The organism is Pseudomonas sp. TS_SC_3, from assembly GCF_056156225.1.
Genome location: NZ_CM149586.1, coordinates 348,058 through 402,566, shown reverse-complemented (window position 1 = coordinate 402,566; position 54,509 = coordinate 348,058). Strand labels below are relative to the sequence as shown.

Here is a 54,509-nt window from a genome sequence, read left to right as displayed (position 1 = left end):
CCGATCTGCATCGCCATCAAAGGCGATACCCAGATCAGCCTGCTGCGCCAATACCTCAGCCTGCAGCGCCTCGACGTGGGTCGAGCCGCAGTTGTCATTGATATTCAAGCCATTGGGCTGCGCAGACAAAACAGTCACATGAGCGCCCAACTCACGAAATACGCTAGGTGCCACCTTGTATGCCGCACCATGCGCGCAGTCGACGACAATCTTCAGCCCTGCAAAGTCGGTACTGCTCGGCACACTGCTCTTACAGAATTCGATATAGCGCCCGGCGGCATCGTTGATTCGCGAGACCTTGCCCAGCTGCTCGGAATCCACCACCGTCATCGGCTGATCCAGCAGCTCCTCGATCATCAACTCGATTTCGTCCGGTAGCTTGGTGCCCTGACCGGAGAAGAACTTGATGCCGTTGTCGTGATGCGGATTGTGCGAAGCACTGATAACGATCCCGGCCTCGGCATGGAACGTACGGGTCAGGTAGGCGATTGCTGGCGTCGGCATCGGGCCGAGCAACATCACATCGGCGCCGGCCGCAGACAACCCAGCCTCCAGGGCAGATTCGAACATATAGCCGGAAATGCGCGTGTCTTTGCCAATCAGAATGCGGCACTTGCCCTGCTTGCGAAACGCCATCCCGGCCGCCCAGCCGAGTTTGAGCATGAATTCCGGGGTAATCGGGAAGTCACCGACACGCCCACGAATACCGTCAGTACCAAAATATTTTCTACCCATCCCGCAATTCCTTCTAACTTATTCGGCCGCTTCAACAGCAGCGATCATCCGTACCACATCAACTGTTTGCGCCACATCGTGCACTCGCAGAATGTGCGCGCCTTTGCTCAGCGCCAACGCAGCCAAGGCCAGGCTGCCATACAGGCGCTCACCCACTTCATGCCCTAGCACCTTGCCGATCATACTCTTGCGCGACACCCCGACCAGCAAAGGCCGACCCAGCGCATGCAGCGCCTGCAGATGCTTGAACAGCGAGAGATTGTGCTCCAGGGTTTTCGCAAAGCCGAAACCTGGATCAAGAATGACTCGCTCAGCAGCAATCCCAGCCGCCGCGCAAGCCGCCATTCGCTCAAGTAGAAACCCGCGCACTTCAGCGACTACATCAAGGTATTGGGGATTCTGCTGCATGGTGGTCGGCTCACCACGCATGTGCATCAGACACACTGGCAAGCCACTATCAGCGGCCGCATCCAGCGCGCCATCGCGCTGCAGCGAACGCACGTCATTGACCAGCCCCGCACCCAGCCGCGCTGTTTCGCGGATAACTGCGGGGGTTGAAGTGTCGACTGAAATGATCACGTCCAGTTCGCGGGCAATAGCCTCGACAATGGGTGCAACGCGCTCAAGCTCCTCGACCGGAGAAACTGCGCGAGCACCAGGACGTGTCGATTCCCCCCCCACATCGATTAACGTCGCACCCGCCTGCAGCATCGCCTCGGCATGCCGCAAGGCCGCGTCACGCTGACCGTAGCGACCACCATCAGAGAAGGAGTCAGGCGTTACGTTGAGAATGCCCATCACATGCGGACGGCTTAAATCAAGAAACCGGCTGCCACAGGGCAGCCGGTCAAAGGGAGACAACACAGACATGGGTAACCTTAAACTTCCGCGGCAGGACCACCGATGGGCTTGTCCACAGACTCGGCGACTTCTACTGGCGCACTGGGGGTGCCACCACTATCGTCCTTACCCTGCCAGCCCTTAGGCTCACGTGGCGCAAGACCGTTCATGATGTCTTCGATCTGCTCAGCGTCGATGGTTTCATACTTCATCAGCGCTTCGGCCATTGCATCAAGCTTGTCACGGTTTTCTTGGAGCAGGCGCTTGGCAGTGCCGTAGCACTCATCAATGATGCTGCGTATCTCTTGGTCAATCAGCTTAGCGGTATCAGCCGAAACATTACTTTGGTTGCTACCCATACTGCGACCCAGGAAGACTTCACCTTCTTCTTCCGCATACATCATCGGACCCAACTTTTCCGACAAGCCCCACTTGGTGACCATGTTCTTGGCCAACTGGGTGGCACGCATGATGTCGTTGGACGCACCGGTAGTGACGCCATCGAAGCCCAGCGTCATTTCCTCAGCAATCCGACCGCCGAACAACGAGCAGATCTGACTGGTCAGCGCACGCTTGCTCAGGCTGTAACGGTCTTCCTCAGGCAAGAACATGGTTACGCCCAGCGCCCGACCGCGAGGAATGATCGACACTTTATAAACCGGGTCATGCTCAGGCACCAAACGCCCGACAATCGCGTGACCCGCTTCGTGGAATGCGGTGTTGAGCTTCTCTTTGTCGGACATGACCATGGTTTTGCGCTCGGCACCCATCATGATCTTATCTTTGGCCAGCTCGAACTCTTTCATCTCAACCACACGCTTACCTGAACGCGCAGCAAACAGCGATGCTTCGTTAACTAGGTTGGCCAAGTCAGCACCGGAAAAGCCCGGTGTACCGCGAGCAATCACGGCAGGCGCAACATCCTCGCCCATTGGCACTTTGCGCATATGCACTTTGAGAATCTGCTCGCGACCACGAATGTCTGGCAAACCAACTACAACCTGGCGGTCGAAACGACCAGGGCGAAGCAAAGCAGGGTCGAGCACGTCAGGACGGTTGGTGGCGGCAATGACGATGATGCCATCGTTCATTTCGAAGCCATCCATTTCCACCAGTAACTGGTTGAGCGTTTGCTCGCGCTCGTCGTGACCGCCACCCATACCGGCGCCACGATGGCGACCGACGGCGTCAATCTCGTCGATAAAGATAATGCACGGCGCGTGCTTTTTGGCCTGTTCGAACATGTCACGCACACGAGACGCACCGACACCCACAAACATTTCCACGAAGTCTGAACCAGAAATCGTGAAGAACGGCACCTTGGCTTCGCCAGCAACCGCTTTGGCCAGCAAGGTTTTACCGGTACCCGGCGAGCCAACCATCAGCACGCCACGCGGAATACGCCCACCGAGACGCTGGAACTTGCCCGGATCACGCAGGAACTCGACCAGCTCGCTGACTTCTTCTTTAGCTTCATCGCAACCGGCGACGTCAGCAAAAGTTGTTTTGACCTGATCCTCCGACAGCAGGCGCGCCTTGCTCTTACCGAAACTCATCGGCCCGCCTTTGCCACCTGCGCCACCTTGCATCTGGCGCATGAAGAACATGAACACAGCGATGATCACCAGAATCGGGAAGCTGGCAACCAATAGCTGAGTCCAGATGCTCTGCTGCTCAGGCTGCTTACCGACGATCTCGACATTGTTGTCCATCAGGTCTTTGATCAGACCATTGTCCTGAATCGCCGGACGCACTGTTTCGAAGGATGAGCCATCGCTACGCATACCGCTGATGATGAAACCATCAACCGTAACTTGCTTAACGCCGCCATCCTGAACCTGCTGGATGAACTGCGAGTAGTTGAGCTTGTTCGTCTCGCTCGGGCTGGAGAAATTGTTCATCACCGTCACCAAGACGGCGGCGATGATCAGCCACAGGACCAGATTCTTTGCCATGTCGTTCAATTAGCTACCCTCTGAAGCAGGCCCCTTGCTGAAGCGCGCTTCGCATGACGACCAGTTATGTACCGATCTAACTTACTACACAACGCCCACCCCTGGCAGGCGCCGTCTGTAACCCTTTATTTACTTCCAGCCCGCTAGGACCTCACAACTAACAACAACCCGCAAACAGCATCAAAGCCCGCGATAACCGCGCGCCAGCATGTATTGCTCGCGCGAGCGACCACGAGAGGACAACGGCTTACGCATCTGCACCTTGTCGAACAGCTGGCGCATTTGCTTGTGGTACTCATCAAAGCCTTCGCCTTGGAAGATCTTGATCAGGAAATCACCACCCGGACGCAGGACCCGAGTCGACAAATCCAGCGCCAACTCACACAGGTACATCGCGCGCGGCTGATCAGACTCCCTCACTCCACTCATATTGGGGGCCATATCGGAAATCACAAGGTCTACCGGTTGTTCACCGATGGCATCAAGGATCTGCGCAAACACCGCATCATCGGTAAAGTCACCACGGATAAAGGTCACATCTGGAATGCTGTCCATCTCCAGAATGTCTGAGGCAATCAACCGCCCCTTATCACCAATCACCCGACTGGTGACCTGTGACCAGCCGCCTGGCGCGGCACCAAGGTCAACCACAGTGATGCCGGGCCTGAGAATGCGATCTTTCTCCTGAATCTCCAGCAGCTTGTAGCTGGCGCGCGAACGATAGCCATCCTTCTGCGCCATTTTGACGTAAGGATCGTTGAAGTGCTCTTTCAGCCAACCTTGACTGGTCTTGGAACGGGCCACGCAATACCTCGAATGTGCAACGCATGAATATCTGGGCGGCGCCGAAGGCGCTCGGGTAAACTAAATGCCGTTTTTTACCAGATTAAATGCAGGAATCAGATTATGCCGCTCACTCAAGAGCAGAAGAAACAATTCAAATCTATCGGCCATCACCTGAAGCCTGTATTGATCGTGGCTGACAATGGTTTGACCGAAGGTGTACAAGCTGAGCTGGAGCGCGCATTGAGCGACCACGAGTTGATTAAAGTACAACTTCGCATCACTGAACGCGAAAGCCGCCTAGCCGCTATCAATGAGCTTTGCAAAACCGGCAAGGCTGATTTGGTTCAGGTCATTGGCAAAATGGCGCTGATCTACCGCAAGAACCCAAAGGTGAACAAGAATCTGTCCAACGTTCACCGTCACCACGGTTGATACAGCTGCTGTTGTAAGGCGCACCAGCGCCTTACAACAGACAAGCCCCACACCTATTGGCTGCCTAGGGCTTGCGCCCGAGCTTTTGCGGAACTGGCTGCAAAACCAGCAACAAACCGCAAAACGCCATCACCAGATAACTGAACATCAACCACAGTTCAGCCCCTACCAGCAGTTGGCGCACGGCAAAATAACTGCCGGCCATCATCACCACAACCAACAGCAGCTGCCCACGGGTATCACGCCATAGGCTTGCCAGGCGTTCAGCACGAATTAGCACCAGCACCTGAACCCCAGCGCAAACCGCCGCCAGGCCAACCAATAATGGTCGCAGGGTATTGCCGATTTCTTCGACCAGCAACGAGGCCAGACCGATCTTGGCGATGGCCGGTATCAGCAGAAAATGCAGCAACCAGAGGCCACCTACCCAAAGCGTCTGGGCCAGCAGCCAGCTGATTGCACCCGCATCGCGCGCGCCAGGCTTAGAGATGACGAACCTCGACGATCTCATACTCCAGCGCACCGCTCGGCGTCTGCACCACAACTACATCACCTTCGCTTTTGCCGATCAGGGCGCGAGCAATGGGCGAGCCGACAGAAATTTTGCGCTGCTTGATGTCCGCCTCGTCTTCACCGACGATTTGGTAAGTCACGCTCTCATCCGTCTCGCAGTTGGCGATTTCCACGGTCGTGCCGAAAATCACCTTGCCGGTATGCTCAATCGTGGTGACGTCAATAATCACCGCATTCTGCAAGCGCCCTTCAATGTCACGCACACGCGCCTCGACCATACCTTGCTGCTCACGCGCAGCATGGTATTCGGCGTTTTCCTTGAGGTCACCGAGCTCGCGCGCAGTGCCAATATCCTGGCTGAGTTTGGGGCGCACCACTTTAGTCAGGTGCGCCAGTTCTTCTTCCAGGGCGCGAGCGCCCTGGACAGTCATCGGATATTTAGTCATGCCTTGATTCCTGCATGCAGATCCTGCAGCCGGCGCACGGTCTTCTCGGGACCAAATTTCAGCGCCTCACAAATCGCCTGACCCGCCGCGATGGTGGTGGTGCAGTAGATCTTGTGCTGCAGAGCGTTACGACGAATGGAGTAGGAGTCAGCGATGGACTGGCGGCCTTCAGTGGTGTTGATGATCAACGTGACTTCGTCATTTTTGATCATATCGACCACATGCGGACGCCCTTCAGTGACCTTGTTCACGCGACGCACTGGTAAACCAGCCGCCTCGATCACTTTGGCGGTGCCGGCAGTGGCGACGACTTCGAAGCCCAGCGCGACCAGATCACGCGCAACTTTCACGGCTTCAGGCTTGTCGTCTTCACGTACGCTGATAAAGGCGCACCCGGTGTTAGGCAGAATTTCACTGGCGCCCAACTGAGCCTTAGCGAAGGCTTCACCGAAGGTATCACCCACGCCCATCACTTCGCCGGTGGACTTCATTTCTGGGCCGAGAATCGGGTCGACGCCAGGAAACTTGGCAAACGGGAACACGGCTTCTTTCACACTGAAATACGGCGGGATGATTTCTTTGGCGTACCCCGCTTCAGCCAGGGATTTACCCGCCATAACGCGGGCAGCCACTTTCGCCAGAGACACACCCACGCACTTGGAGACGAACGGCACGGTACGCGAAGCGCGCGGGTTCACTTCGATGACGAAGATATCCTCACCCTGCACGGCCATCTGCACGTTCATCAGGCCGACAACACCCAGCTCCAAGGCCATTTTCTTGACCTGCTCGCGGATCTCATCCTGGATGTGCATCGGCAACGAGTAAGGCGGCAACGAGCACGCCGAGTCGCCGGAGTGCACGCCAGCCTGCTCAATGTGCTGCATGATCGCACCGATCACTACAGTCTCACCGTCACACACCGCATCCACATCCACCTCAATGGCGCAGTTGAGGAAGCGGTCGAGCAATACGGGGCTGTCGTTGGAAACCTTCACTGCTTCACGCATGTAACGCTTGAGTTCGTCTTCCTGGTAGACGATTTCCATCGCCCGGCCGCCCAGTACATAGGACGGACGCACCACCATCGGGTAACCGATGCTTTTCGACAGCGCCAGCGCTTCATCTTCACTGCGCGCAGTGGCGTTGGCCGGCTGACGCAGGTTTAGGCGCTGCACCATCTGCTGGAAGCGCTCACGGTCTTCGGCGCGGTCGATGGCATCCGGGCTGGTACCGATGATCGGCACACCAGCTTCTTCCAAGGCGCGGCAAATTTTCAGCGGAGTCTGCCCGCCGTACTGCACGATCACACCTTTCGGCTGCTCGACGCGGACGATTTCCAGCACGTCTTCCAGGGTCACCGGCTCGAAGTACAGACGATCAGAGATGTCGTAGTCGGTTGATACGGTTTCCGGGTTGCAGTTGACCATGATGGTCTCGTAACCGTCTTCACGCAGCGCCAGGGCTGCGTGCACGCAGCAATAGTCGAACTCGATACCTTGACCAATGCGGTTAGGGCCGCCACCGAGGATCATGATCTTGTCGCGCGTCGACGGATTGGCTTCGCACTCTTCCTCGTAGGTCGAGTACATGTAAGCCGTATCAGTGGCGAACTCGGCGGCGCAGGTGTCGACGCGCTTGTACACCGGCAGCACTTTCAACTTATGGCGCTGGCTGCGCAGGGTTTTCTCGGTCACACCCAGCAGCTTGGCCAGGCGAATATCGGAGAAACCTTTGCGCTTGAGTTTGTACATCGCATCACGGTCGATGCTCGATAGCGCCAACGTCTTGATGCGTTCTTCGTCCTTGATCAGATCTTCGATCTGCACCAGGAACCATTCATCGATATTGGTCAGTTCAAACACTTCGGCAACGGTCTTACCGGCACGGAACGCATCGCCGATGTACCAAATGCGGTCAGCGCTGGGCACGGTCAGCTCGCGGCGCAGAGTGCTCTCGGCTTCTGGATCAGCCAGATCAAGCTTCTCATCAAACCCAGACACACCCACTTCCAGACCGCGCAGGGCTTTCTGCAGGGATTCCTGGAAGGTGCGCCCAATGGCCATGACTTCACCGACAGATTTCATCTGGGTGGTCAGGCGGGCGTCGGCCTTGGGGAACTTCTCGAAGGCAAAACGCGGGATCTTGGTGACGACGTAGTCGATCGCCGGCTCAAACGAGGCCGGAGTGCGGCCGCCGGTGATGTCGTTGCTCAGCTCGTCAAGGGTGTAACCCACGGCCAGCTTCGCGGCGATCTTGGCGATCGGGAAGCCGGTGGCCTTGGAGGCCAGCGCCGAGGAACGCGACACGCGCGGGTTCATCTCGATCACCACCATGCGGCCGGTGTTCGGGCAGATACCGAACTGTACGTTGGAGCCGCCGGTTTCCACGCCGATCTCACGTAGCACTGCGAGCGATGCGTTACGCAGAATCTGGTATTCCTTATCGGTCAGGGTTTGCGCCGGAGCCACGGTGATCGAGTCGCCGGTGTGCACGCCCATCGGGTCGAAGTTTTCGATGGCGCAGACGATGATGCAGTTGTCCTTTTTGTCGCGGACAACTTCCATTTCGTATTCTTTCCAGCCGATCAGCGATTCATCGATCAGCAACTCGCTGGTTGGCGACAGATCGATACCGCGGGCGCAGATTTCTTCGAACTCTTCACGGTTGTAAGCAATACCGCCACCGGTGCCGCCCATGGTGAAGGACGGGCGGATGATGCACGGGAAGCCAACCTTCTCCAGCACGCCGTAGGCTTCTTCCATGTTGTGCGCGATGCCGGAAACCGGGCACGCCAGACCGATGTCTTTCATCGCCTTATCGAAGCGCGAGCGGTCTTCGGCCTTGTCGATGGTGTCGGCGTTGGCACCGATCATCTCGACGCCGAACTTTTCCAGGATGCCGTGCTTCTCCAGGTCCAGCGCGCAGTTCAGCGCGGTCTGGCCACCCATGGTTGGCAACAGCGCGTCTGGGCGCTCCTTCTCGATGATCTTGGCCACGGTGGACCACTTGATCGGCTCGATGTAGGTGGCGTCGGCCATGGCCGGGTCGGTCATGATGGTGGCGGGGTTGGAGTTCACCAGAATGACGCGGTAGCCCTCTTCTTTCAGCGCTTTACACGCCTGGGCACCGGAATAGTCGAACTCGCAAGCCTGGCCGATAACAATCGGACCAGCGCCGAGGATCAGGATGCTTTTAATGTCTGTACGCTTTGGCATGTTCTCTCTCTCGAATCCTTGGGTCAGTCGGCTGGCTTAACGGCGCTTGGCCATGGCTTCGATAAAACGGTCGAACAGCGGCGCCACATCGGCTGGGCCGGGGCTCGCTTCGGGGTGACCCTGGAAGCTGAAGGCGTCCTTGTCAGTACGCTCGATACCCTGCAGGGAACCGTCGAACAGCGACTTGTGAATAGCGCGCACGTTGCTTGGCAGGCTGCTTTCATCCACGGCGAAACCGTGGTTCTGGCTGGTGATCATCACCACGCCGGTTTTCAGGTCCTGCACCGGGTGGTTGGCACCGTGGTGGCCGTGGCCCATTTTCAGGGTCTTGGCACCGGAGGCCAGGGCCAGCAGCTGGTGACCAAGACAGATGCCGAATACCGGGATATCGGTTTCTAGCATGTCCTTGATTGCCGCGATGGCGTAGTCGCAAGGCTCGGGATCGCCTGGGCCATTGGACAGGAACACGCCATCGGGATTCAGCGCCAGCACATCAGCGGCTGGAGTCTGCGCAGGCACAACCGTCACGCGGCAACCGCGCTCGACCAGCATGCGCAGGATGTTCCACTTAACGCCGTAGTCGTAGGCAACCACGTGGTACTTCAAGTCACTGCCTGGGATTTCCGGATGGCTGTCATCCTGCAGGTTCCACACATTAGAGCGCCATTCGTAGCGCTCGGTGCAGCTGACCACTTTGGCCAGGTCCATGCCCTTAAGGCCGGGGAAGCTGCGCGCCAGCTCCAGCGCCTTATCTTCGGTGGCGTCGTCACCCACCAGGATGCAGCCGTTCTGCGAGCCTTTCTCACGCAGGATGCGGGTCAGGCGGCGGGTGTCGATACCGGCGATGGCGACGGTGCCGTTGTCCTTGAGGTATTCATCCAGCGGCTGCTTGTTACGCCAGTTGCTAGAGGTCAGCGGCAAGTCACGGATAATCAGACCTGCGGCCCATACGCGATTGGATTCGGCGTCTTCCGGCGTGGTGCCGGTGTTGCCGATGTGCGGATAGGTCAGGGTTACGATCTGCTGGGCGTAGGAAGGATCGGTAAGAATTTCCTGATAACCGGTCATGGCGGTGTTAAAAACCACCTCTCCAATAGTCTGGCCGTCGGCACCGATGGCCTCGCCGCGAAAAATGCTGCCATCAGCAAGAGCCAAAATGGCAGGTTTAAGGGCTGGCTTACTCAAGAAAACCTCCGAAAATCAAAACGTGAAGCAAACGCAGATTGTAAAAAAGCGGGATGACGTATCAACCGTCACCCCGCTTTTTTATCTAATTCATTCTGCGCAACTTTAGTGGACACACTAAAGCAGAAAGCTTACAGGAAAGTGTCTTTTTGGTCCACCGCCAGTTGCGACTATGACCCAAGTAAAAACCATTCCTGCGGCACAATGCCTCAGTTGAGACCCAGAACGTCCTGCATGTCGTATAGCCCTGGCTCGCGCTTATCCAGCCACAACGCAGCGCGCACAGCGCCTTTGGCGAAGGTCATGCGGCTCGACGCTTTGTGGGTGATTTCCACACGCTCACCATCAGCGGCGAACAGTACGGTGTGATCACCGACCACATCACCGGCGCGCACCGTGGCAAAACCAATAGTGTCGCGATCGCGAGCGCCGGTCTGCCCTTCGCGCCCATAGACGGCGACCTTCTGCAGATCACGCCCTAGTGCATTGGCCACCACTTCACCCATGCGCAAGGCGGTGCCAGACGGCGCATCGACCTTGTGCCGGTGATGGGCTTCGATGATTTCGATATCGACATCATCACCCAGCACCCGCGCCGCGGTATCGAGCAACTTAAGACACAGATTGACACCGACACTGAAGTTGGCGGCAAACACGATGGAAATCTGTTTGCCGGCTTCAGCCAGCAGCTGCTTTTCCTCTGGGGAAAAACCGGTAGTGCCGATCACCATCGATTTACGGGCCTGGCGGCAGATTTCCAAGTTTTTTAGGGTGACCGAGGGATGGGTGAAATCGATCAGTACATCGAACTGATCAAGCACCGCATTCAGATCACCGGACAGATTGACGCCCATCTTGCCTTGCGCCACCAGCTCACCGACATCCGCACCCACCAAGCTGCTGTCCGCACGATCAATCGCCGCACTCAGGCTTGCGCCATCGACCAATTGCACGGCTTCGATCAGGGTCTTACCCATGCGCCCGGCGGCGCCCATCACAGCAATACGTTGCATAGCTATCAGCTCCAAGCTGTCGCCCCAGGCTGCAGCCGCCACTTAGCGACGGCGCAGCCTGTCAGCGGGATTTACAAATCGCCAAAAAAGCGTTTAACGCCTTCGAACCAGCCATTGGCCTTCGGCGAATGCGAGCTGTCGCCTTCCAGGGTTTTGCGGAACTCATCGAGCAGTTCACGCTGACGCTTGTCCAAGTTGACCGGCGTTTCCACCGCCACCTTGCACATCAGATCGCCCGCGCCGCCGCCACGCACCGGCGCCACGCCTTTGCCACGCAAACGGAACATCTTGCCGGTCTGCGTACCTTCCGGGATCTTCAGCTTGACTCGACCATCCAGGGTCGGCACTTCCAACTCGCCACCTAGGGCCGCATCGGCAAAGCTGATCGGCACTTCGCAGTACAAATGTTTGCCGTCGCGCTGGAAGATCGCGTGCTCGCGCACGTTCACCACCACGTACAAGTCGCCCGCCGGGCCACCCATGGCACCCGCTTCGCCTTCGCCGGACAGACGGATACGGTCGCCGGTGTCGACACCCGCCGGCACTTTCACCGACAAGGTCTTGCGCTCTTCGACACGACCCTGACCGTGGCAGGAGCCACAAGGATCAGTGATCATCTTGCCGCTGCCGTGACAGCGCGGGCAGGTCTGCTGCACCGAGAAGAAGCCCTGCTGCATGCGCACCTGACCGATACCGCCACAGGTGGTGCAGGTCACCGGCGTGGTGCCCTTCTTCGCGCCCGAGCCATCGCAGGGTTTGCAATTAACCAGCGTCGGTACGCGAATGGTCACTGTTGTGCCACGCACCGCTTCTTCCAGGTCCAGCTCTAGGGTGTAGCGCAGATCACTGCCGCGCTGCGCGCCACCTCGCTGACCGCCGCGACCACCACCGCCGCCGCCAAAGAAATCACTGAACACATCGCCGAAAATATCGGAGAAGTTTGCCCCGCCTGGGCCGCCACCACCGCCGCCCATCTGCGGGTCAACGCCGGCATGCCCGTACTGATCGTAAGCCGAACGCTTGGCTGCATCGGAAAGCACCTCGTAAGCCTCATTGGCTTCCTTGAACTTCTCTTCCGAGGCTTTATCGTCTGGGTTACGGTCGGGGTGATACTTCATGGCCAGACGGCGGTAAGCTTTTTTCAGCTCCGCTTCACTGGCACCGCGCTCGACACCGAGCACTTCGTAAAAATCGCGTTTAGCCATAAGTCTTCAACACCTTTAAATCGTCTACTCCAGACACGCCAACGCGGGAGCAAGCTCCCGCGCGGCGGATCATGCCGGACGCGACTCGCGTCACGCCCGGCCAGAGCGGCATAAGCTTGCGCCTATTTACTTGTTGTCTTTGACCTCTTCGAACTCAGCATCGACTACGTCGTCAGCTGCGTCCTTGGCTTGTTCAGCCCCCCGCTCAGCAGCACCTGGCTGCGGCTGATCGGCGTACATCTTCTGCGCCAGCGGTGCGGTCACTTCAGACAGCGCGGTCATCTTCGCTTCGATGTCCGCCTTATCGTCGCCCTTAACGGCCACTTCCAGCGCGCTCAATGCTGCCTCGATAGCAGACTTCTCGTCAGCAGTGGCTTTGTCGCCAGCCTCGGTGATCATCTTGCGGGTGGCGTGCACCAGCTGATCGCCTTGGTTACGGGCACCGGCCAGCTCTTCGAACTTGCGGTCTTCCTCAGCATTCGCTTCGGCATCACGCACCATCTGCGCGATCTCGTCCTCGGACAGACCGGAGTTGGCCTTGATCACGATGGACTGCGTTTTGCCCGTCGCTTTGTCCTTGGCGCTCACGTGCAGGATGCCGTTGGCGTCGATGTCGAAAGTGACTTCGATCTGCGGAACACCACGTGGCGCTGGCGGAATATCAGCCAGGTCAAACTTACCCAGCGACTTGTTACCGCTGGCTTGCTTACGCTCACCCTGCAGCACATGAATGGTCACTGCGCCCTGGTTGTCGTCAGCAGTCGAGAACACCTGCGATTTCTTGGTCGGAATCGTGGTGTTTTTCTCGATCAGCGCCGTCATCACGCCGCCCATGGTTTCGATGCCCAGGGTCAACGGGGAAACGTCAAGCAGCAGTACGTCCTTCACGTCACCGGCCAGTACCGCGCCCTGGATAGCAGCACCCATGGCCACGGCTTCGTCCGGGTTGACGTCCTTACGCGCTTCCTTGCCGAAGAAGTCAGTTACCAACTTCTGCACCAAGGGCATACGGGTCTGACCACCGACCAGAATCACGTCGTTGATCGCGCCCACATCGATACCAGCGTCTTTCAACGCAATGCGGCATGGCTCGATGGTGCGCTGCACCAGGTCTTCAACCAGCGATTCCAGCTTGGCACGGGAAATCTTCACATTCAGGTGCTTAGGACCGGTGGCATCTGCAGTGATGTACGGCAGGTTGACGTCGGTCGACTGGCTCGAAGACAGCTCAATCTTGGCCTTCTCAGCCGCTTCTTTCAGGCGCTGCATGGCCAGCGGGTCACCTTTAAGGTTCATGCCGCTTTCTTTCTTGAATTCGTCGACGAGGTAATCGATCAAACGAATATCAAAGTCCTCACCACCGAGGAAGGTGTCACCGTTGGTAGCCAACACTTCGAACTGGTGCTCGCCATCGACTTCAGCGATTTCGATCACCGAGACGTCGAAAGTACCGCCACCCAGGTCATACACGATCACGGTGTGGTCGCCCTTGGCTTTGTCCATGCCATAGGCCAGCGCAGCCGCAGTCGGCTCGTTGATGATGCGCTTAACATCCAGACCGGCGATGCGGCCGGCGTCTTTAGTGGCCTGACGCTGGCTGTCGTTGAAGTAGGCCGGTACGGTGATCACCGCTTCGGTCACTGGCTCGCCGAGGTAGTCTTCGGCGGTCTTCTTCATCTTCTTCAGAATTTCAGCCGAGATTTGTGGCGGTGCCATTTTCTGGCCGTTCACTTCAACCCAAGCGTCACCGTTATCCGCCTTGGCGATTTTGTACGGCACCATCTGAATGTCTTTCTGCACGACGTCTTCTTCGAAGCGACGACCGATCAGACGCTTCACCGCATACAAGGTGTTATGCGGATTGGTCACAGCCTGGCGCTTGGCGGACTGACCCACCAGAATCTCGCCATCGTTAGCGTACGCAATGATCGAGGGCGTGGTACGCGCGCCTTCTGCGTTTTCAATAACTTTAGCTTTACCGTTTTCCAAAATAGAGACGCAGGAGTTGGTTGTTCCCAGGTCGATACCAATAATTCTGCCCATTTTCACTCTCCCGAAATTTTGATAATTCCGTCGCAGACCGTAGTCAACGACGGTAGGTCTTAAACGCTTGACTGTTTAATGGGGGGCTACCCGAAGAATTTCAAGCCTGCTCATCAATTGATGGCGCAGCTTCTGCCGGCGCTTTGCTGACCACCACCATGGCGGGGCGCAATAAACGGCCATTGAGCATGTAGCCCTTCTGGAACACTTTGAGCACGCTATTGGGCTCAGCACTGGTGCTTTCCTGCATCGCCATCGCCTGGTGATGCTCGGGATTAAATGGCGCACCGTGCGGGTCGAGGACTTCCAGCTGGAAGCGCTTAAGGGTGTCGGTGAACAACTTAAGCGTCAGCTCCATGCCCTCACGCACCGGTTTAATGGCCTCATCATCCGGGCTCGACAGCTCAAGGCCGCGCTCCAGACTGTCGACCACCGGCAACAACTCGTTGGCAAACTTCTCCAACGCAAACTTGTGTGCCTTTTCTACATCTTGCTCAGCGCGACGACGCACATTCTGCAAATCGGCCGCCATGCGCAGCGACTGATCCTGCGCAGTGGCCAGCTGCTCTTCCAGCGCTTGCACGCGGGCAACTAGATCATCACCTGCAGCAGCCTCGGCAGCTGTTTGTAGATCAGGGTTCTGCGTATCCAAGGTCTGTTCGTCAGCCATGCGATTCTCCTTTTAAAAATTCGACGCGAGGCTTACCTCGCATACCTGACCTCTATATGGGGCTAAAAATTATGCTTTCAAGGACGCGTGATGGATTGTCAGCCCACAAAAAAACACTGTATAAATAACCAGACATTAACTTGCGAGGCCCCCGCTATGCTGGCGCACCTGTCTGTACACAACTACGCCATCGTTGAACACTTGGATCTAGAGCTGGACGCTGGCATGAGCGTAATCAGCGGCGAAACCGGGGCCGGCAAGTCAATCATGCTCGACGCCCTCGGCCTGACCCTGGGTGATCGTGCTGACAGCGGCGTGGTGCGCCCTGGCGCGGACAAGGCGGATATCCTCGCCAGCTTCGATTTACACGACATCCCCGAAGCCCGCGCTTGGCTGGCCGAGCGCGACCTAGACAACGACGGCCCGTGCATTCTACGCCGCGTGATCACCGCCGAAGGCCGCTCGCGTGGCTATATCAATGGCTCACCCTGCCCACAAAGCGACCTCAAGGCGCTCGGTGAACTGCTGATCGACATCCACAGCCAGCACGAACACCAGTCACTGCTCAAACCCGATACCCATCGCCGCCTACTTGACGAATATGCCGGCAGCCAGGATTTGGCGCGCCAGGTGCAACTCGCCGCCCAACGCTGGAAGCAGACCAAGACTGAACTGGAACGGATCTCCAACCTTGGTGACGAGCAGCGCGCCCGCCATCAATTACTCAGTTACCAGCTGGAAGAACTCGACAACCTGGCCCTGGGTGAGAGTGAACTTGAGCAACTGGAACAGGAACATAAAAATCTGACCAACGCCGAAAGCCTGCTCAGCGCCTGCCGCCTGGTCATTGAACAATGCAGTGAAAATGATGCCGGTAACGTGCTGTCAGCCCTCACCAATAGCCTTAACCGCCTCAGCGGCTTTCAGGGCAAACCCGACGCCCTGAGCGAAGCGACGAACCTGCTGGCCAGCGCACAAATCCAAGTCGAAGAAGCCGTCGGTGAACTGAATCGTTTTCTCGATCACTTCGATGCAGACCCCGAGCGCTTGCAGCAAATGGAAGAGCGCCTGGATGCGATCTACACCCTGGCGCGTAAGCACCGCATTCACCCCAGCGAACTGGGTGCCATGCAGCAAAAACTGTTTGAGGAGCTGGAAGGCCTGAATGCTGACGACCAAGCGGCTGAGCGCCTGAGCGAGGAGATGACGGCCTTCGCCCGGCACTATCAGGAAAAAGCAGCGCAACTCAGCACCCTGCGCAACAAAGCCGCCAGCCAACTAGCCAGCGCGGTCGAGCAGGAAATGCAAACCCTCGGCATGCCTGGCGGGCGCTTTAATATCAAGCTGACCGCCAACAGCAACAGCGAGCCGCACCCCAATGGCTTGGAACAGTTGGAGTTTCTGGTCAGCGCCAACCCTGGCCAGCCGTTGAAGGCCCTGGCCAAAGTTGCTTCAGGCGGTGAGCTGTCGCGCATCAGCTTGGCGATCCAGGTCATCACCGCGCAAACCTCACGCGTGCCCACCCTGGTATTCGATGAAGTTGACGTTGGCATCGGCGGCCCCACTGCCGAAGTGGTCGGGCAGTTACTGCGCCGCCTCGGTGAACGCGGCCAGGTATTGACCGTCACCCACCTGCCGCAAGTCGCGGCGCAGGGGCATCAGCACCTGTTCGTGCACAAAGTGCGCGAAAGCGACGCTACACGTACCGCCGTGAGCAAACTAAGCGCCTTACAGCGCGTCGAGGAAATCGCGCGCATGCTCGGTGGCGTCGATTTAACTGAAGAATCCCTGGCCCACGCCCGCCAGATGGTGAGCAGCGCCCAGGCCTGATTATGCGGGCCGTAAAAAGCACAAAGGCGACCCTTGGGGCGCCTTTGTTAGACTGCATCAATCAGGTTTTCTTGCGCACGTAGAGCACAAGATTGTGATCAACCAGCTCGAAGCCATGCTCTTTGACGATTTCTTTCTGGCGCTTTTCGATCTCGGCATCGAAGAACTCAATCACCTCACCGGAATCGACACACACCATGTGGTCGTGATGGCCATTGTCCGCCAACTCGAAGACCGCATGACCGCCATCGAAATTGTGACGAACCACCAAACCCGCCGCTTCAAACTGGGTCAGTACGCGGTAGACAGTGGCCAGGCCAACATCATCGCCAGACTCCATCAATGCCTTGTAAACATCCTCGGCACTCATGTGACGCTGACCGGCAGAGTCGAGCATTTGCAGTATCTTGACCCGTGGCAGGGTCACTTTCAGGCCAGCCTTGCGTAGTTCGCTATTTTCAACCATGGTCTGCTTTCTCACGGAAGCGGCTTCGCAGCTTCCTTTATTGCGGGTATGATCCGGGATTAAATTGCCCAGCCAAGATAGTGGAAGTCGCCCACCGATGCAAAAGACCAAACTCCTGCTGACCAGCCTCTCTCTTACGGGGCTACTCGCACTCGCCGGTTGTTCATTCCCCGGGGTTTATAAAATCGACATCCAACAGGGCAATGTCGTCACGCAGGACATGATAGACCAGTTGCGCCCGGGAATGACCCGCAAGCAAGTGCGGTTTATCATGGGTAATCCGCTAATTACTGACACATTCCACAGCAACCGCTGGGATTACCTGTACAGCATCCAGCCGGGTGGTGGTGAGCGCCTGCAAGAGCGCGTCAGCGTTAATTTCAGCGCAGATGATCAGCTAGTCGGCCTGTCCGGCGACTTTATGCCAGGCGTCAGCCGTGATCAGGCGATCCTCGGCGAAGGCAGCGACGTGACCACCCCGCAAGCCGTACAACAGACTCAAACCGAAGAAAAGCCAGCACCGGGCTCGCTGCTTGAACAGATCCAACGTGAAGTCGACGATGTGAAAGTTGTCCCCGTGCCGACACCGGAGCCTCTGGAGAGCACGCCACAGTAATCATGCTGTGTTGTAAAAAGCCCGGACATGTCCGGGCTTTTTTGTATGTACTTACTGGGCGTCGCTAACCAGCGCTCAATTCGCAGCATTCTCTTGCGCCTTGGCCTGCGCTGCTTTAGCCGCTCGCTGCTTGCGCACCTCTTTAGGGTCAGCAATGAGCGGGCGGTAAATCTCTACCCGCTCCCCCTCTTCCAGTACGCGCTCATCGGGCTTACTCACCGCCTTACCAAAGATCCCCAGCGGGCTGTTGTGCAAGTCCAGACCTGGAAAATGCGCCTGCATACCTGACTGCAATGCAGCCTGACGCACCGTGGTGCCGTAGGGCACGCTCAGACGCAGTAACTTCTGCTTATCCGCCAGGGCATAAACCACCTCAACCACGATGTTTGGCTTATCCATACAGTTGCTTAGCCCTTTGGCAGAACGCATCGACAAGGGTATTGGTCGCCTGGTTGAACAACGGCCCGAGCGTCGCCCGCACCAAAGGGCCGGCGTAGTCGAAGGTCAGGTCCAGGCTGATCTTGCAGGCCTTGTCGCCCAACGCTTTAAACTCCCACTGCCCATACAACTGGGTGAACGGCCCTTCGACCAAGTTCAGCGTAATCCGCTCACCAGACACCAAGGTATTGGCCGTGACAAAGCGCTGGCTGAGGCCGGCCTTGGCCACAGCCAAACTGGCACGCATGTGGGTTTCGCTGACTTCAAGCACTTCGCTGGCCGAACACCACGGCAGAAACTGAGGGTAACTGGCGACATCATTGACCAAGTCATACAGCGCTCGCGCTGGATAAGGCAGCAGCGCCGAGCGCTGAATATGCGTACTCATGACACAACCATTTGGCTAAGCAGGGCGCAGGTGATCATTTGCTCAGCTCTGCGACAAATACGATCAGCACACCAATCGGCGCGACCACACGAATCAACCAGTACACCACGTTGAACATCAGCGGGCTTTTCATCGCCAGCTCTTCACGCACGGCTTCACGCTTAAGCACCCAGCCGGCGAACAGGGCAAACGCCAGACCACCGAGCGGCAACAAGATGCGGCTGGTTAAGTAGTCGATGCTATCAAAGAAATTTCGACCACCTTCCGCACCCCACTGGTACAGGTGGAAACCGTCCTCGCCAAAGACGAAGAACTTCGCCTCAGCCCCCACGTTAAACGACAGCACCGTGCCCATGCCGACCACCCAACACAGGAACGCCAGCACACTGGTCACCAGCACTCGGCTGCGCTTGGTGCGCTCGACCAAATAGGCCACCGCCGGCTCCAGCATGGAGATCGACGACGTCCAGGCTGCAATCAGCACCAGCACAAAGAACAGCGTGCCCATCACCTGGCCAAACGCAATATTGCCGAACGCCACCGGCAGGGTGACAAACATCAGCCCAGGCCCGGCGCTGGGCTCCAGACCACCCGCGAAGACGATGGGAAACAGCGCCATACCGGCGGTCAGCGCCACCAGGGTGTCAAGAATGCCAACAGTGAGAATGGTGCCGCCAATCGAGGCGTTTTTCGGCATATATGAGCCGTAAACCATGATCGCGCCTACTCCGACGCTCAAGGTAAAGAAGGCATGCCCCATAGCGGCAAGCACACCATCAAGCAACCGATCCGGCTGGAAGTTGAACAGGAAGTGGAAGCCCTGCATGAAGTGCCCGGTGGTCATGCTGTAACCCAGCAACACCAGCAGCAACACGAACAGCAGCGGCATCATGATCCGTAGGCTGCGCTCAAGCCCTGCCACCACACCACGGGCGATAACAAAGCCGGTCAGCAGCATAAACAGCGTGTGCCACAGGGTCAGTCGCCATGGGTCTGCGGTCAGCGCACCAAAGGCAGCGCCCGCACCGTCGGCAGTCACACCGGTAAACTGCCCACCGCCCATGCTGAGGATATAATCCAGCGACCAGCCGGCCACCACGCTGTAAAACGACAGGATCAGCAGCGCGGCAATCATCCCCACCAACGCCGCCCATGACCATTTCGGTGAAGCGCCCGACTCAATAGCCAGAACCTTGAGGGTATTCACCGGACTTTGGCGGCCGCGCCGGCCGATCAGAGTTTCTGCCAGCATGATCGGCAGGCCGACCATAAAGATGCACACCAGGTACATCATCACGAAAGCCCCGCCGCCGTACATGCCGGTCATGTAGGGGAACTTCCAGATATTACCCAAGCCGACGGCCGAACCGGTCGCTGCCAGAATAAACACCCAACGGCTGGCCCAGGCGCCGTGTATCGAAACCTTATCGTTCGCCATGCTCGGCTAGCCTGCTCAGTTAAAAAAGATCGCGCATTGTCGGGGATTAGCCAGACCGGCTCAAGCGCAGCCGACGCTACATCGCACTGCGCACATGGCAAAGCTGATTTTGCCATGACACACACATAGCGCCCGCGCCAGGGACTCCCTATAATGCGCGACCTATGGCTAAACAAAAGAAACACCCACAAGGCACCATCGCGCAAAACAAGAAGGCGATGCACGACTACTTCATCGAATCCAGGTTCGAGGCAGGCTTGGTCCTGGCCGGCTGGGAAGTGAAGAGTCTACGCGCCGGTAAGGCTCAGTTAGTTGACAGCTACGTGCTGCTCAAAAATAACGAAGCCTGGCTGATGGGCTGCCACATCACCCCACTGACTGCGGCCAGCACTCACGTGATTGCCGACCCCATACGCACGCGCAAACTGCTGCTGAATAAGCGCGAGCTGGACAAGCTGATTAGTTCCGTGCAGCAAAAAGGCTACGCCTGTGTGGCGCTGTCGATTTACTGGAAGGCACACCTGATCAAGTGCGAAATTGCCCTGGCCAAGGGCAAGAAGGACTTCGACAAACGTCACACCGAAAAAGAGCGTGACGCTGACCGTGAAGTACAACGCGCCATGCGCACCAAAGGTAAAGACGACTAAGCCCGCGCATAGCTCTAGCTCGTGAGGCGCTAAATAGCCCCTAGGCGCTGCCTTCAGCAAATAAAATGCCCCGCTAATGCGGGGCATTTTCGTTACAGCGTAAGGTTTAACGCAATTCGCTGAAGGCCAGTTTGACGCCCAAACCAATCAGCACAGCACCCATCAAGCGATCAAACCAATGCCCCATACGGGTAAAGCCCGCACGCACCCGCTGATGGCTAAACAGCTGCGCGACCATGCAAAACCACAACGCGGTGGCCAGCGCCAGGTAAACCCCATACCCCGTCTGCACCAACAGCGGCGTGTGCGGGTTGATCACCACAGTGAATAACGAAAGAAAGAACAACGTAGCCTTGGGGTTCAGCCCGTTGGTTACAAAACCGGCAATAAAGGCAGCACGCGCGGAACGTTCACCCGCCAACTGACTCACTTCACTGCTGCTCGGGCTGGCGGGCTTAGCACGCAGCGCTTTGATACCGATATAAAGCAAATAGCCAGCAGCCAGCCATTTCAGTGCGTTAAAGAGCACAATCGACTGCGACACGATCAAGCCGATCCCTAGCAGCGAATACGCCACATGGATAAAAATCCCGCAGCCCACACCGGCTGCACTGAAGACACCCGCACGCCTGCCGTGGCCCACACTTTCGCGCACCACAATCGCAAAATCAGGCCCTGGGCTGGCGACCGCCAGCAAGTGAATAAGCGCTACAGCTAAAAATTCAGTCCAATACATGAGCGGCTCCGCGCGTCTGAGTGTTTCTGCTAGGCTCGCCACCTTACCCCCCGACCAGCCCACAGGAAAGATACAGCTGATGAGCAATAGTCACCGCGCAGCATTCCTCGACCACAGCTCGCTCGACCTGGGCGACCTTGATTTATCGCGTCTGAGCGCCTGCTTTGCCGACTTGCAGCTGTACCCGCACAGCACACAGGCGCAGACCATCGAACGCCTGCAGGGTGTGCAGGTGGCGATCAGCAACAAAGTCCCGCTGAATGCCGAGGTGTTCGCCGCCTGCCCGGACTTAAAACTGGTACTGGTTGCCGCCACCGGCACCAACCCAATTGACCTAGCCGCCGCCCGCGCCCATGGCGTCAGCGTGAGTAACTGCCAGGGTTACGGCACGCCCTCAGTAGCGCAACACACGCTGATGCTGCTACTGGCGCTGGCCACGCGCCTACCTGATTACCAGCAGGACATTCGTGCCGGCCGTTGGCAGCAAGCACAGCAGTTCTGCCTGCTCGATTACCCGATCGTCGAGCTGCACGGCAAAACCCTTGGCTTGCTTGGCCATGGCGAGCTGGGCGGCGCCGTTGCCAAGCTCGCCGAAGCCTTTGGCATGCAAGTACTGCTCGGCCAACTGCCCGGCCGCCCACCCCGTGCCGACCGCCTGCCACTGGATGAGCTGCTGCCCCAGGTCGATGCCCTCACCCTGCATTGCCCGCTGAACAGCGACACCCTGAACATGATCGGCGCGCGCGAACTCAGCCTGATGAAGCCCACTGCCTTTGTGATCAACACCGCGCGCGGCGGCCTGGTCAACGAACAAGCCCTGGCTGACGCCCTTCGCGCCGGCCACCTGGGCGGCGCCGCAACAGATGTGCTGACCCAGGAGCCGCCGAAAGACGGCAACCCCTTGCTCGCTGCCGATATCCCAAGGCTGATCATCACCCCACACAGCGCCTGGGGCAGCCGCGAAGCGCGGCAACGCATCGTCGGCCAGCTCAGTGAAAACGCTTTGGCCTTCTTCAACGGCACGCGCATGCGCGTTGTCAGCTAAGCTACGCGACTTTTTTCCAGGAGCGCTTATGGACCCGCGAAGCGAAGTACTGCTGCGCCAGGCCGATCTATTCACCGGCCCCCTGCTGCTTGCCGGCTTGCCGGCGGATGACTTGCTTGGTCAATTCCCCGAGGCCCACGGCTGGAGCTGGCATGCCGGCGACCATGCGCTGCTGGACACGCGCTTCAGCGAGCGCTGCAACTTTGGCACCCAGCCTAGTGAGCGCAACTTCCAGGCAGCCGTGCTGTTTCTGCCGAAATCCCGCGAGCTGACCGAATACCTGCTCAATACCCTGGCCGCGCGCCTTGGCGGGCGTGAGCTATTCCTGGTCGGCGAAAAACGCGCCGGCATTGAACGCGCCGCCAAGCAGTTGGCGACCTTTGGCCAGGCGCGCAAGCTCGACAGCGCCCGGCACTGCCAGCTCTGGCAGGTGCGTGTTGAGCACGTGCCTGCAGCGCCAGACCTGCATAGCCTGGCGCAACGCTATGAATTAGCCCTCAGCGACGGCCCATTACAGGTACTCAGCCTGCCAGGCGTATTCAGTCATGGCCGCCTCGACGTGGGCAGCGCCCTGCTGCTTGAACACCTCGACGATTTGCCCAGCGGGCATATTCTGGATTTCGGCTGCGGAGCCGGCGTGCTCGGCGCGGCGTTGAAGCGCCGCTACCCGCACAGCCAGATCACCCTGCTGGATGTGGATGCCTTCGCTGTCGAAAGCAGCCGCCTGACCCTGGCCGCCAACGGCCTGCAGGCCGATGTCATTAATGGTGACGGTATCGATGCGGCGCCTACAGGCCTGAGCGCGATCCTCAGTAACCCACCCTTTCACCAGGGCGTGCACACGCACTACCAGGCCACCGAACACCTGCTGCGTCAGGCCAGCCAACACCTGGCCGGCCAAGGTGAATTGCGCTTGGTGGCCAACAGCTTTCTCAAATACCCGCCACTGATCGAACAGCACCTCGGCGCCTGCCAAACCCTGGCCGATGCCAAGGGCTTTCGCATCTACCGCGCCCGCAAAGGCTGAAACGGGGCTTGCCCTCTCACGGATGCGCGGGCAGAATGCGCGCGTCCTAGGGGAGTAGTCTCCCGCGAGCGCCAGCTCGCCCGGCACGCGTCAACATACTTGCTCAGCAGAGCATGGCGCGTGCGACCCAAGGCCCACTCAGAGGGGCCTGCGGCTTGACCAGACCTATGACACGCACACCTTACCCGGGGCGGGAAGGCTGTACGTGTCATAGCCGTGTCGACCCGCCCCTTTAGGAAAGCCTGATGCTCGAATCCCTGTTTGTTCCCACCTTTATCGTTGCCCTGGCCGAAATTGGCGACAAGACGCAGCTGCTCGCCTTGCTGTTGGCCGCGCGCTTTCGCAAACCCTGGCCAATCATCTGCGGCATTGTGGTCGCCACCCTGGCCAATCATTTCGCCGCGGGCGCCATCGGTAACTGGGTTGCCGGCTTTTTCTCCCCCGCTACCTTGAGCTGGATTCTCGCTGCCAGCTTTGTTGCCGTAGCGCTGTGGACGCTGATCCCGGACAAACTGGACGACGACGAAAACTCCAAGTTCAAGCGCTACGGCCCGTTCCTAACCACGCTGATTGCCTTCTTCCTCGCGGAAATGGGCGACAAGACGCAGGTTGCCACCGTGATGCTGGCGGCGCAGTACCCGCACTTTATTCTGGTGATTATCGGCACCACCCTCGGCATGTTGCTCGCCAACGTACCCGTGGTATTGGCCGGTAATTTCGCGGCTGAGCGCCTACCCCTGACACTGATTCGCCGCCTGGCCGCCTGCGCCTTTGCTGCGCTGGCCGTGTATGCGGGGTATCAGGCGCTGAAATTCAGCGGGCTTATCTGATACCGCGCTGACACTCGAAAACTTGTGTTTCAGCTATTACCTCAGCTTTCTGACGGCTGCTAAAGTGCGCAACATTTTGCCCACCACGCGCAGCAGTCAGGAAGCCTCTATGTCACTGGATGATCGGAAAAAGCTAGTACGCCAGCACATCGACTTATCGTGGAACAAAGGTCGCGCGGCGCTGGCCGAGCAATTGCACAGCAAAGACTTTCTCTACAAGAGCTCGTTTATCGGCCGACCGATGGCCAGCGCAGCCTTTACCCAGATGGTGCAGGAGATCCGCCATGCCATGCCGGACCTGCAGGTGGTCGTCGAGGAATGCATTGCCGAAGACTACAAAGTGGTCACCTGGAGCACGCTGATTGGCACCATCGAAAAGCCCGCGCTGGGCTACCCAGCCAGCGACAAGGTGCTGAGCATCTCGGCCATGGCCTTCTGGAGCATCAGCCCGAGCCATAAAATTCAGGAAATCTGCACCATGTTCGACATGGAAAGCCTGCGCGCGCAATTAGGCCTGACCACTCAATCCTTTGCCGCCAAAACACAGCCCTGAACAAATAACGCCCAACAAAAAGCCCCCAATTGGGGGCTTTTTATCTACCGCGCTTTAGCGGGCTTGCTCATACAGCGGCATCACCTTGGGGATCGCCGCCTGCAGAGACGCGATCCGGCTGTTGGACGAGGGGTGCGTGCTCATAAATTCAGGCGGTGCACCTTCGCTGGCCGCAGCCATCTTCTGCCACAGGCTGACCGCAGCATTAGGGTTGTAGCCACCGCGGGCGGCCAGTTCCAGACCGATCAAATCCGCTTCGTTTTCATTGCCACGGCTGTTCGGCAACATCATGCCGTACTGCACGGCGGCATCAGCCAGCGCTAGGCTGTCGGAACCCAAGCCGAGCAAAGCACCGGCGCCCTGTTTGGCGAGTTCAATGCCATAAGCCTTAGACATCGACTCACGGCTGTGCTCACGCAGGGCGTGGGCCATTTCGTGCCCCATGATCGCGGCAATCTCATCGTCGGTAAGCTTCAGCTTCTCGATGATCCCACTGTAGAAAATGATCTTCCCGCCCGGCCCGCAGTTAGCGTTCAGCTCGGGGCTCTTGATCAGGTTGACCTCCCACTGCCACTGCGCGGAGTCCGGACGAAACAGAGGGGCTTGCTTGATCAGGCGATCGGCAATCGTACGCAGGCGCTTGGCGTTATTACTGGTTTTATCCAGCACACCTTTGCTTGAGGCCTCGCCCAGTGTCTGTTTATAGGACTGCGCGTACATCTGATCGACTTCTTGTGCCGAGAGCATGCTGAACATGTACTGCTTGCGCTCAACGCCTACGGCACCACCACTGGTGGTGTTCACAGCCTGACAGGCCGTCAGCAGACTGCAGAGCGCCAGGCTGGCCAGGCGAAATGGGGTATTCATGTCAGCTCTCCTTTACGACAGGGACCGTATGCTAGGCCGAGCACCTGGGCAACACAACCTGCATAACTTGCACGAAGGCGCTTAAGGTTCTTTGCTAGATACAGCCGCGCGCTAATGCTTTGAAGCGACGCGGCCGATAAGCTAGGGACAGGCGTAATTATCACGTTGAGGAGTCCCTATGCGATTCAAGTCGATCCAGTCCTCCGTTGCACTTATGGCGGGGGCCAGCATTCTGGCAGTGGTGGTCGCGCTGGTGCTCTACGCCCTATTCGCCGGGGCGCGAACCCAAGCCCACGTACAGGAACGCACCCAAAGCCTCTTAGAAGACGTGATCGACCAACGCCTCAACGTTCTAGCCAAAGCCCAGGTCGGCCAACTGCAACGCCAGTTTGAACACCCCATGACCGTGGCAAAAGCCCTGGCCACGCTCAACAGCCAAATGAGCAGCACTGACGGCAGCCCAGGCATCAGCCTGACACGCGAGGAGCTGAGCAAGCTGGTCAGTGAGTACCTTAAAACTAACCCTGAACTACTTGACCTCTACATCGGCTGGGAACCTAACGCCTTCGATCAGGACGATGACCTCTACGCCAACCAGAAAGAAAATGGTTATGACCAGACGGGTCGTTTTATGCCCTGGTGGTACCGCAATGGCAACCAACTGAAACTCGACGCCCTAACCGCAGAGCAGATGGAAAGTGAGGAAGTTCAGCCCACCGGAGTGCGCACCGGCGAGTACTACCTGTGCCCCAAGGAAACCGGTAAGCCCTGCGTGATTGACCCAGCCTCCTACGACTTCGGCGGCAAACAGGTACTGGTCGCCGCGTTCAACGCACCGATCATGGTCAATGGTGAATTCCGTGGCGTTGCCGGCAACGATCTGGCCTTGGACTTTATCCAAGAGCGGCTGAATACCGCCAAAAGCGAGCTGTATGACGGTGCTGGCGAGCTTGCCTTGATCGCCTCCAACGGCACCCTGATTGCAGCCACTCAGGACGCCGCCCTGATTGGCCAGCCGGCCAGCAAAGCCATCGACCCCGAGCTGCTTAATCAACTCAAGCAAAGCAGCGACAACCAGCCACTTAACAAGCTCGACGAAGAACGCCAGCGCCTGCAATTGCTGCTGCCGTTCCAGGTCGCCGGCACCTCGACCCGCTGGACCCTGGCCATCGTATTGCCGACCAGTGCAGTGTTCGCGGACCTGAAAGAGTTGCAAACAGGCCTCACCGAGCAGGCCGAAGCGGACACCCTGGGCATGGCCATGGTGGGCCTGCTGGTTGCCGGCATTGGCATGTTAGTGATCTGGTTTGTCGGTTACGGCATCGCCCGCCCCCTGCGGCAGATGGTGACCATGCTCGATGACATTGCCCAGGGCGATGGCGATTTGACCCGTCGTCTGGAAGTGAACCGCAGCGACGAACTGGGCGATATTGCCAAGGGCTTCAACACCTTCCTCGGCAAACTGCAGAGCATGATTACTCAGGTGGTCAGCTCGGTACAGAAAGTCAGCGATTCCTCCGAACACACCGCCGACATCGCCATCCGCACCAACACGGGTGTGCAGAAACAGCTGGCAGAGATCGAATTGGTCGCTACTGCCGTGCATGAAATGACCGCCACCGCTCAGGACGTGGCACGTAACGCCACCCACGCCGCTGAAGCCGCCAACCATGCAGATCGCGCCGCCAATCAAGGCAAACAAACGGTGCAGCACACCGCGGACTCGATTACTGCACTGGCTCAGGAAATCGGACGCGCAGTGACCGTGGTACAAACCCTGGCCAAGGACAGCGAGAACATCAATGCCATTTTGGTGGCGATTCGCGGGATTGCCGAGCAAACCAACCTGCTCGCACTCAACGCTGCTATTGAGGCGGCCCGCGCGGGCGAACAGGGCCGAGGGTTTGCCGTGGTGGCCGACGAGGTGCGCAACCTGGCGCAGAAAACCCAGAAAGCCACTGAAGAAATCCAGACCATGATTCAGCAGCTGCAACAGGGCACGCGCGATGTGGTTAAGGTCATGGAAGACAGCCAGAGCAAAACCGAGGTCAGCGTTCAGCAGGCCAGCCAGGCAGCCGAAGCGCTGCAGTCAATCACTCAGGCAGTGTCGGTGATCACCGACATGAATACGCAAATCGCCAGCGCCGCCGAGGAACAAAGCGCGGTGGCCGAAGACATCAACCGCAACGTCACCAATATCGGTCAGGTGGCCAATGAAGTGGCCGGCGGCGCCGATGAAGCCAGTCAGGCCAGCGCCGAGCTGACCAAACTGGCCGAACAGCAGCGCCGCCTGATCAACCAGTTCAAGGTCTGATCAAGCGGCAACTAAAAGGGCGGACTGCCATGCAGCCCGCCCTTTTTGCGTTCTATTACTGAACGGCATCACCCACTTACGCCGGCGTCAGACACTCTGGCGCATCGAGCTTTGGGTCATTGACCAGATTGGCGAGCACCCGCTCACGTAATGCCGGTTGCGGTCTGGCCAACAAGGCCTGCAACTCAGCTGGCAATGTATCAGCGGCCAACCAGGCCGCCTGCCCGGCCTCATCAAGAATGAGCGGGCGACGCTGGTTAGCCGCTGCCTGAGTCACCACCGCCGCACTCAGGTAGACACAATCCCCAACCGGGTAAGCCTCCCACAAGGCGGCGAAATACAATGGCGTGCCTTCCCCTGTCAGCCAGAACGGGCGCTTACGCGCGGTGCCTCGCCACTCATAAAAGCCGTTGGCCGGCAGCAGACCGCGACGTAGACGGAACGCATCACGAAACATTGGCTGCTCAGCCAAGGTTTCCGCACGGGCCTGGGCGGGGGTTTTAGTGAGGTCGGTCAACCAGGGCGGGGTAAGCCCCCAGCGCGCACGCGTCAGCTGGCGCTCGCCCTCGACGTTACGCAGCAGCAGCACCTGGCTATGGGGCGAGATACTCCAGTGCGGTTCCTGGTCAGCGGGAAAACCGGGAATCGCCGCAAATGCTGGCGTCCAACGGAACAGGGCAAAACGTCCACACATGGGCAACTCTATAACGGTTTAGTAGAGACAGAAGCTGCACGGCAGCGCTTGAAAATTTACTTTACGGTTTCACGAGCCAGAGTCCTGCAGGCGCTACGCCGTAGCAGCCTCCGACAGGTCAAAACGGCGAGGAAGTAGCCTAGGCTCGCATCCGCGTCTGCTTTAGGACCAGTGTGCAGCAAAGCATAAGCCGACAATTAGCAGAGCAACGTACCGTGGAAATTATCCGGCTCATCACCAGGCAGCGGCAGCGCGGCATTGTACGCGGCGATCAGCTGTTGTGCGCGGTGCGCCTGCGCATCTTCAACCATCACCCCGAGTAGACCGCAGGCCGGCAACTCCCCAACCGCCCCAGTCAGGTGCTGTCCGGTTAGATAGGCCTCAATGCCCTCGCTGGCCAGCATGCCCAGTAGCAACTCGCCTTCCATGACGTCCTGCGGCTCGTAAATTCGCTGCATCAGTCGTTCTCCCCGCGCACATCCAGGCGCCAGTCCTCGCCGTCCGTCTGCAGGTCAAACACGATGGGGCGGCAGCACACTGGGCAGTCTTCGATGTACTGCTGATCACCCGCCGAAAGATCGAGTAACGCCTCGACCTGCTCACCACAATAAGGGCACTGATAATCCTGACTTTCCAGCATCGCGGTCTCCTTGTGACTTGGGCGTATAATCGCCGGTCTAAAGCTGGCCCTGCAGTCGTGCAACAGCCCTTGCTGAGCGCGACAAGCAGCGCAGTGAACACCCCAACAGCCAACCACAACACGAGAACATGATGGGCGAATTCGATGCCATCCGACCTTACGCCGACGCCGAAGTCCCTGCTGTACTAACGCGACTGCTGGCCGATGAGGCGTTTCTTGGCATTCTCACTCAGTTTCGCTTCCCGCGCCTGGCGGCACCTTTAGGCTGGCTGCTTAAACCACTTATAGCCTATCGCTTGCGCCTTGAGTTTCGCGATGTGAGTTCGGTGGCGCAATTGCAAACGCGCATTGAGAGCTATGTTGACCGCACCATTGAGCGGGCAACCGATGGCGTGAGCTATTCCGGCATTGAGCACCTGCAAGCTGGCAAGGCCTGCTTGTTCCTCGCTAACCACCGCGACATCGTTATGGACCCGGCGTTCGTCAACTACGCCGTGTACCACGCCGGCCTGCCGACACCGCGTATCGCGATTGGCGACAACCTGCTGCAAAAGCCTTTTGTCAGCGATCTGATGCGCCTGAACAAAAGCTTTATCGTGCACCGCTCGATCAGTGGCCGGCGCGAAAAGCTGGCGGCGTATCAATTGTTGTCGGCTTATATCAATCACTCGATTCGCGTCGATGGTGAGTCCATCTGGATCGCCCAAGCCGAGGGTCGCGCCAAAGACGGTGATGACCGCACTGACTCGGCGATCCTCAAAATGTTCCACATGAGCCGCAAGAGTGAACCGTTCGCTGACGTGATCCGCAGTTTGAGCCTCACCCCTGTGTCGATCAGCTATGAGTACGACCCTTGCGATCAAGCCAAGGCTCGCGAGCTATCGATCCGCGCGGGCAGTGGCAGTTACACCAAGGCGGCAGGCGAGGATGACCAAAGCATCGCGCTGGGCATCACCGGCTACAAAGGCCGCGTGCATGTGCACTTCGGTGCGCCCGTCAGCCAGGGCCTGGAAGACAGCAAACTGCTGGCAGCAGAAATGGACCGGCAGATTCTCAGCGGTTACCGGCTCTTCCCTGTGCATTACCTGGCGTATGCCATGTGGGCCGATCGCGACCCTGCACTGGCAGTACCCAGCGCCGCCGAGCTGTTCCCCGCAGCAGAACTCAATGCTGCGCAGGCCGAGTGGCAGCGGCGCTTGGCTAACTGCCCACGCGAGCAACAGCCCTACCTGATCCTGCAATACGCCAACCCGGTGCGTAACCAGTACCGCATCAAAGCGGGCTTAGCGCTTTAGCGCTGTATCCCACCCTAAAAAACGGCAGCCTGTAGCTGCCGCCTTTTAGGGTACGGCAACGCCGTTAAAGCTGCGTACTCAGCCAGGACAGCAGCAGTGCCACCGTCAAACAGGCATAGCCAAAGCGATAAAAAAAGCGGTTCAACCGCTGTGTGGGCTCATCCACCGCGTAAGGCGGCTGCGCCAACTCGCTCAGTTGATTGCCCGCCAGTAGCCGGCCCAACGTATGCTGCTCACGCATACGCGTGGCCACCAACAGCCAGGCGCCGGCCAGCGCAAAGAACAGCCCCAGACCATTCAGCCATTGCCCAGGCTGGCTCTCGACCAACCACCAAAGCGCTTGTAAAGACATTCACAACCTCTACTGCTTAAAGCCGGCAGCGACGCCGCGCCAGCCCACACACTGCCCGAGCTAAAGTCGGGCCGCTTAAATAAGGTCGCGGATTCTACGCGGGGGCGCCGCACTCGCGGATGGATTCCGACGAATCGCAGCAGCCTCGCCAATGCACTCAAACCACGTGCATATCAACAAGCCACCGGTCTAAACCCTCGGACGAATTGAACCCTGCCTGGCAAGGCTCAATCGCGACGCAATGCAGCCCGTAGGACACAAAAACGAAAAAGCCCGGATTAATCCGGGCTTTTTACTCGTGGCAAACCTTACTGCGCGAGCATCTGACTGATGGTCGGATCCTTGAACGCGCGAGTCAGGGCATCACTCAGTACATCGCTGACCAGCTTGGTATTGGTCGCCTGATTCGGCGCCATACCGAAGCGCTGGTTCAACGATGCGCCATAACGGCCGCTGTAGCGACGGCTGCTGTTTTGCACATCCACGCGGAAGGTCGCGGTCATGTCAGCTTCAGTCACGTACAAACCTTCCTTGGGCGACTGGTACTTCAATTCGGCCAGGGTCAGGGTCAGCTGCGGCGCGTTGTAGGCATTGGCGCTTGGGGTAAAGCCAAGCAGTCGCACGGCCGCTTCAGCCTGAGCCTGCAATTTGGGCAGAATGTCCTGGCCCGTCACGCTGATGGCGCTGGTTTCTGGATAGAGGCCACCGCGGGTGCCCAGCACCGGCGAAGGACGGCCATCGGCCACACGAACCACCACCGGCTGGCCTTGGCCAACGGCTGCCAGGGGGCTATTGAGTTTGGGTTGCGGGCTGAGTTGTTGCGGGCTGTGGGCACAACCCACCAGAGTAAGGCTGGCAACAGCCACCAGACCAAACAGCAGACGATGCAGCATGCTCAACTCTCCATAGATAAGGTGCAGAAGTGGCGCGCAGTATAACCAGCACGGTAAAGGGCTAACAGCGCTGGTTGTTGAGACGCACAACGGTATAAGTGGTTCCCGTAACGCCTTTGTCATGCATGTGCGGCATAAGACTTTAGTCGTCCCCGTTTGTGAGTGATTCGCCATGTTCGCACTGCGTAACCTGCTCGCCCCACGTCGCCCGATGCGCTCATTTGCCCTGCTCAATGCACAGGGTATCTGCACGGCCCTGCGCCAGTCAGCCCAGGCTCCACAAGGCCTTGGTTGGGTAGAGGTGCAAAAAAGCTGTTTGAGCTGGCTCAATCGGCCGCTGCCAGCCGATGCCAGAACCGTTCAGGTCACGCCATGTCTGAGCACTGAAAAACCGCTGGCGGCCTGACTGGCGCCAGAAGAAAAGTCACGCCAGGCGATCAATTTTCCCACTTTGCCCTTATAATCGCGCCCCGAATATAAGGACGCCTCCTGTTCGGGCCTTGCCGTCACGCTGATGCACCATTCATCGGCCGCGCCCCAGAGAGTCGCCCACTTCACGCTGCCTTTTGGCTGTCGTTTTTCCCCACGTTGAAACACCCTGCAGCTTCTGCAAAGGTCGCTTTACGTCACGGGAAAAGTCGGTTCAAGCAGACGTGTTTTGAGGTTCACGACTCCAAAAGAGCGTGGAAAAACGGTTTGGAAAACTTCACAAGAGTGTGGCGAAAATGAACGATCTCGCGGTTGGCATCTGCACCCAGAAGCCTGCTTCCTTCAATCCTGGATACCTCACCGGCTGCTGATTGGTTGTGTGCATACACAAGCTGACTAACGTCTATTGAGTGCTGGTTTGCGGAGAAGTGGTAATGGCGCAAAACGATTACGAAACAATGGATGTGGTGCTGGTTGGTGCCGGCATCATGAGTGCGACCTTGGCCGTACTGTTGAAAGAGCTCGACCCGGCGATCAAGCTGGAAGTGCTCGAAATGATGACTTCCGGGGCGCTGGAAAGCTCTAACCCGTGGAATAACGCGGGCACCGGCCATGCGGCGCTGTGCGAGCTGAACTACACCCCGCAAGCCGCCGACGGTTCGATCGACATCAAAAAATCGCTGAGCATCAACACTCAGTTCGAGGAATCCAAGCAGTTCTGGGCCTACTTGGTCGAGAAAGGCCGCTTTGGTTCACCCAAGTCGTTTATCAATCCCGTTCCGCACCTAAGCTTCGTTCGTGGCCAGAAAGGCATCGACTTTCTGAAAAAGCGCTTTGCAGCGCTGACCACCCACCACGCCTTCAAGGATATGGAGTTCACCGAAGACCGTGCCACCATGGCCGAGTGGATGCCGCTGATGCTGCCGGGCCGTGACCCGAACGAGCCCATCGCGGCGACCCGCGTGATGGCCGGCACCGACGTTAACTTCGGCGCACTGACGACCCACCTGCTCGACCACCTTGGGCAACAAAGCGAAGCCAAGGTGAGGTGCAACCAGAAGGTTGTTGGCCTTAAGCGCAGCGGCAACGGCTGGCGCGTTAGCGTCAAAGACCTGCAAAGCGACAACAGCCGTGAAATCCAGGCCAAGTTCGTTTTCCTCGGCGCCGGTGGTGCCGCACTGCCGCTGCTACAGATGTCCGGTATACCGGAAGGCAAAGGCTATGGCGGCTTCCCCGTCAGCGGCCAGTGGCTGCGCTGCGACAACCCTGAGATCGTCAAACAGCACCAGGCCAAGGTTTATAGCCAGGCGGCTGTTGGCTCGCCACCGATGTCGGTGCCGCACTTGGACACCCGCGTTGTAGAGGGCAAAACCTCGCTGTTGTTTGGCCCCTACGCCGGCTTCACCACCAAGTTCCTCAAGCGTGGCTCGCTCCTCGACTTGCCGCTGTCGATCCGCTTCAACAACATCGGCCCAATGCTGGCCGTGGCCCGCGATAACTTCGACCTGACCCGTTACCTGGTCAAGGAAGTGTTGCAATCCGAAGAGAAGCGCCTGGAGACACTGCGCGGTTTCTACCCCGAAGCCAAAGCCGAAGACTGGCGCCTGGAGATTGCTGGCCAGCGTGTGCAGATCATCAAGAAAGACCCGAAAAACGGCGGCATTCTGCAGTTTGGTACCGAGCTGGTCGCCGCCCAAGACGGCTCGCTCGCCGCGCTGCTGGGTGCCTCACCCGGCGCGTCGGTAACGGTGTCGATCATGCTTGATCTGATTCAGCGCTGCTTCGGTGAGCAGGCGAAATCCGAGCAATGGCGCCGCAAGCTGAACGAGATATTCCCAGCAATGGGCGCCGTTCTGGCCAGCGACGCTGAGCGCTACCGCGAAGTGCAGTCCCGCTCCGATGCTCTGCTGCAGCTTGATCAGGGCACCAACGCCTAAACGGCTTGGCAATAAAAAAACCGCCTTTAAAGGCGGTTTTTTTATGCTCGGCTATGCCTGAAAGCCATCCTTGGACCGTCGCTGCGCGACGTTAAAAAAGACTCTGGCTAATTTTAATGCCAGAAGTCAGCACGGTACGTGCTCAGACCGGCGCAGCCACAGAGCGGAAACTGAAGTAATGGCGCAGCGCATCGACCATCTCAACATAGTCCGCTGGCGGTGCCACCAAGGCGAAGCCTGAGTCATAGCAGCCGGGAGTAACATCCTCGCGGGACCATTGGCAGGTGGCGGAGAAATCAATGTAGTGCGGCGCGGCATGCCCTGGAATCTTCAAGCGCATGTCGAAACGCGCGCCGACCAGCAAGGGCAGCTGGCTGATCAGCAGCAAACCATCCAGGGAAACGTTACCGATGTAGCCCATGGGCTTGTCGGTGATGCGATTGAACACCTTCAAGTAGTAAGGCAACTGATGGCGTTCGATACTGCGCTGAATATGCTTGGGCATAGTGGCAAATCGCTATAGACGGCCATTGAGTATGGCCCCACTACTGCACTTAAACCAGTTTCAGGAACAGCGCTCAGACACCCGATTACGGAGTTGCTGACGAGCGGTATCGAGCTGATCATCCGTGTAATAACTGCGCTGGCCGTCCGCCTCGGGACGATAATAGCGACGCCCTTCGGGCATCGAGGCGAGCTGGCTGCGCAGTTCGCGGCATTCCGTGGCGCGCTTTGCCTGTCGCTCGGCAGCGACCGCCGAAGCCTGCGCCTGCTCTTCGCGACGAGCATCGTAAAACCGATTGGTCCGCTCTTGCCGCTCTCGGGCCAACGGGTCGGGCTCAACAGCCTGCGTTTTGACCTCGATCTTTTCGGCGCCAGCCGCTGCAGGGCGTTGGCCGAAGTGCACTTGGCCGTTGGCATCCGTCCAGCGATAAATCTCTGCTGCCGCCAACCCCGGTAACAGTAATAGACACAACAAGATGCGCATGGAATCCCTCCCGAAAACGCTCAGCTTACTGCCGAATATAGCCTTCTACGAGCAATGAAGGGCATCCGTCAAGGCTTAACCGGCATGACCTTGAGCGCAGTACCTGAACCCTCATGGCCTAACTCGCGCAGCGTCTCCATGCGGGCGCGGGCGCGGTAGGCGTACTCGCTGGCCGGGTAGTGGGTGACGATAAATTGATACGTCTGCATGGCATCGACAAACAGCGCCTGGCGCTCCAGGCACTGGCCCCGCAACAGGGAGATTTCCGGCTGCATGTAGCGCCGCGAACGGCTGTTACGCTCGGCTTTAGACAACGACAGAATAGCGGTCTCACATTCACCCCGGTCATAGGCCTCGTAGGCGCTGTTGAGATGGTGATCAAACGAGTAACGGTTGCAGCCCGCCACGCCCACTAGCAACAACACAATAAACAGTATTCGCATAAGCCCCTCCTCCGATGAGCAGTGTATCGACTGCCCGGGGAAATTCTGCAGCGCCCTGTCCTGTGGCCGGCAATGTCAGCTGCCACTGGCTCAGCGCGCAATCATTCGCGCAGTCGCCCAAGGTAGTGCAGAGGAACAATGACTACAGGGTTACGGCATAGTAGCCTCGTGTGAGTTTGCAACTGAGGAGTCTGTGCATGACCGTTCGCCGCACCAAAATCGTCGCCACCCTCGGCCCTTCGAGCAACAGCCCCGAGGTTCTCGAACAGCTGATCATCGCCGGCCTAGATGTCGCCCGCCTGAACTTCTCCCACGGCTCGCCCGATGAGCACAAAGCCCGCGCTAAGCTGGTGCGTGAGCTGGCCGCCAAACATGGCCGCCACGTGGCGCTGCTCGGCGACCTGCAAGGCCCGAAAATCCGCATCGCCAAATTCGCCAACAAGCGTATCGAGCTCAAAGTAGGCGACCGCTTCACCTTCTCCACCAGCCACCCGCTGACTGCCGGCACGCAAGACATCGTCGGCATCGACTACCCAGATCTGGTCAAGGATTGCGGTGTGGGTGACGAGCTGTTGCTCGACGACGGCCGCGTAGTAATGCGAGTAGAAACCGCCACCGCAGACGCCCTGCACTGCGAAGTGATCATCGGCGGCCCGTTGTCCGACCACAAAGGCATCAACCGCCGTGGCGGCGGCCTGACTGCGCCGGCGCTGACCGAGAAAGACAAAGCCGATATCAAACTGGCTGCCGAGATGGAGCTGGATTACCTGGCCGTGTCCTTCCCGCGCGATGCCGACGACATGCACTACGCACGCAAGCTGCGTGATGAAGCCGGCGGCACCGCCTGGCTGGTGGCCAAAATCGAACGCGCCGAAGCCGTAGCCGATGACGAAACCCTCGACGGTTTGATCCGCGCCAGCGACGCCGTGATGGTCGCGCGTGGCGACCTGGGCGTGGAGATCGGCGACGCCGAGCTGTGCGGCATCCAGAAGAAAATCATTCTGCACGCACGTCGCCACAACAAGGCGGTGATCACGGCCACGCAGATGATGGAGTCGATGATCCAAAACCCGATGCCGACTCGCGCCGAAGTCTCCGACGTGGCCAACGCCGTGCTCGATTACACCGATGCGGTGATGCTCTCGGCAGAAAGCGCCGCAGGCGCCTACCCGCTGGAAGCGGTGCAGGCCATGGCGCGCATCTGCCTGGGTGCGGAAAAGCACCCAACCAGCAAAAAATCCAGCCACCGCATGGGCACCGAGTTCGAGCGCTGCGACGAAAGCATCGCCCTGGCAGCCATGTACACGGCTAACCATTTCCCCGGTGTGAAAGCGATTATCGCCCTCACCGAAAGTGGCTACACCCCGCTGATCATGTCGCGCATCCGTTCTTCGGTGCCGATCTTCGCCTTCTCTCCGCACCGTGAAACCCAGGCCCGTGCGGCGATGTTCCGCGGCGTCTACACCGTGCCGTTCGACCCTGCAGCATTGCAACCGGCCCAGGTCAGCCAGGCCGCGGTAGACGAGCTACTCAAGCGCGGCGTGGTGCAAGCCGGTGACTGGGTGATCCTGACCAAGGGCGACAGCTACCACACCATCGGCGGCACCAACACCATGAAGCTGCTGCATGTCGGTGAAGCGCTGGTGTAACACCGCGCTGCAACGCAAAAAGGCCGCTCAATCGAGCGGCCTTTTTTGTCTGCCTAAAAGCATCAGCCGAATCTGCTGAAGTCCGGCACACGCCGCTCTATAAAGGCCGTCAGTGCTTCGATGGCCTCCGGTGAGCGCAAACGCTGGCCGAACAATGCGCCCTCCTCCTCGATAACCCGGCGCAGTTGCTCGCGATCCGGCGCACGCATCAGGCGCTTGCTGTCCGCCACTGCAGCCGGTGCCAATTGCTGGAAGCGCAGGGCCATTTCGCGGGCCTTGGCCAGGGTTGCCACGCCGCTATCCAGCGCCTGATTGGCGATGCCCCAGGCGGCGGCCTGCTCACCGGTAAAGCTCTGCCCGAGCAGCAACAGTTCGGCAGCGCGGGCGTGGCCAAGCAGGCGCGGCAGGATCAGGCTAGAGCCGTATTCAGGACACAGGCCCAGGTTGACGAAGGGCATCTTCAGCGTGGCATCACGGCTCACATAAACCAGATCGCAATGCAGCAGCATGGTCGTGCCGATGCCTATAGCCGGGCCACTGACCGCCGCGACCACCGGCTTGCTGAACTCGAACAGCGCCAGCATAAACTGGAACACTTCACTGCTCAGCCCACTGGGTGGCGCCTGGACAAAGTCAGCAACATCATTGCCGCTGGTAAAGCAGCTGTCGCTGCCGGTGATCAGCACGGCGCGCACGCTTTTATCCTGATCAGCCTGCGCCAACACTTCAGCCATGCCGCTGTAAATGGCGCGGGTCAGGGCATTTTTCTTGTCGGGGCGGTGCATGCGCAGGGTCAGCAGCCCTTGCTCGCGCTCAACCAACAGGTGCTCACTCATCATCATTCCTCAGGGCAGGCTAACAGCAGACCAGCAAGCAAAGCCCGCTAGCGCACATGGGGCAAAAACACGTCAGCGAAAACCTGGCTACGCGGTAGACCCGCCAGGTACAGACGACGCGCAAAGGTTTCAACGCTGTCAGGGTGGCCGCAGACTAAGGCGATGGTTTGCCGTGAAACAAGGCGCAGTTCGGCCAAAGCAGCCGGCAACTCGGCCGTCACAAGCAGCTCGACCTGCACCTGCGGGTGGCTTGCAGCCAGCGCTCGCAAGGGCTCAGCCAGATAATGTGCAGATGCATCATGAGCCAGGTGAATAACCCGAATAGCGCCCTGATGCTCCTGGCGTAGTGCCTCACGCAGCACCCCGTACAACGGCGCCAACCCGGTGCCAGCAGCCATCAGCCACAGCGGGCGCGCTTGCCAGTCCGGATCATAGTGCAGCGCCGCGCCGCGCAACTCCCCCAAACGCAGGTTGCCGCCAGGCTGAAAGGCACGCGCCGCGGTGGCGAACGCGCCGTTATGACGACAGTCAATATGAAATTCTAACCAAGCATCTTCACTCGGCACGCTGGCTAGGGAGTAAGGGCGAGCAATCCCGCTGGGCGTCCACAGTTGCAGGTGTTGGCCAACGCTGTAGCGCAGTGGCTGCTGTGGGGTCAGGCGCAGGCGCAGCACATCGCAGCTAAGCCAGTCGCAACGGTGAATAACGGCCGGGGCCGCGTCACGCAACGGGTCAAACACCTCGACCTGCACGTCCTCAACGACTCGGCACTGGCAGGCCAAGCGCCAGCCCTGTTCGCGCCGCGCATCGTCCAACGCTTGCGGTTTGTCATCGCGCAACTCACCGCCCACGCAGCGCACCAGGCAGGCATGGCAACTACCGGCACGGCAGCTGTAGGGCACGGCGATGCCAGCGGCCAACAGGCTGTCCAGCAGGTTACTGGCGGGGGCGACCTCAAGGCTGCGCTCGGCGACGCGCAACTCAGGCATCTGCATCCTCCCAGGTTGCCGCACAACAGTTACGCCCTTTTCGCTTGGCCTGGTACAGCGCTTGATCGGCTCGCTGCAGGGCTTCGTCCAGGTCATCGTGCGCGGTCAGCAGGGTCATGCCGATGGAAACGCTCAAATTGGCCACCTTCACGCCCAGTGGCTCGGCGCGATTAAAGGCCTCGCGCAGGCGCTCGCAACAGGCACTGAACTGGTCGGCTTCGGTATTGGGCAGCAGCAAAACAAACTCTTCGCCGCCATAGCGGGCCAACACATCGCCGTCACGCAAACAGGCGCGGGCTACAGCGGCGAAGGTCTGCAGCACGCGATCCCCGGCGGAATGGCCATGAACATCATTGATTCGCTTGAAGTGGTCTAGGTCCAGCAGCGCCAGGCCATGCTGACTGCTGCCACGCAGCCCTTCCAATTCGATACTGGCCAGACGCAGGAAGTGCCGACGATTGCACAAGCCGGTTAGCTCGTCCGTGGCGGCCAAATCTTCCAGCTGGCGCATCATACCGCGCAGCGTGTCTTGGTGCGCCTGCAGGGCATAACGGCGCTGACGCATACGCTGGCGCATGGCCTGGGTATAACTGGCAAACAAGCACAACCAAACCAGCACCACCGCCAGCACACTGGTTTGCATCAGCGCCATACGCGGTGCACTCAGCTGCAGGGTATAGCCCTCATACAGGTTCAACCCAGCAAACCCAAAAAAAGCAAACAACGCACAACGGGCGAAAACCCTGGGCCGCAACTGAAACACGCCGAATAGCAGAATCAGCATGTAGATCACCAACATGCTGCCGCGCCCTTCACCGAACAGCGAGAGCAAGACGGTCAGCCAGGTCAACGCCGCCAACACTTGCGGCTCAGTCAGGCTGGGGTCGGCTAACCGCAGATTGAGGCGGGACAGAAACACCGCGAGAAAGACTAACTGGCTGAACACAACCAAGGCGGTGACGGTCAGAACCGCGACCGGCGAGGCGTCAAACAACCCGGCATACACCCCGGCCACACACAACAGTACAGTCAGTGCATAGGTGGCCACTGCCATGCCGAAGCGCTTCAGCAGCAGGCTTTGTAGAGTGCTGCGGGTACCCGTTCGAGTGCTAAGGCTCATGGGTTTATGGGCTCCGTCCCATACTGGCATCTAGCCGCCACTCTACCCCCGTGATCACAGAATGCCTAGTCAATTACTCGACGCCATTAACCGATCAGCGACCATGATCTAAGCCTGCCAAGGTGTCCGCACAGCGGTGTGCGCGCTATACTGCCGCGCCTTTTTATCTTGCCTCTGGCCTTGATAAGCCTGCGCCGGGTATGCCCAGCGCTCTTCGAAGTTCCTGCCCTACTCCTACCCACACAAAAGGGAGCGCACAGCATGACCGTGATCAAGCAAGACGACCTGATTCAGAGCGTCGCCGATGCCCTGCAGTTTATTTCCTACTACCACCCCGTGGATTTCATCCAGGCCATGCATGAGGCCTATTTAAAGGAAGAATCCCCGGCCGCGCGCGACTCCATGGCGCAGATCCTGATCAACTCGCGCATGTGCGCCACCGGTCACCGGCCGATCTGCCAAGACACTGGCATCGTCACCGTGTTTATCCGCGTTGGTATGGATGTGCAGTGGACCGGCGCCACCATGAGCGTTGACGACATGATCAACGAAGGCGTACGCCGCGCGTACAACCTGCCGGAAAACGTCCTGCGCGCCTCGATCCTCGCCGACCCAGCCGGCGCACGCAAAAACACCAAGGACAACACCCCGGCCGTAATCCACTACTCCATCGTCCCTGGCGACAAGGTGGAAGTGGACGTCGCAGCCAAAGGCGGCGGCTCCGAGAACAAGTCGAAGATGGCCATGCTCAACCCGTCCGACTCGATCGTCGACTGGGTGCTGAAAACAGTGCCGGAAATGGGTGCTGGCTGGTGCCCGCCGGGCATGCTCGGCATCGGCATAGGCGGCACCGCCGAAAAAGCCGCCGTGATGGCCAAGGAAGTGTTGATGGAGCACATCGACATCCATGAGCTGAAAGCCCGCGGCCCACAGAACAAGATCGAAGAGATGCGCCTCGAATTGTTCGAAAAAGTTAACCAGCTGGGTATCGGCGCCCAGGGTCTGGGCGGCCTGACCACCGTACTCGACGTGAAGATCATGGATTACCCGACCCACGCCGCCAGCCTGCCGGTGTGCATGATCCCCAACTGCGCCGCCACCCGTCACGCCCACTTCGTGCTCGACGGCAGCGGCCCGGCCGAGCTGGAAGCGCCGGATTTGTCCGCCTACCCGGAAATCGTCTGGGAAGCCGGCCCGAGTGCGCGCCGCGTCGACCTCGACACCCTCACCCCGGAAGACGTGCAGAGCTGGAAGCCGGGCGAAACCGTCCTGCTCAACGGCAAAATGCTCACCGGCCGCGACGCCGCGCACAAGCGTATGGTGGAAATGCTCAACAAGGGTGAGCAGCTGCCGGTCGACCTGAAAGGTCGCTTCATCTATTACGTAGGCCCGGTTGATCCGGTACGCGAAGAAGTCGTCGGCCCAGCCGGCCCAACCACCGCCACGCGCATGGACAAGTTCACCCGGCAGATCCTCGAAAGCACTGGACTGTTGGGCATGATCGGCAAGTCCGAGCGCGGCCCGATTGCCATCGAAGCGATCAAGGACAACAAAGCCGTGTACCTGATGGCTGTTGGCGGCGCTGCGTATCTGGTTTCGCAGGCGATCAAGAAGTCCACCGTGCTGGCGTTCCCAGAACTGGGCATGGAAGCCATCTACGAGTTCGAGGTCAAAGACATGCCCGTTACCGTGGCGGTCGACACCAAGGGCGAATCGGTGCACATCACCGGCCCGGCGATCTGGAACAAGAAGATCCACGACAGCCTGGCCGTCGAGATCAAGTAAGCATTGTTGCGTTAACACAAACCCGGCCGCGCGCCGGGTTTGTTGTTTTAAGCGCCTTATTTACCCCGCCACGCCCAGCGCCAGCACGATAAGTGACCACTCACGAAGTTGCGCGACATGAGGGCGAGCCATCGTATGATCCTGCCAGGATAAACGCGCCCGCTGCGTGCAACAGCTGCAGGCGCCTCTGCAAATGATGTGAAAAACGGCCACGCCAGAAGGAACACCCCATGCGTATTTTGGTCATTGAAGACAACCGCGACATTCTGGCCAACATACTCGACTACCTGCAGCTCAAAGGCTTTAGCGTCGATTGCGCGCAGGATGGTTTGAGTGGTTTGCACCTGGCCAGCAGCGGCCACTATGACCTCATCGTGCTGGACATCATGTTGCCCGGCATTAACGGTTACCAGGTGTGTAAACGCCTGCGCGAAGATGGCCACAATGAGGTGCCCATCCTGATGCTGACGGCCCGCGACGCCCTTGATGACCGTTTGCAGGGTTTAAATGCCGGGGCTGACGACTACCTGATCAAACCCTTCGCCCTGTCCGAGCTGGTGGCGCGCATTGAAGCCATCCTGCGCCGCAGCCAAGGCAGCCGCAAACGCCAATTAAAAGTGGCCGACCTGGTCTATGACCTCGACACGCTGCATGTCAGCCGGGCGGGCCAACCGCTCAAGCTCAACCCCATCGGCCTGAAACTGTTGGCCGTACTGATGCAGAAAAGCCCGGCGGTGATTCGCCGCGAGGCGCTGGAGGAAGCCCTGTGGGGCGACGACAGCCCCGACAGCGACAGCCTGCGCAGCCATATTCATCAACTGCGCCAAGTCCTCGACAAGCCCTTCACCACACCCCTGCTGCACACCCTACATGGCGTTGGCTACCGCTTGGCGGAGCACACCAATGGCGTCTAAGCAGCCCTTTGCGCGGCGCATCCTCATCGCTTTTGTGCTGATGACTACGCTGGTCAGCGGGCTGTTTTCCCTGAGTATCGTGGCGGTGGTGCACCTGATTGAGGAACACCTGGTGTCGCGTGAGCTAAGCCGCGAACTGGACACGGTGCTGCAGGAAGACCTCAAGCAGGGCAACGCCCCACGCCTTGATGCCAGCACCCGACTCTTTGCCTCCAACCTCCCAGGCTATGCTATCCCCGAGCAGTACGCCGAACTGCCGGCGGGCTTCAACGAGGTGTTTGAGCCGCCAAAAGCGTTTTACGTTTACGTGCAGAAACGTAATGGCAACACCTATCTGCTGGAGCAAGAGCAGCATGACTTTGAAACCCGCGAGCAGGCACTGTTCAGTGTCGTACTGGCCGGGTTTCTGCTGACCGTCTTAGGTGCCTGGGCGCTGGGCATTGTCATGGCACGCAAGGTGATGGCCCCCGTCAGCCGCCTGGCCCAACAGGTTCGCCATCGCGATCAGTTGCACAGCTTGGCCCCGCCATTGGCACCGGACTATCCCGATGATGAAGTGGGCCAACTGGCCGCCGCCTTTGACAGCACCCTGGGCCAGGTGCGCCAGTCCCTGGAGCGCGAGCGCCTGTTCACCAGCGATGTCAGCCATGAATTACGCACCCCGCTGATGATCATCACCACCTCCTGTGAGCTGCTCGCGGAAGCCAAGCTGTCACCTCGCGAACGTAAGCAGCTGGAGCGCATTGCCAGAGCCGGCGAGGAAATGCGCGAGCTGGTGCAAACCTTTCTGCAACTGGCCAGAAGCAAAGCCAATGAAACCGCCTTTGTTGCCGACAGCAGCCTCGCCCGTGTCGCCGCCGAGCAGGTCGAGCGCTGGGGACCGATGTTCAGCGATCAGGGTTTAGCCTTTGAGTGCCAACAAGAAAGCCGCGACAGTGGTCTTTACAACGCCACGTTCCTCAGCACGGTAATGGCCAATCTATTGCGCAACGCCCTGCACTACAGCGAACACGGCTTGGTGCGCCTCGTGCTCAAAGACGGTGGTTTTTGCGTGGAAGACCGTGGCGCAGGTATTGCGCAAGAGCATCACGAGGCGATTTTCCAGCCGTTTGTGCGAGGCCCCGAGGCGCGCGGTGAAGGCCTAGGGCTGGGGTTGTCGCTGGTAAAGCGCATTTGCGCCAAACAAGGGTGGCTGATCTCAGTACACAGCCGGCCTGAGGGCGGGACCTGCTTTAACGTGACGCTTAAGCCCAGCGCTGAAGCCTCTTAACCAGCGCTTGATAGCCTGCAGCCAAGGGCGGCGCTGCGATAACGCGCCGAATTCACCCGCAACCCCAAGCGCACGCTCGCAAGCATCACCCGGCGGCAAGTGAACTCCCCATACGCTGGCAGTGTCTGTCTGCTGTCGGCCCAGAGGGTGGATTGCATGACCATTTGCCTGCGGGGTAGCCCCGCTGCAGCCTTCCACCCTAAGCGCATAGCTGCTTACGCCAAGTCGCCTGGCCGGCGTTATCACACCCGTTTAAAGGGTTTCGCTCACCGCCATGTGAAAATTGCCCCATGCCCCTATCCCGTCACCTCCCCGCCAGCCTCACCGCACTGCCTCCCTTCATCCTCAGCGCGTGCCTGTTGGCCAGCGCTGCGACGCACGCCGAGGACGCCCCAAGCGGCACACGCTGGGTCAGCGACAGCCTGAACACCTTCGTGCGCAGCGGCCCAACCGACGGCTACCGCATCGTCGGCACAATGACCTCCGGGCAACGCGTCACCTTGCTACGCAGCGACGGCAATTACAGCCAAGTGCAGGGCGACAACGGTAATGCCGTGTGGATTGCCAGCCGTGACCTACAAGACGTGCCCGGCCAAGCCGAAAGGCTGCCGCAGCTGGAACAGAACGTCGCCGAGCTAAGCGCAGAGCTGGAGGCGATCAACACCACCTGGGAAACCCGCGTGCAGGGTATGCAGGAAACTCTGGACTCACGCAAAACCCTGATCGACGAATTACAAGCAACGCGCACGGCACTGGACAGCGAACTGAGCCAGAGCAACTCCGAGTTACGTCAACTGCAAGCGCAACTGGGCGAAGAAAACCAGCAAGTGCTGATGCGTTATATGGTCTACGGCGGCGGCATCGCCGGTGTCGGCTTGGCCGCCGGTTTGATCTTGCCCACCCTGCTGCGCGTGCGGCGCAAGCGCAATGATCAGTGGGTTTGATCGACGGTAAAGCGCCCAGACACATAACGTGCGCCTGCAGGCGAATCGAGTGTAGGGCTGAGGCAGGCCAGCGGATGCTGGCCAAGCCAACCCGATGGCTCATTCATCGCGCGTGAGCACTTCCAGCAGCTCAATTTCGAAAATCAGGTTGGAGTTGGGTTTGATATGCGCACCGAACTCACGCTCACCATAGCCCAAGTGTGCGGGTACGAACAGCTTGCGTTTGCCGCCGACCTTCATGCCCATCATGCCGATGTCCCACCCCTTGATTACTCGCCCAGTACCAATCACGCACTGGAAAGCCTTGCCGCGATCATAGGAAGAATCGAACTTGCTGCCGTCTTGCAAGTAACCGTTGTAGTGGGTGGTGATCAGTGCACCTTTGACCACTTCTTTACCGTCACCCAGCTGAATATCTTCGATCACTAATTCGTTGTTCATCATTCACCTCATTAGTCAGGCGGCCTGCATACAGCCGGCTTGTTGAAAAAACACACCCGCACTAGTTGTAGATGTTGCACCACTGCCGCCTGCGGATGTACCAGCGCCCCATGTTAAAGTCGCGCGCTGACACGGCCAAGGCGACGAATAGCAATTATGGAACTCCCGGCATTTACTGGCGAACTGGAAAACTGGACCGCCCTGAGTCACAGCATCAACTTCCCCGAGCTGCTGATCGGTAATGGCGCAAGCCTGGCGGTGTGGCGCAAGTTTGCCTATTTCTCGCTGTTTGACGAAGCGCAGACTACGCGTAATCGCCCACTGAGCCCCACCGAGCTCAGCGTGTTCCGGGCGTTGGATACCAGCAACTTTGAGCAGGTTCTGAGTGCGCTGAAAAACAGCATTCGGGTCAATGCCGCGCTGACCATCAACTCTTCCTCGCCGCGCCATCGCTACTTCGCCATTAAAGAAGCGCTGATCCATGCCATGCGCGCCGTATTCCCTGGAGCCAGATGCAAGCAAGCAGCCTGGCGCGGATCAATAGCGCACTTAGCCAGTATCAAACGGTGTATTCCGGCAATTACGACCTGCTCAACTACTGGGCCGTGATGCAAACGCCGCAGGCGTTTGAAGAGTTGTTCCGTGGCCCAGACTCAACCTTTGACCTGGGAAACACTGCCCGCCAAGACACTGTCACACGCATGCTTTACCTGCATGGCGGCATGCATTTGGTGAAGAACCTTGATGGCAGCACGCGCATGCTCACCTCATCGGAAAGCACCCTGCTGGCCAGCTTCGCCATCAACCACTTGGGCGACATTCCGCTGTTCGTCAATGAAGGCAGCAGCGCGGACAAGCTCAAGGCCATTCGCAGTTCCGACTACCTGTCATTCTGCTACGGCCAGCTGGCGCTGCCCAAAGACAGGCTGTGCATCTTCGGCCATAGCCTCGGCGCGCAGGATCAACACCTGATCTTGGCCTTGCAGCAGGCCGGATTGAAGACCCTGGCGATCTCGATCTACCCGCACAACCCGCTGTTTATCGCGCAGCAGAAACAGCACTACGCCAGCCTGTTCGCCGAGCAGAATGTAGAGCTGCGTTTCTTTGATGCCCTCAGTCACCCGCTGGGTGACCCTGCGCGGCGTATCCCCACTGGCGTTTAAGCCTGGATCGCCCGCACCAGGCTAAGCTCGGCCGGCGCACGGCGCTGGCTGAGGTAGCGGGTGCAGCTGACGCGCAGGAATGAGGCGAAATTCACCACCTCGCCACGGTAGTCCATCACCTCGTCATACAGTTTGCTGATCAGCTGATTGGTGGTCATACCATCAACTTCGGCGATTTCACGCAGGATGTCCCAGAACTGATTTTCCAAGCGCAACGTCGTCACCACGCCCCGAATGCGCAGCGAGCGGGCGCGGGATTCATAGAGAATTGGGTCGGCTTTGACATACAGCTCGCACATGGCGGCTCCTCGACGACAGGGGCCTGCAAGCAGGCCCTAATATGTACGTAGCCCGGTTGCAATCCGGGACCTTCACTCGCGGACGCTACCCGGATTTCATCCAGGCTGCGGTCTTGCCCAGACGTTTATAGCGTGATCTGCGTACCCAGCAGGCCGAGAAACGCCGCCAGCCAGTTGGGATGCGCCGGCCAGGCCGGGGCGGTGACCAGATTGCCCTGTACGTGAGCCTGATCCACAGCAATATCGATGTACTGCCCACCGGCCAGGGTTACTTCAGGGCCACAGGCCGGATAAGCGCTGCATTCGCGGCCTTTGAGCACGCCAGCAGCAGCGAGCAATTGCGCGCCGTGGCACACCGCTGCAATGGGTTTACCGGCCTTGTCGAAGGCCTGCACCAGCGCCAGCACCTGAGCATTCAGGCGCAGGTATTCCGGGGCACGACCACCGGGGATCAACAGGGCGTCGTAATCGTCGGCCTTAACCTGAGCGAAGTCGAAGTTAAGGGCAAAGTTATGCCCCGGCTTCTCACTGTAAGTCTGCTCGCCTTCAAAATCGTGGATGGCGGTGCGCACGCTCTGCCCGGCAGTCTTATCTGGGCAGACTGCATGCACCTGATGACCGACCATCAGCAGCGCCTGAAAAGGCACTATCACTTCGTAATCTTCGACGTAATCGCCGACCAGCATGAGGATCTTCTTCGCTGCCATGAGCCTGCTCCCTATCCGATTTGAGAAGCCCTGAGTGTTATCCCGATTAGCCGGGCACGGGTAATAGCCCGGTACTACAGAGCACACGACAGACAGACGGAGGCATCGAAAATGCGCTGAACCCAACCCACAGGCTCAGCGCGTTGCGGGGAGTTACTCCAGCACTTCCTCATCACGCAGCAGGATATAGGTACAGCCGCTGTCGTCTTCCAGGTAGTCGTGCACGTAGAACATCACAACTTCACCCTCGCCAAGCTGAGCCGCCACGTAATCACCGATGTCGACGGTGAAATGAGCGGCGCTGCCTGGCTTGGCGTCGCTCTCAATGCGCGCATTGACGAACAGCTCAGGCGCGCTTTCGCCGAAATAGTCTTCACGTTCGGCCGCATCCCAATCGGCCGGGGCCTCGAACGGGCCGCAGAACAGCACCTTGGCATCACCCAGATCCACTTCCTCGGCGTCCGGGTCCTGTTCATCGGCGCGGTAGACCGTGCAGTCATGCGCTTCAGGGTTTTCCAGGATGGCCAGACGGGCCGCCAGTTGTTGCTCAGTATCCATAGGGGGCATAACTATCTCCGAGCGTTTTTGGCGTTTAAGGTCAGGGCAAGTTAATCCTGCAGCCATGCTGCAAACATGCCCTCGCAGGCTATGGGCTGTTGCGGTTGCAGTGCAAGCAATGAAATGCCCGCAGCCGCCTTGCGCAGATTATTTCGCGACTTAATTTGCCGTTAAGCCTGGACACCGAAACTCGCACCCAAGTTCTCAGATGAGGTTCCTGTTATGGAGCTGCCTTGGGTGTATCACGACACTGCACTTGCACAGATCGGCCGCGAGCAACCGCTCAGCCTGTATCTGGCCAACGCCGCCAGCCCACGCCGCGCGGGGATTGAAGCCTTTATTGGCGAGCGTTTTGCTGCTCAGCATAACGCCCGGGTGCGCCACTTTATGCCCTGCCTACTGAGCCTGGAAGACAGTGCCGGGCAACTGCTCGGCGCGGTGGGTTTGCGCAGCGCCGCCAGCGGCCCACTGTTTCTTGAGCGCTACCTGAGGCAACCGGCCGAACAGGTGATTGGCGCGCAGCACATCGCCAACGCGCCGCAGCGTACGCAGCTGGTGGAAGTCGGCAACCTGGCTGCCGGCAGCCCAGGTGCGGCGCGACTGCTGATCGTCGCACTGACCGATCTGCTGGTGGCGCTGGGTTATCGCTGGGTGTGCTTCACCGGCACCCTGGCCCTGCTCAACAGTTTCCAGCGTCTGGGCCTGACGCCGCTACAGCTGGGCCCAGCCAACCCCGACTGCATGGGTGATGAACAAGCCGACTGGGGCAGTTACTACGACAACCGGCCGCAGGTGATGGCCGGTGACATCTACGCCGGCCATCAGCGCCTGCTGCAACTGGGCGCTTACCCGCGCCTGGCCCATCAAGCCTTTTATGCCCTGGAGGACATGCCTGATGTGGCCTGCCGCTGAATCACTGTTCAATCGCCTGGCCGAACGCGGCAACGCCATTGCCCTGCGTGAAGGCGACATGCAACTGAGCTACGCCCAGCTGCTGAGCGAGGTCGAGCAACGAAGTACACAACTGCTGGCGCTTGGCGCACAGCGGGTTGCCTTGGCCCTGGATAACGGCATCGACTGGGTGCTCTGGGACCTGGCCACCCTGCATGCAGGATTGGTGTGTGTGCCGCTGCCAGGGTTCTTTTCCAGCAGCCAGCAGGCCCATGTGCTCGACAGCGCCGGTATCGATTGCCTGATCAGCACCCAGCCCCACGCAGGCTTTGCCCAGGCCGCACCCGGCGTGCATCAGCGATCTGTCGCACAGGCCGCGGCCATACATACCGACACGTGCAAGATCACCTACACCTCCGGCACTACCGGCCAGCCCAAGGGCGTGTGCCTGGACATCGCCACGCAACTGGCAGTGGCCCGCAGCCTGGTGCAGGCCAGCGCCAGCTGTAAGGTCGAGCGCCACCTGTGCGTACTGCCATTGGCCACCCTGCTGGAGAACATCGCCGGGGTCTATGCACCACTGCTGGCCGGCGCGCAGATTGAGCTGATGCCGATGGCGCAGGTCGGCCTGCTCGGCGCCAGCCAATTTGACCTGCCGACTTTTCTCGGCGCATTGACCCAGGCGCAGCCCCATAGCCTGATTCTGCTGCCGCAGCTGCTGCTGACCCTGGTCAGCGCAGCGGAACGCGGCCTGCCAGTACCAAGCAGCCTGCGCTTTATCGCCGTTGGCGGTGGCCGCGTGGCCAGCCAGTTGCTGCAGCGCGCCGATGCTCTGGGGCTGCCGGTGTTTGAGGGCTACGGCCTGTCGGAATGCGCCTCGGTGGTGTGCCTGAATACCCCGGAAAACCGCCGTATCGGCACAGTCGGCCAACCCTTACCGCACCTGCAGGTGCGCCTGGGGGCAGACGGCGAAGTGCTGGTCAAAGGCCCGCGTTTGCTCGGTTACCTGGGCGAGCCAAGCACGGCAGAAGAATGGCTCGGCACCGGTGATCTGGGCCATTTCGACGGGTCGTTTCTGCTGCTGCACGGACGTAAGAAGCACCAGTTCATCACCGCCTTTGGCCGCAACGTCAACCCGGAATGGGTCGAGGCCGAGCTGGTGCAACAACTGCCCATCGCCCAGGCCTGGCTGCACGGCGAAGCCCTGCCCGGCAATGTCGCAGTGCTGGTGCCGCGCTTCGCCACTACCAGCGACAGCCAACTGGCTGAGGCCGTAGCCGCCGCCAACCAAGCCCTGCCCGATTACGCCCGCGTCCATCACTGGCTACGCGCCAAAGAACCTTTCAGCAGCGCCAACGCGCTGGCCACCAGCAACGGTCGGCTGCGCCGCACTGCCCTGCTTAACCACTACCAACGCGCCATCGCACACCTGATGACAACCGAATCCTGCTACGGAGATGCCTGATGAGTTTCTATGAATCCCTGCTTGAACAGATCCAGGCTGAGCGTAACTACCTGCTCAGCGCACCGATCATTGCCCAGGCCATGGCCGGCACCGTCAGCCTCAACAGCTACGTGGCTTTTCTCACCGAGGCCTACCACCATGTCAAACACACCGTGCCGCTGCTGATGGCCTGCGGCGCGCGCCTACCGGAACGGCTGGAATGGCTGCGCGACGCCATCGCCGAGTACATCGACGAGGAAAAAGGCCACCAGGAATGGGTACTCAACGACATCGCCGCCTGCGGTGCCGACAAAGAACCCGTGCGCCATGGCACCCCGGCCGTGGCCACTGAGTTGATGGTCAGCTACGTCTATGACCGTATCGCCCGGCATAACCCGGTGAGTTTCTTCGGCATGGTCAATGTGCTGGAAGGCACCAGCATTGCTCTGGCCACCCAAGTGGCCGGCGTAATTCAGGACAAGCTACAACTGCCAAACAAGGCCTTCAGCTACCTCAACTCCCACGGCAGCCTCGATCTGGAACACATCGAGTTCTTCAAAAAACTGATGAACCAGCTGGACAACGACGATGACAAGACCGCCGTGGTGCATACCGCCAAGGTGGTCTATCGCCTGTATGGCGACGTCTTCCGCAGCCTGCCCCTGAGCGCTTGAGGAAATCCCATGAACATTTCTGAATGCCGCGCCGTCATCACCGGTGCCAGTGGTGGGATCGGCCAGGCACTGGTTGCCGCTTTATTGGCTGAAGGCGCGCACCTGCTGCTGGTTGGCCGGCAACCTGAGGCGCTGCACGCGCTGGCCCAAGCACACGCCGGCAACGTAACGGTGGTGGCAGCCGATATTCGCCAGCGCAGTGGCCGCGAGGCGGTGCTCACCGCAGCGCAGCACTTCGGCGGCATCAATACGCTGATCAACGCCGCCGGGGTCAATCACTTCGGCCTGCTGGAGCAGCATGACGAAAGCGCCATCGCGGAGCTGATCGAACTCAACGTCACCGCCACTTTGCAGCTGACTCATCGTCTGCTGCCGTTGCTGCGCCAGCCAAAGCGTGCGCTGCTGGTCAACCTCGGCTCGACCTTCGGCTCCATCGGCTACCCCGGTTTCAGCGCTTACTGCGCCAGCAAGTTCGCCCTGCGCGGTTTCTCTGAGGCGTTGCGCCGTGAGCTGGCCGACACCCAAGTCAAGGTTCTCTACTTCGCCCCACGTGCCACGCGCACCCCTATGAACGCCGCCAGCGTGGTGGCCATGAATGATGAGCTAAACGTGGCCATGGACGACCCGCACAGCGTTGCTCAGCAACTGCTGACCGCGATTCGCCGCGAAGACGACGAGCGCTATCTCGGCTGGCCGGAAAGATTCTTCGTGCGCCTAAACAGCCTGTTGCCGCGCCTGGTTGACCAGGCGCTGCGTAAACAACTGCCGATTATCCAACGCTTTGCTCGCAGCAAAGCCTAAGAGAACACCCCCATGAAACTTATCCGTAACGCCACCTGCACCCTGCTCTGCCTCGTCAGCCTGCCCAGCTTTGCGTTGAGCGAACAGGGCCAAACGCAGCTACAAACCCTGCAAACGCGATGGGCTGAAATCAATTACCAACTGCCCAAAGAACAACGCGAAAAAGCCTTCGCCAAGCTCAGCGAACAGGCGCAGCAAGCCGTCGCCGCCGAGCCCAACGCTGCCGAACTGCAGATTTGGCGCGGCATCATCCTCAGCACCTATGCCGGCGCCAAAGGCGGGCTGGGCGCACTGGGCTTGGTCAAAGAGGCCAAGGCCAGCCTGGAACAGGGCCTGGCGCTGGACCCCAAGGCACTCTCAGGCTCGGCCTATACCAGCCTCGGCAGCCTGTACTACCAAGTACCCGGCTGGCCGGTGGGGTTTGGTGATGACGAAAAAGCCGAAGCCATGCTCAAGCAAGCGCTGGCGATCAACCCAAACGGCATCGACCCCAACTACTTTTATGGCGACTACCTGGCCCGCGCCAGCCGCTTCGCAGAAGCCAAGGTTGCCCTGGAAAAAGCCCTGCAGGCCCCTGCGCGACCTGATCGCCGGTCCGCCGACGCCGGCCGCAGAGAGGAAATTCAAGCGCTGCTGGCCAAGGTCAACGCCGAATTGGAGTAATCTCGCCCACGCGAGTTTGAATAGAACACACCGGACATCTCTGCATGCGCATTCTGCTGGTCGAAGACGATAAAGCCCTTGGCGAAGGTATCCGCACCGCCCTTAAACCCGAGGGCTATACCGTCGACTGGGTACAGGATGGCAGCAGTGCGCTGCACGCCTTGAGCAGCGAGAGCTTCGAGCTGGCGATCCTTGATCTCGGCCTACCGCGCATGGACGGCCTGCAGGTGCTCAAACACCTGCGTGCCGCCGCTAACCCGGTGCCGGTGTTGGTGCTGACCGCCCGCGACTCCACCAGCGACCGCATCGCCGGGCTGGATGCCGGGGCCGATGATTACCTGATCAAACCCTTCGATGTGGCCGAGCTCAAGGCGCGCCTGCGCGCCCTGCTGCGGCGCAGTTTCAACCGCCCGCAACCGGCGCTGGAATACCGAGGCATCAGCCTTGACCCGGTCAGCCAAGCCGTCAGCTATCAGGGCCTGGCGGTCAACCTGCCGCGCAAGGAATTCCTCCTGCTGCACGAACTGCTCGCCCAGCCCGGCCGGGTGATGACCCGCGACAAGCTGCAACAGGCGCTCTACGGTTGGGATGAGGAGCTGGAAAGCAATGCCCTGGAAGTGCATGTGCATCACCTGCGCAAGAAGTTCTTCCCTGAGCTGATCCGCACCGTGCGCGGCGTCGGCTATCTGGTGGATAAAGTCATATGACGTCCATCCGCGCGCGAACCCTGCTGTTGGTGCTGGGCTTGCTCAGCCTGTCGATGACGCTTATTTCCTATAAGAGCTATCGCGATGCCCAGCATGAAATCGAAGAACTGTTTGATGCTCAGCTGGCACAAACCGCGCGTGTTCTGGCAGGGCTGGTGGGGCGTGGCATGCTGCAAAGCGAGCGTGACAACCTGCAACGAACGCTCAACCAGGCGTTGCAGAATCACCAGCTCAACGACGATAAAACGACTCAGGCCGGGCATGCCTACGAAGGCAAACTGGCCTTCCAGGTGCTCGACGAACACGGCCAATTGTTGCTGCAGTCAGCCAGTGCGCCGACGGGCGTGCTGGCGCAGATGGTCGCTGAGTTTCACCGTAGCGACAGCGACGCTCACCGGCACGCAGAGGGCGAAACACTCTCCAGCCTGAGCGCGCACCTGATCGGTTATCACACGGTGCCGCTGAACGGCCATCACTGGCGGCTGTTTATGCTCAATGACGCGACGGACCAGCACATGATTTTGGTCGCTGAACGTGAAGACGTGCGCGGCGAACTGGTCAAGAAAATTGCTTTGCGCAGCTTGCTGCCTGACCTAATCGGCCTGCCTTTGCTGGCACTGCTGGTATGGCTGGCGATTGGCTGGGGATTGCGGCCCTTGCAGCGCATGGCTGAACTGATCAAGGCGCGCGCGCCTGACAACCTCGCCCCACTGCTGCTGGAACCCTTGCCGGCCGAGCTGGAGCCGA

57 protein-coding genes, 2 pseudogenes and 1 riboswitch (2 of these 60 only partly in view) are annotated in these 54,509 nt (G+C 59.3%); of the genes and pseudogenes, 26 read left to right on the top strand and 33 right to left on the bottom strand.

All coding sequences use genetic code 11. The features are described 5' to 3' along the window. From glmM to rlmE, 4 genes are all read right to left on the bottom strand, one after another. On the bottom strand, window positions 1-735 hold the 5' portion of the coding sequence (gene glmM / locus AC0J6G_RS01975) for a phosphoglucosamine mutase (protein WP_475250778.1). The gene continues 603 nt to the left of window position 1, outside the view; only the first 735 of its 1,338 coding nucleotides appear in the window; its start codon is at window positions 733-735; its stop codon lies beyond the left edge, outside the window. A gap of 18 nt (window positions 736-753) precedes the next feature. After that, window positions 754-1,605: a dihydropteroate synthase gene (gene folP, locus AC0J6G_RS01970; RefSeq protein ID WP_475250776.1), complete on the bottom strand. Its 852-nt coding sequence runs from the start codon at window positions 1,603-1,605 to the stop codon at window positions 754-756. Between the two features lie 8 nt (window positions 1,606-1,613). Continuing rightward, window positions 1,614-3,530 carry an ATP-dependent zinc metalloprotease FtsH gene (gene ftsH, locus AC0J6G_RS01965; RefSeq protein ID WP_475250774.1) on the bottom strand — a complete coding sequence of 639 codons (1,917 nt, stop codon included), beginning with the start codon at window positions 3,528-3,530 and terminating at the stop codon, window positions 1,614-1,616. Between the two features lie 180 nt (window positions 3,531-3,710). Next, a complete protein-coding gene (gene rlmE / locus AC0J6G_RS01960) occupies window positions 3,711-4,334 on the bottom strand; it encodes a 23S rRNA (uridine(2552)-2'-O)-methyltransferase RlmE (protein WP_475250772.1) in 624 nt (207 codons plus the stop codon). A 102-nt stretch (window positions 4,335-4,436) separates the two neighbouring features. Between rlmE and AC0J6G_RS01955 the strand changes: the two genes are divergently transcribed. Next, window positions 4,437-4,748, top strand: a complete 312-nt coding sequence (locus AC0J6G_RS01955; protein WP_475250770.1) for a YhbY family RNA-binding protein — start codon at window positions 4,437-4,439, stop codon at window positions 4,746-4,748. A gap of 64 nt (window positions 4,749-4,812) precedes the next feature. Here the strand turns inward: AC0J6G_RS01955 and AC0J6G_RS01950 are convergent, their stop codons facing one another. The 8 genes from AC0J6G_RS01950 to grpE all read right to left on the bottom strand — a co-directional run bounded on the left by AC0J6G_RS01950 (window position 4,813) and on the right by grpE (window position 15,041). After that, window positions 4,813-5,259, bottom strand: coding sequence for a DUF4149 domain-containing protein (locus AC0J6G_RS01950; protein ID WP_475250768.1), 447 nt, complete (start codon window positions 5,257-5,259; stop codon window positions 4,813-4,815). Continuing rightward, on the bottom strand, window positions 5,231-5,707 hold the full coding sequence (gene greA, locus AC0J6G_RS01945) for a transcription elongation factor GreA (RefSeq protein WP_339526173.1): 477 nt from the start codon (window positions 5,705-5,707) through the stop codon (window positions 5,231-5,233). The genes AC0J6G_RS01950 and greA overlap by 29 nt, the downstream gene beginning before the upstream one ends. Beyond that, window positions 5,704-8,925 (bottom strand): carbamoyl-phosphate synthase large subunit, encoded by a 3,222-nt coding sequence (carB, locus tag AC0J6G_RS01940; protein WP_475250765.1) that lies wholly within the window; start codon window positions 8,923-8,925, stop codon window positions 5,704-5,706. The genes greA and carB overlap by 4 nt, the downstream gene beginning before the upstream one ends. A gap of 36 nt (window positions 8,926-8,961) precedes the next feature. Further along, window positions 8,962-10,110: a glutamine-hydrolyzing carbamoyl-phosphate synthase small subunit gene (gene carA / locus AC0J6G_RS01935; protein WP_475250763.1), complete on the bottom strand. Its 1,149-nt coding sequence runs from the start codon at window positions 10,108-10,110 to the stop codon at window positions 8,962-8,964. A gap of 209 nt (window positions 10,111-10,319) precedes the next feature. Next, window positions 10,320-11,123 (bottom strand): 4-hydroxy-tetrahydrodipicolinate reductase, encoded by an 804-nt coding sequence (gene dapB, locus AC0J6G_RS01930; RefSeq protein ID WP_475250761.1) that lies wholly within the window; start codon window positions 11,121-11,123, stop codon window positions 10,320-10,322. Between the two features lie 71 nt (window positions 11,124-11,194). Then, window positions 11,195-12,328, bottom strand: coding sequence for a molecular chaperone DnaJ (dnaJ, locus tag AC0J6G_RS01925; protein WP_475250759.1), 1,134 nt, complete (start codon window positions 12,326-12,328; stop codon window positions 11,195-11,197). A gap of 126 nt (window positions 12,329-12,454) precedes the next feature. Continuing rightward, window positions 12,455-14,371 carry a molecular chaperone DnaK gene (gene dnaK, locus AC0J6G_RS01920; protein ID WP_475250757.1) on the bottom strand — a complete coding sequence of 639 codons (1,917 nt, stop codon included), beginning with the start codon at window positions 14,369-14,371 and terminating at the stop codon, window positions 12,455-12,457. Between the two features lie 100 nt (window positions 14,372-14,471). Next, window positions 14,472-15,041 carry a nucleotide exchange factor GrpE gene (gene grpE / locus AC0J6G_RS01915; RefSeq protein WP_475250755.1) on the bottom strand — a complete coding sequence of 190 codons (570 nt, stop codon included), beginning with the start codon at window positions 15,039-15,041 and terminating at the stop codon, window positions 14,472-14,474. Between the two features lie 156 nt (window positions 15,042-15,197). Between grpE and recN the strand changes: the two genes are divergently transcribed. After that, entirely contained in the window at window positions 15,198-16,871 is a 1,674-nt protein-coding gene (gene recN, locus AC0J6G_RS01910) for a DNA repair protein RecN (RefSeq protein WP_475250753.1), read from the top strand. A gap of 61 nt (window positions 16,872-16,932) precedes the next feature. Here the strand turns inward: recN and fur are convergent, their stop codons facing one another. After that, on the bottom strand, window positions 16,933-17,337 hold the full coding sequence (gene fur, locus AC0J6G_RS01905) for a ferric iron uptake transcriptional regulator (RefSeq protein ID WP_475250751.1): 405 nt from the start codon (window positions 17,335-17,337) through the stop codon (window positions 16,933-16,935). A 97-nt stretch (window positions 17,338-17,434) separates the two neighbouring features. On the opposite strand from fur, the gene AC0J6G_RS01900 reads away from it, so the two are divergent. Beyond that, window positions 17,435-17,953 (top strand): outer membrane protein assembly factor BamE, encoded by a 519-nt coding sequence (locus tag AC0J6G_RS01900; protein ID WP_475250749.1) that lies wholly within the window; start codon window positions 17,435-17,437, stop codon window positions 17,951-17,953. A gap of 75 nt (window positions 17,954-18,028) precedes the next feature. Here the strand turns inward: AC0J6G_RS01900 and AC0J6G_RS01895 are convergent, their stop codons facing one another. From AC0J6G_RS01895 to AC0J6G_RS01885, 3 genes are read right to left on the bottom strand one after another with little or no spacing between them, the layout of a single operon-like run. After that, a complete protein-coding gene (locus AC0J6G_RS01895) occupies window positions 18,029-18,352 on the bottom strand; it encodes an RnfH family protein (RefSeq protein ID WP_475250747.1) in 324 nt (107 codons plus the stop codon). Further along, window positions 18,345-18,779 (bottom strand): type II toxin-antitoxin system RatA family toxin, encoded by a 435-nt coding sequence (locus AC0J6G_RS01890; RefSeq protein WP_475250745.1) that lies wholly within the window; start codon window positions 18,777-18,779, stop codon window positions 18,345-18,347. The genes AC0J6G_RS01895 and AC0J6G_RS01890 overlap by 8 nt, the downstream gene beginning before the upstream one ends. Before the next feature lie 34 nt (window positions 18,780-18,813). Next, window positions 18,814-20,217 (bottom strand): sodium-dependent transporter, encoded by a 1,404-nt coding sequence (locus AC0J6G_RS01885; RefSeq protein ID WP_475250743.1) that lies wholly within the window; start codon window positions 20,215-20,217, stop codon window positions 18,814-18,816. Window positions 20,218-20,381: 164 nt separating this feature from the next. Here AC0J6G_RS01885 and smpB point away from each other — a divergent pair, with 164 nt between their 5' ends. Further along, window positions 20,382-20,864, top strand: coding sequence for an SsrA-binding protein SmpB (gene smpB, locus AC0J6G_RS01880; protein ID WP_475250741.1), 483 nt, complete (start codon window positions 20,382-20,384; stop codon window positions 20,862-20,864). Between the two features lie 106 nt (window positions 20,865-20,970). Here smpB and AC0J6G_RS01875 read toward each other — a convergent pair whose 3' ends face one another. Next, window positions 20,971-21,600 carry a LysE family transporter gene (locus AC0J6G_RS01875; protein WP_475250739.1) on the bottom strand — a complete coding sequence of 210 codons (630 nt, stop codon included), beginning with the start codon at window positions 21,598-21,600 and terminating at the stop codon, window positions 20,971-20,973. Window positions 21,601-21,679: 79 nt separating this feature from the next. Here AC0J6G_RS01875 and AC0J6G_RS01870 point away from each other — a divergent pair, with 79 nt between their 5' ends. The 4 genes from AC0J6G_RS01870 to AC0J6G_RS01855 all read left to right on the top strand — a co-directional run bounded on the left by AC0J6G_RS01870 (window position 21,680) and on the right by AC0J6G_RS01855 (window position 25,055). Next, window positions 21,680-22,645, top strand: a complete 966-nt coding sequence (locus AC0J6G_RS01870) for a 2-hydroxyacid dehydrogenase (RefSeq protein WP_475250737.1) — start codon at window positions 21,680-21,682, stop codon at window positions 22,643-22,645. 28 nt (window positions 22,646-22,673) lie between these two features. Then, window positions 22,674-23,672, top strand: coding sequence for a methyltransferase (locus AC0J6G_RS01865; protein WP_475250735.1), 999 nt, complete (start codon window positions 22,674-22,676; stop codon window positions 23,670-23,672). Window positions 23,673-23,709: 37 nt separating this feature from the next. Beyond that, a riboswitch (yybP-ykoY riboswitch) is annotated at window positions 23,710-23,841 on the top strand. Between the two features lie 76 nt (window positions 23,842-23,917). Next, window positions 23,918-24,502, top strand: coding sequence for a TMEM165/GDT1 family protein (locus tag AC0J6G_RS01860; RefSeq protein ID WP_475250733.1), 585 nt, complete (start codon window positions 23,918-23,920; stop codon window positions 24,500-24,502). A 109-nt stretch (window positions 24,503-24,611) separates the two neighbouring features. Further along, on the top strand, window positions 24,612-25,055 hold the full coding sequence (locus AC0J6G_RS01855; protein ID WP_475250730.1) for a ketosteroid isomerase-related protein: 444 nt from the start codon (window positions 24,612-24,614) through the stop codon (window positions 25,053-25,055). A 54-nt stretch (window positions 25,056-25,109) separates the two neighbouring features. Here AC0J6G_RS01855 and AC0J6G_RS01850 read toward each other — a convergent pair whose 3' ends face one another. After that, window positions 25,110-25,922 carry a M48 family metallopeptidase gene (locus AC0J6G_RS01850; RefSeq protein WP_475250728.1) on the bottom strand — a complete coding sequence of 271 codons (813 nt, stop codon included), beginning with the start codon at window positions 25,920-25,922 and terminating at the stop codon, window positions 25,110-25,112. A 178-nt stretch (window positions 25,923-26,100) separates the two neighbouring features. Here AC0J6G_RS01850 and AC0J6G_RS01845 point away from each other — a divergent pair. Together AC0J6G_RS01845 and AC0J6G_RS01840 are read left to right on the top strand one after the other, a co-directional pair. After that, window positions 26,101-27,378 (top strand): annotated as a pseudogene (locus AC0J6G_RS01845) (methyl-accepting chemotaxis protein); the annotation flags it as partial. A 15-nt stretch (window positions 27,379-27,393) separates the two neighbouring features. Further along, window positions 27,394-28,236, top strand: coding sequence for a methyl-accepting chemotaxis protein (locus AC0J6G_RS01840; protein ID WP_475253560.1), 843 nt, complete (start codon window positions 27,394-27,396; stop codon window positions 28,234-28,236). Between the two features lie 76 nt (window positions 28,237-28,312). Here AC0J6G_RS01840 and AC0J6G_RS01835 read toward each other — a convergent pair whose 3' ends face one another. From AC0J6G_RS01835 to AC0J6G_RS01825, 3 genes are all read right to left on the bottom strand, one after another. Next, on the bottom strand, window positions 28,313-28,930 hold the full coding sequence (locus AC0J6G_RS01835; protein WP_475250726.1) for an SOS response-associated peptidase: 618 nt from the start codon (window positions 28,928-28,930) through the stop codon (window positions 28,313-28,315). A 197-nt stretch (window positions 28,931-29,127) separates the two neighbouring features. Continuing rightward, a complete protein-coding gene (locus tag AC0J6G_RS01830; protein ID WP_475250724.1) occupies window positions 29,128-29,388 on the bottom strand; it encodes a putative signal transducing protein in 261 nt (86 codons plus the stop codon). After that, window positions 29,388-29,570: a CPXCG motif-containing cysteine-rich protein gene (locus AC0J6G_RS01825; protein ID WP_475250722.1), complete on the bottom strand. Its 183-nt coding sequence runs from the start codon at window positions 29,568-29,570 to the stop codon at window positions 29,388-29,390. Before AC0J6G_RS01825 ends, AC0J6G_RS01830 begins: the two co-directional genes overlap by 1 nt. Before the next feature lie 131 nt (window positions 29,571-29,701). On the opposite strand from AC0J6G_RS01825, the gene AC0J6G_RS01820 reads away from it, so the two are divergent. After that, window positions 29,702-30,865, top strand: a complete 1,164-nt coding sequence (locus AC0J6G_RS01820; RefSeq protein WP_475250720.1) for a 1-acyl-sn-glycerol-3-phosphate acyltransferase — start codon at window positions 29,702-29,704, stop codon at window positions 30,863-30,865. Between the two features lie 64 nt (window positions 30,866-30,929). Here the strand turns inward: AC0J6G_RS01820 and AC0J6G_RS01815 are convergent, their stop codons facing one another. Further along, window positions 30,930-31,217, bottom strand: coding sequence for a hypothetical protein (locus AC0J6G_RS01815; protein WP_475250718.1), 288 nt, complete (start codon window positions 31,215-31,217; stop codon window positions 30,930-30,932). A gap of 308 nt (window positions 31,218-31,525) precedes the next feature. Then, window positions 31,526-32,110, bottom strand: coding sequence for a YajG family lipoprotein (locus tag AC0J6G_RS01810; protein ID WP_475250716.1), 585 nt, complete (start codon window positions 32,108-32,110; stop codon window positions 31,526-31,528). Window positions 32,111-32,282: 172 nt separating this feature from the next. Between AC0J6G_RS01810 and AC0J6G_RS01805 the strand changes: the two genes are divergently transcribed. Both AC0J6G_RS01805 and mqo read left to right on the top strand, forming a co-directional pair. Next, window positions 32,283-32,516 carry a hypothetical protein gene (locus AC0J6G_RS01805; protein ID WP_475250714.1) on the top strand — a complete coding sequence of 78 codons (234 nt, stop codon included), beginning with the start codon at window positions 32,283-32,285 and terminating at the stop codon, window positions 32,514-32,516. 457 nt (window positions 32,517-32,973) lie between these two features. After that, window positions 32,974-34,476 (top strand): malate dehydrogenase (quinone), encoded by a 1,503-nt coding sequence (gene mqo / locus AC0J6G_RS01800; RefSeq protein WP_475250712.1) that lies wholly within the window; start codon window positions 32,974-32,976, stop codon window positions 34,474-34,476. 142 nt (window positions 34,477-34,618) lie between these two features. On the opposite strand, the gene AC0J6G_RS01795 is transcribed toward mqo, so the two are convergent. From AC0J6G_RS01795 to AC0J6G_RS01785, 3 genes are all read right to left on the bottom strand, one after another. Beyond that, a complete protein-coding gene (locus AC0J6G_RS01795) occupies window positions 34,619-34,981 on the bottom strand; it encodes a PilZ domain-containing protein (RefSeq protein ID WP_475250710.1) in 363 nt (120 codons plus the stop codon). Between the two features lie 60 nt (window positions 34,982-35,041). Continuing rightward, on the bottom strand, window positions 35,042-35,464 hold the full coding sequence (locus tag AC0J6G_RS01790) for a DUF4124 domain-containing protein (protein WP_475250708.1): 423 nt from the start codon (window positions 35,462-35,464) through the stop codon (window positions 35,042-35,044). 68 nt (window positions 35,465-35,532) lie between these two features. Then, window positions 35,533-35,907: an outer membrane protein assembly factor BamD gene (locus tag AC0J6G_RS01785; RefSeq protein ID WP_475250706.1), complete on the bottom strand. Its 375-nt coding sequence runs from the start codon at window positions 35,905-35,907 to the stop codon at window positions 35,533-35,535. Window positions 35,908-36,104: 197 nt separating this feature from the next. Between AC0J6G_RS01785 and pyk the strand changes: the two genes are divergently transcribed. Beyond that, complete coding sequence (gene pyk, locus AC0J6G_RS01780; RefSeq protein ID WP_475250704.1) at window positions 36,105-37,556, top strand: pyruvate kinase; 1,452 nt, start codon at window positions 36,105-36,107, stop codon at window positions 37,554-37,556. A gap of 62 nt (window positions 37,557-37,618) precedes the next feature. Here the strand turns inward: pyk and AC0J6G_RS01775 are convergent, their stop codons facing one another. Genes AC0J6G_RS01775 through AC0J6G_RS01765 form a run of 3 tightly spaced genes read right to left on the bottom strand, consistent with a single transcriptional unit; the run spans window position 37,619 to window position 40,501 of the window. Further along, window positions 37,619-38,392 (bottom strand): enoyl-CoA hydratase, encoded by a 774-nt coding sequence (locus tag AC0J6G_RS01775; protein WP_475250702.1) that lies wholly within the window; start codon window positions 38,390-38,392, stop codon window positions 37,619-37,621. A 47-nt stretch (window positions 38,393-38,439) separates the two neighbouring features. Continuing rightward, window positions 38,440-39,381 carry an iron-sulfur-binding ferredoxin reductase gene (locus AC0J6G_RS01770; RefSeq protein ID WP_475250700.1) on the bottom strand — a complete coding sequence of 314 codons (942 nt, stop codon included), beginning with the start codon at window positions 39,379-39,381 and terminating at the stop codon, window positions 38,440-38,442. Further along, on the bottom strand, window positions 39,374-40,501 hold the full coding sequence (locus AC0J6G_RS01765) for a GGDEF domain-containing protein (protein ID WP_475250698.1): 1,128 nt from the start codon (window positions 40,499-40,501) through the stop codon (window positions 39,374-39,376). The genes AC0J6G_RS01770 and AC0J6G_RS01765 overlap by 8 nt, the downstream gene beginning before the upstream one ends. A gap of 261 nt (window positions 40,502-40,762) precedes the next feature. Here AC0J6G_RS01765 and AC0J6G_RS01760 point away from each other — a divergent pair, with 261 nt between their 5' ends. The 4 genes from AC0J6G_RS01760 (at window position 40,763) to AC0J6G_RS01745 (ending at window position 45,414) form a co-directional block, all read left to right on the top strand. Next, a complete protein-coding gene (locus AC0J6G_RS01760; protein ID WP_475250696.1) occupies window positions 40,763-42,286 on the top strand; it encodes a fumarate hydratase in 1,524 nt (507 codons plus the stop codon). Window positions 42,287-42,516: 230 nt separating this feature from the next. Continuing rightward, on the top strand, window positions 42,517-43,200 hold the full coding sequence (locus tag AC0J6G_RS01755; RefSeq protein ID WP_475250695.1) for a response regulator transcription factor: 684 nt from the start codon (window positions 42,517-42,519) through the stop codon (window positions 43,198-43,200). Then, the gene (locus AC0J6G_RS01750) at window positions 43,190-44,470 is read left to right on the top strand and encodes a sensor histidine kinase (protein ID WP_475250694.1); all 1,281 of its coding nucleotides are present in this window, start codon (window positions 43,190-43,192) and stop codon (window positions 44,468-44,470) included. Before AC0J6G_RS01755 ends, AC0J6G_RS01750 begins: the two co-directional genes overlap by 11 nt. Before the next feature lie 290 nt (window positions 44,471-44,760). Then, window positions 44,761-45,414 carry a TIGR04211 family SH3 domain-containing protein gene (locus AC0J6G_RS01745; RefSeq protein ID WP_475250693.1) on the top strand — a complete coding sequence of 218 codons (654 nt, stop codon included), beginning with the start codon at window positions 44,761-44,763 and terminating at the stop codon, window positions 45,412-45,414. 99 nt (window positions 45,415-45,513) lie between these two features. Here AC0J6G_RS01745 and AC0J6G_RS01740 read toward each other — a convergent pair whose 3' ends face one another. After that, window positions 45,514-45,855: an FKBP-type peptidyl-prolyl cis-trans isomerase gene (locus AC0J6G_RS01740; protein ID WP_475250692.1), complete on the bottom strand. Its 342-nt coding sequence runs from the start codon at window positions 45,853-45,855 to the stop codon at window positions 45,514-45,516. Between the two features lie 156 nt (window positions 45,856-46,011). On the opposite strand from AC0J6G_RS01740, the pseudogene AC0J6G_RS01735 reads away from it, so the two are divergent. Next, a pseudogene (locus AC0J6G_RS01735) lies at window positions 46,012-47,018 on the top strand (DUF4917 family protein). Here the strand turns inward: AC0J6G_RS01735 and AC0J6G_RS01730 are convergent. The 3 genes from AC0J6G_RS01730 to AC0J6G_RS01720 all read right to left on the bottom strand — a co-directional run bounded on the left by AC0J6G_RS01730 (window position 47,015) and on the right by AC0J6G_RS01720 (window position 48,591). Continuing rightward, window positions 47,015-47,317, bottom strand: coding sequence for a ribbon-helix-helix domain-containing protein (locus tag AC0J6G_RS01730; RefSeq protein WP_475250691.1), 303 nt, complete (start codon window positions 47,315-47,317; stop codon window positions 47,015-47,017). The pseudogene AC0J6G_RS01735 and the gene AC0J6G_RS01730 overlap by 4 nt on opposite strands. Window positions 47,318-47,442: 125 nt before the next feature. Continuing rightward, window positions 47,443-48,024, bottom strand: coding sequence for a DJ-1/PfpI family protein (locus AC0J6G_RS01725; protein WP_475250690.1), 582 nt, complete (start codon window positions 48,022-48,024; stop codon window positions 47,443-47,445). A gap of 153 nt (window positions 48,025-48,177) precedes the next feature. Next, a complete protein-coding gene (locus AC0J6G_RS01720) occupies window positions 48,178-48,591 on the bottom strand; it encodes a hypothetical protein (RefSeq protein ID WP_475250689.1) in 414 nt (137 codons plus the stop codon). A 213-nt stretch (window positions 48,592-48,804) separates the two neighbouring features. Between AC0J6G_RS01720 and AC0J6G_RS01715 the strand changes: the two genes are divergently transcribed. The 7 genes in view from AC0J6G_RS01715 to AC0J6G_RS01685 are tightly spaced (at most 44 nt apart) and all read left to right on the top strand, a layout consistent with a single transcriptional unit that may run on beyond the window. Continuing rightward, window positions 48,805-49,494 carry a thermostable hemolysin gene (locus AC0J6G_RS01715; RefSeq protein ID WP_475250688.1) on the top strand — a complete coding sequence of 230 codons (690 nt, stop codon included), beginning with the start codon at window positions 48,805-48,807 and terminating at the stop codon, window positions 49,492-49,494. Further along, window positions 49,478-50,938, top strand: a complete 1,461-nt coding sequence (locus AC0J6G_RS01710; protein ID WP_475250687.1) for an AMP-binding protein — start codon at window positions 49,478-49,480, stop codon at window positions 50,936-50,938. The genes AC0J6G_RS01715 and AC0J6G_RS01710 overlap by 17 nt, the downstream gene beginning before the upstream one ends. After that, entirely contained in the window at window positions 50,938-51,591 is a 654-nt protein-coding gene (locus AC0J6G_RS01705; protein ID WP_475250686.1) for a TenA family transcriptional regulator, read from the top strand. The genes AC0J6G_RS01710 and AC0J6G_RS01705 overlap by 1 nt, the downstream gene beginning before the upstream one ends. 9 nt (window positions 51,592-51,600) lie before the next feature. Further along, window positions 51,601-52,392 (top strand): SDR family oxidoreductase, encoded by a 792-nt coding sequence (locus AC0J6G_RS01700; protein WP_475250685.1) that lies wholly within the window; start codon window positions 51,601-51,603, stop codon window positions 52,390-52,392. 12 nt (window positions 52,393-52,404) lie between these two features. Next, entirely contained in the window at window positions 52,405-53,055 is a 651-nt protein-coding gene (locus AC0J6G_RS01695; protein ID WP_475250684.1) for a hypothetical protein, read from the top strand. A 44-nt stretch (window positions 53,056-53,099) separates the two neighbouring features. Then, window positions 53,100-53,762, top strand: a complete 663-nt coding sequence (locus tag AC0J6G_RS01690; protein WP_475250683.1) for a response regulator — start codon at window positions 53,100-53,102, stop codon at window positions 53,760-53,762. Then, window positions 53,759-54,509: the 5' portion of a sensor histidine kinase gene (locus AC0J6G_RS01685; protein ID WP_475250682.1), read on the top strand. 713 nt of this gene lie beyond the right edge of the window; only the first 751 of its 1,464 coding nucleotides appear in the window; it begins with the start codon at window positions 53,759-53,761; its stop codon lies off the right edge, out of view. Before AC0J6G_RS01690 ends, AC0J6G_RS01685 begins: the two co-directional genes overlap by 4 nt.

Bases quoted from the DNA above. Each gene is read 5' to 3' on its own strand.
- AC0J6G_RS01830 (WP_475250724.1), bottom strand. From the start codon at position 29,388: ATGCAGCGAATTTACGAGCCGCAGGACGTCATGGAAGGCGAGTTGCTA.
- AC0J6G_RS01825 (WP_475250722.1), bottom strand. From the start codon at position 29,570: ATGCTGGAAAGTCAGGATTATCAGTGCCCTTATTGTGGTGAGCAGGTC.
- AC0J6G_RS01730 (WP_475250691.1), bottom strand. From the start codon at position 47,317: ATGTGCGAGCTGTATGTCAAAGCCGACCCAATTCTCTATGAATCCCGC.
- AC0J6G_RS01715 (WP_475250688.1), top strand. From the start codon at position 48,805: ATGGAGCTGCCTTGGGTGTATCACGACACTGCACTTGCACAGATCGGC.
- AC0J6G_RS01835 (WP_475250726.1), bottom strand. From the start codon at position 28,930: ATGTGTGGACGTTTTGCCCTGTTCCGTTGGACGCCAGCATTTGCGGCG.
- AC0J6G_RS01890 (WP_475250745.1), bottom strand. From the start codon at position 18,779: ATGAGTACGCATATTCAGCGCTCGGCGCTGCTGCCTTATCCAGCGCGA.
- AC0J6G_RS01710 (WP_475250687.1), top strand. From the start codon at position 49,478: ATGTGGCCTGCCGCTGAATCACTGTTCAATCGCCTGGCCGAACGCGGC.
- AC0J6G_RS01750 (WP_475250694.1), top strand. From the start codon at position 43,190: ATGGCGTCTAAGCAGCCCTTTGCGCGGCGCATCCTCATCGCTTTTGTG.
- AC0J6G_RS01700 (WP_475250685.1), top strand. From the start codon at position 51,601: ATGAACATTTCTGAATGCCGCGCCGTCATCACCGGTGCCAGTGGTGGG.
- AC0J6G_RS01805 (WP_475250714.1), top strand. From the start codon at position 32,283: ATGTTCGCACTGCGTAACCTGCTCGCCCCACGTCGCCCGATGCGCTCA.
- dnaJ (WP_475250759.1), bottom strand. From the start codon at position 12,328: ATGGCTAAACGCGATTTTTACGAAGTGCTCGGTGTCGAGCGCGGTGCC.
- AC0J6G_RS01840 (WP_475253560.1), top strand. From the start codon at position 27,394: ATGATTACTCAGGTGGTCAGCTCGGTACAGAAAGTCAGCGATTCCTCC.
- dnaK (WP_475250757.1), bottom strand. From the start codon at position 14,371: ATGGGCAGAATTATTGGTATCGACCTGGGAACAACCAACTCCTGCGTC.
- pyk (WP_475250704.1), top strand. From the start codon at position 36,105: ATGACCGTTCGCCGCACCAAAATCGTCGCCACCCTCGGCCCTTCGAGC.
- recN (WP_475250753.1), top strand. From the start codon at position 15,198: ATGCTGGCGCACCTGTCTGTACACAACTACGCCATCGTTGAACACTTG.
- AC0J6G_RS01695 (WP_475250684.1), top strand. From the start codon at position 52,405: ATGAAACTTATCCGTAACGCCACCTGCACCCTGCTCTGCCTCGTCAGC.
- grpE (WP_475250755.1), bottom strand. From the start codon at position 15,041: ATGGCTGACGAACAGACCTTGGATACGCAGAACCCTGATCTACAAACA.
- AC0J6G_RS01815 (WP_475250718.1), bottom strand. From the start codon at position 31,217: ATGTCTTTACAAGCGCTTTGGTGGTTGGTCGAGAGCCAGCCTGGGCAA.
- AC0J6G_RS01720 (WP_475250689.1), bottom strand. From the start codon at position 48,591: ATGCCCCCTATGGATACTGAGCAACAACTGGCGGCCCGTCTGGCCATC.
- AC0J6G_RS01785 (WP_475250706.1), bottom strand. From the start codon at position 35,907: ATGCGAATACTGTTTATTGTGTTGTTGCTAGTGGGCGTGGCGGGCTGC.
- AC0J6G_RS01885 (WP_475250743.1), bottom strand. From the start codon at position 20,217: ATGGCGAACGATAAGGTTTCGATACACGGCGCCTGGGCCAGCCGTTGG.
- AC0J6G_RS01895 (WP_475250747.1), bottom strand. From the start codon at position 18,352: ATGGATAAGCCAAACATCGTGGTTGAGGTGGTTTATGCCCTGGCGGAT.
- ftsH (WP_475250774.1), bottom strand. From the start codon at position 3,530: ATGGCAAAGAATCTGGTCCTGTGGCTGATCATCGCCGCCGTCTTGGTG.
- AC0J6G_RS01745 (WP_475250693.1), top strand. From the start codon at position 44,761: ATGCCCCTATCCCGTCACCTCCCCGCCAGCCTCACCGCACTGCCTCCC.
- AC0J6G_RS01820 (WP_475250720.1), top strand. From the start codon at position 29,702: ATGGGCGAATTCGATGCCATCCGACCTTACGCCGACGCCGAAGTCCCT.
- AC0J6G_RS01690 (WP_475250683.1), top strand. From the start codon at position 53,100: ATGCGCATTCTGCTGGTCGAAGACGATAAAGCCCTTGGCGAAGGTATC.
- AC0J6G_RS01860 (WP_475250733.1), top strand. From the start codon at position 23,918: ATGCTCGAATCCCTGTTTGTTCCCACCTTTATCGTTGCCCTGGCCGAA.
- AC0J6G_RS01755 (WP_475250695.1), top strand. From the start codon at position 42,517: ATGCGTATTTTGGTCATTGAAGACAACCGCGACATTCTGGCCAACATA.
- folP (WP_475250776.1), bottom strand. From the start codon at position 1,605: ATGTCTGTGTTGTCTCCCTTTGACCGGCTGCCCTGTGGCAGCCGGTTT.
- AC0J6G_RS01955 (WP_475250770.1), top strand. From the start codon at position 4,437: ATGCCGCTCACTCAAGAGCAGAAGAAACAATTCAAATCTATCGGCCAT.
- AC0J6G_RS01765 (WP_475250698.1), bottom strand. From the start codon at position 40,501: ATGAGCCTTAGCACTCGAACGGGTACCCGCAGCACTCTACAAAGCCTG.
- AC0J6G_RS01950 (WP_475250768.1), bottom strand. From the start codon at position 5,259: ATGAGATCGTCGAGGTTCGTCATCTCTAAGCCTGGCGCGCGCGATGCG.
- greA (WP_339526173.1), bottom strand. From the start codon at position 5,707: ATGACTAAATATCCGATGACTGTCCAGGGCGCTCGCGCCCTGGAAGAA.
- AC0J6G_RS01865 (WP_475250735.1), top strand. From the start codon at position 22,674: ATGGACCCGCGAAGCGAAGTACTGCTGCGCCAGGCCGATCTATTCACC.
- AC0J6G_RS01855 (WP_475250730.1), top strand. From the start codon at position 24,612: ATGTCACTGGATGATCGGAAAAAGCTAGTACGCCAGCACATCGACTTA.
- AC0J6G_RS01760 (WP_475250696.1), top strand. From the start codon at position 40,763: ATGACCGTGATCAAGCAAGACGACCTGATTCAGAGCGTCGCCGATGCC.
- AC0J6G_RS01725 (WP_475250690.1), bottom strand. From the start codon at position 48,024: ATGGCAGCGAAGAAGATCCTCATGCTGGTCGGCGATTACGTCGAAGAT.
- dapB (WP_475250761.1), bottom strand. From the start codon at position 11,123: ATGCAACGTATTGCTGTGATGGGCGCCGCCGGGCGCATGGGTAAGACC.
- AC0J6G_RS01740 (WP_475250692.1), bottom strand. From the start codon at position 45,855: ATGAACAACGAATTAGTGATCGAAGATATTCAGCTGGGTGACGGTAAA.
- AC0J6G_RS01850 (WP_475250728.1), bottom strand. From the start codon at position 25,922: ATGAATACCCCATTTCGCCTGGCCAGCCTGGCGCTCTGCAGTCTGCTG.
- mqo (WP_475250712.1), top strand. From the start codon at position 32,974: ATGGCGCAAAACGATTACGAAACAATGGATGTGGTGCTGGTTGGTGCC.
- AC0J6G_RS01705 (WP_475250686.1), top strand. From the start codon at position 50,938: ATGAGTTTCTATGAATCCCTGCTTGAACAGATCCAGGCTGAGCGTAAC.
- carB (WP_475250765.1), bottom strand. From the start codon at position 8,925: ATGCCAAAGCGTACAGACATTAAAAGCATCCTGATCCTCGGCGCTGGT.
- AC0J6G_RS01875 (WP_475250739.1), bottom strand. From the start codon at position 21,600: ATGTATTGGACTGAATTTTTAGCTGTAGCGCTTATTCACTTGCTGGCG.
- AC0J6G_RS01810 (WP_475250716.1), bottom strand. From the start codon at position 32,110: ATGCTGCATCGTCTGCTGTTTGGTCTGGTGGCTGTTGCCAGCCTTACT.
- AC0J6G_RS01795 (WP_475250710.1), bottom strand. From the start codon at position 34,981: ATGCCCAAGCATATTCAGCGCAGTATCGAACGCCATCAGTTGCCTTAC.
- fur (WP_475250751.1), bottom strand. From the start codon at position 17,337: ATGGTTGAAAATAGCGAACTACGCAAGGCTGGCCTGAAAGTGACCCTG.
- AC0J6G_RS01790 (WP_475250708.1), bottom strand. From the start codon at position 35,464: ATGCGCATCTTGTTGTGTCTATTACTGTTACCGGGGTTGGCGGCAGCA.
- AC0J6G_RS01900 (WP_475250749.1), top strand. From the start codon at position 17,435: ATGCAAAAGACCAAACTCCTGCTGACCAGCCTCTCTCTTACGGGGCTA.
- AC0J6G_RS01770 (WP_475250700.1), bottom strand. From the start codon at position 39,381: ATGCCTGAGTTGCGCGTCGCCGAGCGCAGCCTTGAGGTCGCCCCCGCC.
- AC0J6G_RS01775 (WP_475250702.1), bottom strand. From the start codon at position 38,392: ATGAGTGAGCACCTGTTGGTTGAGCGCGAGCAAGGGCTGCTGACCCTG.
- smpB (WP_475250741.1), top strand. From the start codon at position 20,382: ATGGCTAAACAAAAGAAACACCCACAAGGCACCATCGCGCAAAACAAG.
- AC0J6G_RS01870 (WP_475250737.1), top strand. From the start codon at position 21,680: ATGAGCAATAGTCACCGCGCAGCATTCCTCGACCACAGCTCGCTCGAC.